The sequence below is a fragment of the Bartonella sp. AP88XZML genome, from assembly GCF_042195565.1.
Taxonomy (GTDB): domain Bacteria; phylum Pseudomonadota; class Alphaproteobacteria; order Rhizobiales; family Rhizobiaceae; genus Bartonella.
On record NZ_JBHIOQ010000062.1, the window covers coordinates 1 to 57,671 of the forward strand.

The window sequence follows — 57,671 nt, forward strand, 5'->3', positions numbered from 1 at the left end:
CAATCTTAGGTTATTCGGGACTCTCATTCAATATGAATAACGCTAGATTATCATTATAAATCAATGCCTTGTAGAGATAGAACTGGATAGTGCTGGTGTGACCTATGAAGAGCAATTATTAAAGCAGAGTGCGCTTGATTATAGTTTTTGTGCACTGCCGAACATTGTACATTATTTGACCTTAAAGCTGAAATTAACCACAAAGACAATTATTGGTATTTTGACCAAGAGTGGACGTGAGCATGAGTTTGTAAAAAATCCACAAGCTTTTTTAGAGCGCATAGAAGAAATACTCAATAAAACCCATGTTAATCTTACAATTGATGGCATTAAATATTTAAAGCTGGTCGGGCAAGAATATAGTGTGCAAGAGCTTTTTACCAGTGAAGAGCTTGTGGCAAATTTAGAGCGTACAGCTGTTGTGAGTGAGAAGAGTGTGTATGATCATGTGGTTTATGAAAGCAGTGTGGAGAAAGAGTTTGCACAAAGTCTTGAAAATGATCCTGAAGTCAGATTGTTTTTTAAACTACCAAGAAGTTTTAAAATAGCCACTCCCATTGGTTCTTATACGCCTGATTGGGCAGTTTTTTTAGAGCGAGATGGCGAACAAAAGCTTTACTTTGTGCTGGAGACAAAAGGGGCAAACAGCGAGTTTGATTTGCGACTTAAAGAAATACTGAAGATTAAATGCGGCAAAGCGCATTTTGCTGCACTGCAAACGAGCGTTGCGTTTAACGACCAGCCGGTGATAAATTGGCGTGAATATAAGCGTACTTTGCCCGAAGGGGCGCATGAGTTTCCAAGTGCTGCGGTGGTTGTTACAGAATGATTGGAGCATGAAATACTTAAGGGGGAGGGGATAAAAGCTTTTCATATCAAAATAATAAATTGATAAAAGGTATTTATAATGTACACTTCATGTTGAATTTAATTGTTTTCATTTAATACAGGAGGTAAAGTTATGAAAACTAAAGATATGTATAAACCACTGAAAAAAAATTAAACGGGTTGATGTTGCTGCGCTCAAAGCCCGAGCAAGTGAGCAGAAAATGGTTGCTTGAGGCGCTTCTATGAATTGAAGTTTTAAAATATACAAAGCTGGCGGCAAAAAAGGCTGCCAGCTTTATAGCTTTTGGATATATTAATGACGATAGATTATGAAGTTAAAAAGTTGCTCTATGGCTGTGGGGCAATGAGCGGGGTTCGGTTGATTACAGGTTCCTTCTATGCTTTTTTTCTTGTCTATGGGCTTTAGTATAGCACAGTTATCCTTATTACAAATTGTATTTAGCGCGGCTATTTGTATTTTTGAAGTGCCTTGTGGGTTTTTAGGAGATAAAATTGGCGTTAAAAAAATGTTATCTTATCATGTTTCTTTTTTTCGCTCTTCTTCTTTTTATGTATTTACGCGCCTAATCTTTCTGTCTTAATTCCGGCAGAAATTATATATGCTTTAGGCTTTGCTTTATGCTTTGGCGCTGATAGTACATGGATTAAAGGCTTAATCGACGGCGGTGGATACAAGGGTAGTTTGATCTACCACCAAGTAAACGTCTATAAGCGGGAACTGATGGCATTCATGAATATGGTTGCTGGTGCGCTAGGTGTTCTTATTGTTTTGTGTATGGATAATTATCAGTCGGCATATTATTTTTGTTCTTTCGGGTTTCTCGTGCTTGTATTCTTGTTTAGTCGGGTGACGGGGATAGGTATTGCATCCGCTTCGGATAGTCAGTCAATAGACTCGGGTTCTTTGTTGCATGCAACAGAAGCTTTTACTTATTTAGTTACCTCAAAAATCGGATTATATTATATATTGATATGTGGTTTTATTGTTGCTGCATTGCAGCCAATATTTCATTTTTGGCAACCTTTTATTTTGGGACAGACAGGAGTATTAGACAATGCGACAGGAAAGACTAAAATTCTTATTCTTGGCCTGTGCTTTGTGTCTTATACTCTCGTAAAATACTTATTTAATCGCTTTGTAATTAAATATCTTATGCAAAAATATGCTCCTATGGCGATAACTTTGTGCTCACTCGTCCTAAGTGCTGTTGTTATGCTTGCTCTGCTTCTCGTTGCAAACAGTTGGGCTCCTATTATTTTATTCACCGTATTTCACAGTTTTTTTCTGTTCCTATGACGCAGTTTGAAGCAGAATTTTTTAAACATATTCAACAAAAGAATGCAAATATGGTTTTATCCATTGTTAGTTTTCTTGCGCGTATTTTTGGTATTTTAGCGCTTGTACTGATTGGTTGGTTGGCAAATAATGTTTGTATAGAAGCAGCTTTTTGTTTTGCCTTGGTTTGTATATGTTCAATTATCCCGCTTAATTTGGCCTGGCTTTATACTGATAAAAAGTTAATAAAAAACGAAGAGGTCTGAGAGTGAAGATACAGTTGAATAGGAACTTGCCTATGACTTACATAAAGACACAGGAAAAAATAGTGTGTGGGTCATCTTATATGGATTTAGTCGAAATTAATAGCTGTTTTAATCGGTGTATAGGCACAATGGATTGTAAAAATGCTAATGCCTGTGTTTTTTGACAACTTGGTCGGCTTTGTTTTTTTACGTATGTAAGCAGCGAATAAGCAAAGGTTAGCACAGGTGTATTACTTGCAGTACCAAAAAGTTTGATTAAAAATACTAAAAATGGATATACAAGACGAACAAACGGCTCGCTGAGGATCTTTTATCAATGACTGTAGTTGCTTGGGGGCATAATATTGTACAAAAAAAACGCATGGCATAAAGTCCAAAAAACCAATAAAGGCGCATTGCGCTTCTCTTTTAAGAACTGGGCATCTCCTCTTACCGTAATGCGTTCTCATTATGCATCCTTTAGGCAAGACTTGCGATGGAAAGGCTTTACGGAAAAAATCAATGTGTTTTGTTTAAAAGATCCGATCTTAATACACCTTTCAATATGGAAGGGTATTTCACAATGTTTGTTGTGATGAAGCAATTGCTATCTCTTGGCATGCCACTGGCTATAGGGTTTATCTCTCAGATGATAATTTCCTTCACAGATGCAGCGCTTGTAGCGCATTTAGGCGTGCAAGCCTTGAGTGGTACAATGTTAGCTCTGAGTATATTTAGTTTTGTTATGTTGTTTGGGCTAGGTATTATTACCGCGGTTGCACCAAAACTTGCGGAAAGTTTTCGCAGACAAGATAGATATGCATTAAAGGCATGGTTTGATCAAGGAATATGGCTTTCCCTTGTGATTGGAATGATGAGTGCGATCATTTTACTCAACACGAGGAATATTTTGTGTTTTCTCGGCCAAGATGGGACAATTGCCAATATAGCGCAGGAATATAATAGTGGTGCTGCTATAGGAGTGGTGTTTTTTTATCTTTATGTGAATAGCCGGGGATTACTGTCAGCAATTGGTAATCCAAAGCCCTTAACCTGGGTTATGTTTGCGGCTATCCTCGTAAATTTTCTTATCTCTTGGCTGCTTATTTTTGGTATAGGTTCTGCAAGCGGATTAGGTGTCTTTGGTGCTGGAATTGCGAGCAGTTTGATCCGTATTTTAATTGTTATTGCAGCAGCAATAATATTGTCCCGCAATTCTGCTTTTCATTCTTTTCGCTTTAATTATTTGAGACCAAAGTTAGAGATTTCACGAATAATAAAATTGCTGCGAGTAGGGCTACCTATTGGTATACGTATTCTTATTGCGGAGGGCTTTCCTTCTGTCATTGCATTCATGATTACGGCTTATGGGATCGAATCTTTGGCCGCACATACGATAGGGATGCGACTCGATATGCTTATTTCTGTGGTGGCTTTGGGGATTTCCAGCGCAGCCGCGACAATAGCAGCGTGGTATAGAGCAGATAGGAATAATATGGCTCTAAAACAATTGCGTATGAGTGTCACAGTTTTTGCTGTAGCTTATGTCTTATTTTTATCAGTGGTTGTTTATCTCTCTTATGAATTTATCCTTACAACCATCTTTAATATTTCTGAAGACAGCGTTGTTGTTTTCTCTTGGGAGTTGCTTCCGTTTGTCTTATTGTCTTTTGCTTTTGGCACTTTAGGAGCTATGCTCAATGGCATACTTGTGGGGTTGCTTGATACGTTTTGGTCAACAATTGTTGTAGCAATAAGTTATTGGGGGTTAGGCCTATTTGGGGGAGCGCTAATGACGCATTTTTTTGAATATGACTTTATTGGCTATTGGCTTGGCATGATTGGTGCAAGCTTAATCGTTTCTATCTTTAATTATATGCGCGTGGGTTATTTAATAAAATGCAATCCTATGTTTGGGGCAGAGTGAGTGTTATAAAGCGCTTGTAAAGCACTAGCTGTGAAGGCTTAGCTACTCACCGTCCATAGAGGCTGTTTTACTTCTATAGAGATAACAATATAGCTTACAAAACTTGCTTAATATTGAAAAGAAGTGCCTTTGATTGTAGCCTTAATATTCTTTATTGAATTTTAAAATAATATGGATTTATTAAAATCATTCGGCTTTAATTTAAGAGTAAGCTCGGTAGATTGGAAGAGTTTAATACCTTAAAAAATGACGAGAAAAAACGTGCTTATATTCATACGCCGTTGAGGAGGCATTTAAAAAAGTTGTTGTTTTTATAAGTTATTACCATTGCGATGCTAAAGTGTATGCATTTGTTAAAACAATCGCAGCCGCGACGGTGTTATTCTTGCAAGTCCTATTTATCACGGATCTTATTCAGAGGAATTGAAGAATGCTCTTGATAATTTAGATTATGATGCTTTTTGGATAAAGCTTTTGGTCTTCTCTCTCATGACAATACAACCCAAAATGCGCACTGCCCTGTGTATATTTGGTACTAATTGTGCATACGCTTTATGGACAGGCACTGCAATATCAAGTTGCTTCAGCTAAAGATGATTTTGCGTTTGAGAATGAAAACCGTACATGGAGACTTAGCAGCGCAAATGTACGGGTTTGCTGCGCACATCTTGCTGATAAAATGTACAATAAGGGTGGAGGATATGATCAAAAATGATAAGAAATACCGTTAGTTAGTCGTTGGTGGTACAGGAATATTGGCGCCCTTTTCCGGTCATTAGGGCTGAACAACGTGATTATCGCAGCGCGTTTTCGTTCTCATCAATCCAAAATTGAGTTATTTCAGACAAGGGCTAAATGTATATTTTGGAGATTATTATAAGCCATAGGCACAATTTTTAAAAGGGATACCACTATGGACGGGCTTGAAATATTGCATATTATGGGGGGCATTCGCCTGCATATGCATTTTCGTGTAGGTTGAGATTGAGCGGTTGGTCTTCTTACCGAAGCTGCTTGCGTATTGTTCATGTTTTTGGTTCTAATGCAGAGGATAAAATAATCTCTGGATGTGCGCATCACAATAAGATTGATCCCACATCTGTAAAATTAGGTCGGAAAAGGCGATCATAGGGCCGACGGTGGTCAATGAGAAAAGTGTTTATGATCATGAGATTTGTGAGAGCCGTATTGAGAAAGAGTTTGCGCAAAATCTCGATAATGACTCTGATGTAAGATTGCTTTTTAAACTGCCAAGAAGTTTTAAAATAGCCACTCCCATTGGTTCTTATACGCCTGATTGGGTGGTTTTTTTAGAGTGAGATGGCGCGCAAAAGCTTTATTTTGTACTGGAAACAAAAGGAACGAATAGCGAGTTTGATTTGCGTCTTAAAGAAATGCTGAAGATTAAATGCGGCAAGGCGCATTTTACCGCCCTTGAGACTGGTGTGGTATTTAACGAGGTACCGGGTGATGAGTTGGCGCGATTCTAAGCGGGGGATGGTGGTAGAGAGAGTGGGGGGGCTGTGGTAGGAGTGGGCGGCACGAATGACGCTGTCTTTAGTTGCGTACCGCCAAGCTAATTTTGTGCTTTGCGAAATTAGCCAAGGCTTTTGGACGTACCGCGTTTACCGCGTAATAAAATCTTATGAATATCATGCAGAAGGCGCGCAGAAACGGGTGAGTGCGTGACTAGCTTCCCAATGCCGTAATTAAGTACAGCCACATAATGAGATAGCTCTTCAATATCATCAGTTGCACTGATACTTTTTCTTTCTTTTCAAACAATAATAGGTCAGATGGTAACGATTATGTCCTTTCTATTTGAGAAAAGAGTAGCACCGCTTGCGTATATGCACGAGTAAAAGTCAATCAACATTGGTCTGAGGTAAAAACCGCCAATTATTTCTAATACACCTAAGGATTTCATAGCTTGCTCTAACGGTTTATATAAAACCGCCCTTTTAAAAGATGGATTGGGCGGCAAATTTATTGGGATATAGGCTTTATGAATCTCTCGAACTAAGCTTTCTACTATGCAGGTCCTAAGGCGTGATTGCATATATGGTCGTATCTGTTGCTGCGTTGTGTAGGCAGAGATCCTAAACTAGGAAAGGAGGGCTGCTCTTTTAATTACAAAGGAAGAATACGGCGCGTAAGTGAAGCAAAATGTATTTTGAGGAGCAGTAAAGGGGTGAGGCATTTGATTCCAGCGGGTGACGGATTAACTGGAGTATAAGTAGGCATTGCTAGGGCGGAGTTTTTAGTTAAGAATTGCACTTCGTACGCTATAAGCTCTCTGCATCCTTCATATAGGCGTTGGATCATCGCCCAATACAACGTAAAGGGGCTGTTTTGTCTTTAGCGTTTGTTTGGCTGCTTCTATAGTGCCGCTTGGCTCTATCAGCCATTATAGTGATAATTTTCTCGTCCAAAGAACAGATCAATCGATTGCGTAATAGGGTATGTGTGCCTTTTTTGACCGTGTTTTTTTTAAAAGCAGTTGTTACCTCGTGGCAGGGTTGGGTGTGTCTATATGATCAGCCTGCCAAAGAAATGGAAGCGTTATCGCGATAGCCACCAATAGTAGTCCAGCGATAAAGGCGGCAGCAAACTGCAATGATATAAAAGAACCAAGGACGCCGACCAAAAAGCTTCCGACCGGCATTCCAGCATAGCCGATCACCCGAAAAGCAGAATTAGCTCGCCCGAGAAGTTGCTTTGGTGTGAGGCGCTGCCTGAAGGCGGTAACACCAATAAACCATAAGCTTGCTCCAACGCCAGCAATAAAGGTGATGCCCCATACGACGACAGCACTTTTTGAAAAGGCTGGAATCAGTAGCAAGACAACCGTTCCTAAACCGTCAGTGAGAACAGCTAGGCGCACCGGTGCATAGCGTATACGCGGCGCAAATAGGGATCCTGCCATTGTACCAAGCGCGTAGGCTGCAAACATCACGCCATATTGGCTGCTATGTAGGCCCAGATACCGACTGTCGGTAACGAAGAAGATGAATGAGGTTAGGAATGCTCCAAATACCACCGATAAAAAGAATGTGAGTAATGTAAGGGAGGTAAGATGCCGATTTGAAAAAATGAAATGAAAGCCGGCAATAATATAACGGAAAGTGATGTTTTCTTTATCAAGTGTTGGCGATGTAGGAACAGCACGGCGAGCGGTAAAAATCAATGTGATAAAAAGCACGATTAACAGGCCAAGAAATAGCAGTGTGCTATGCGCTAAAATGCTGCTTGTTATGACAGGGGCAAGAAAATAGGAGACCCCGAAATCTAAAAACAAGACAATTGAGTAGAAGGTCATCAATCGCTCTCCCTCCATGATAAGTGGTGGAATCGTCATTATATAAGCTTCGGCAGAAACGACGATGAATCCAGCAATGGTTGCATAGAAGAAAATTTGTTCGGCTGGAGCAATCTGTATCATGAGCAGTACGAACAGTACAATATGCAGTAGCATGAAGATGAGGAGAGCCGAGGTGGCAAGTTTTATTTTGTCGCAGCGATCAAGTAAAGCGCCTGCAAGGATGCCGAAAATTGGCCACGCTAATGAGAAGAGACCTTGCGCCCAACTTACTCCGACTACGCCATATCCAGATTGTCTTGCTAATAGCGGTATGGCAGTGCGCAAAGCACCGCTGAGTAAGGCGAGAAGACTAACGGTTAGGCAAAAATAGCGTATGTTCTTATTGGCAAAAAGAGTGAACATTCTGTTCTCCTTAAGATACCACACAGGTTTCCGCTGTTCCATCAAGTACGGCGGTTGTATTTAGCATGTTTGCGACATAGTCGTCCAAGATATTCCTGTCTTCCTGAGGTAGAAGAAAATACATAAGGTTGGAATACCATTGCCAACCACGCTGAGTCAGCTGGAGATCGTTATTACTTTCTGCGATGAGACCTGCACCTATGAGCTGTTGTAGGTTATTGTATACGAAAGAGGGAAGTGCGGTCCAGTCAATTCTTTCTTTTTTGGCATAGCCGTTATAAGGTAGCCGCATACACAAAGCCTTGGAGGCTTGTTGCTCCGCTGATACCCAATTGTAGTATACTTTGGATTTGCCTTTAAGTTGTATGTCGGTAATGTATCCGCTTCGACTGGGATTGGCTCGTGTGACGAGTGAGCCGAGAATCGACATTGCTGACGCCCCGAAGCCAACCACATAATCGTCATGATAACCATGCAAATATTTGTGATAGCGGAAATAATTAGCTGAACTCGTTTTAGCGAGCGTTAGAGGAGTGTTGTTGGCAATTTTGATATAGGAATGCCCATTACACGGCGAATAGCCGCAGCTGCGCATAACGATGTCGCTAAATAAGCGAAGCGTCTGTCGATGCTGTAGGCTGGATGGCTTTAGCCCTTTTTGTGCGTAAGACTTATGCAGTTGCGACGTGATAGCCAGATTGTTGATTGCATAGAGGTTGATGGTTTCAGGGTGAAGCTCGCTGGCTTGCTTCAAATCGTATAATAGTTCTTCGGTTTGTTGGCTGTGCATGCCATATAGTAGGTCGAAACCGACATGTCCAATGATCTCTTGTGACCAAGCCACGGTATTGTTGATTTGTTCACGTGTTGAGGTGAGGTTAAACAATGATCGGAAACGCTCAATGAAACTCTGTATACCGAAGCTGATCCGGTTAACGCCGATCTCACGGGCAGCATAAAGTTTATCACGTGTGACGCTCTTCGGTTCGCTTTCCAGTGTAAATTCGGCTAAGGAAGAGAGCTCAAATTCGGCATGCAATACTTTCCCGATGTGTCGGATATTATCTGCGGACAAAAGCGACGGTGTGCCGCCCCCTATATAGATGCTGCGGATGGGCCCTCTAAGCGAGCGAATGAAATTTCCTTTGTTTCTGATCTCTGTGGTAAGCGCTGAAATATAAGATTCGATTTGTTTAACGTGCTTGTAGGCCCCTTTCTGAAAGGGACAGAAGGAACAGATGGTTTCGCAAAAGGGAATATGCAAATAAAGAGAAATGGTACGCGCTTGTGGAATCTGCTTACTGTGCGCTAGTTTATTAAAGTCTAGGTAATCGTAAAATTCATTTGAAATAGTGCGAAATAACGGATATGTGAAGTTGTAAATCGGCTTGAGTTGATCGAACTTCACAAAAGGATGATCCACGAGTTGCATAGCTTACCTCCCCCAATTTCTTAACTCGCACTATATTATTGACGGGCGACTGGTGACCCAATCACCCGAGTGTATTACCAAAGATTTTCACGGAACATAATGAATCCTCCTTTTGTAGAAGCTATATGTATTACACATATAACTTATTATATGAACAGGCTAGCTTGTTTAAGAGGCAATGTAAAGATAAAAATATAAAAAAACTTTCTCTTGCAGCCTTATGGTCTGATATTGTAATTGGTATCCTGTTTTACGTGGTCGGGTTATGAATGCCTAGGGCGAGAAAAAGCAGGGTATTTTAATAGACGTGCGGGGCATCATTGTTATGTTGCTGGGACTTGGAATTTGCGTCTGGTTATGAAATATCATTAGCGCAAAAAGATGGTTTTAAAGGTAGATATATATTTTTTAATATCCCTGTAAAACTTCGAGAAGAGATAGAATTATCTATTAGAAAACATATAAATGTCCAGTGTGATAATATTATCGAATTACATGACATCATCGCTCTTACCCGCCATTTTGACATATTACCTAAAATCTCATTGATATTGTGCCATGTACTGGCAAACGGGGATAGATCGCGTTTTGGTATGACTGCGGCGAAGTTACGTGCCGCATTATCTTTGCTAGAATCCAATAGGATTAGGCTTAATGGGGTGCCTTTGCATATGGGCTCTAATTTGAATTCAACTGAGTTAATAGTATCCACCTTAACTAAGGCTGGAAAGGATATTTACGCATTGAAGGATCAAAAAAGTTTTATCAGTCTAGGGCGAGAGATATCTGACTTCCACAGCGTTCTGCGATGCCGTGACGGTCAATGACGAATACCCTCGTAAAATTTATGAGGCATTATCACAATTGGGTTGTGATTTACATAAGCTTACGGTAATTATTGGACCTAGGCGTATTATATCTGAAGATTATGGTTATTTATATTTCAAATATTAGCTCTATAAAAGAGCAGAATGGTACGAACTTAATTACAATCTGGGTTCTGGGAATGTGTACTCAATCTGCACAGTATCACTAGATCATAAGTCAAAGTATGTGAAAGCGACTGATACAAAAAAGATTTTACGATAGTGAAAGATCGACGATAAAGAACGTTAGTTCAAAGGAAATTGATATTATTGTGTTCTCATATCCTGATTTTTTGGCTTTTTAGATATAAATAACACACCTCCTAGTGGGCTGGAAACTATCAAATGTTGGATCACGCATGGCGCAATTAGCAAAAAATCCTATCTATTGGATTTGGTATGCTCTACTAGATTCTCAGCTCTAAATATTGTGTGCGAAGTGCAATGTCAAGCGGTGGGAATTGATATAAGTGCAGAGTCTGTACCATCCGCTCAGAACAAGGTTGATAGCTCTGTTATGCAGACGATGGTTAAGTTTCATGTCGGAAATGCTGAGCGTATGACTTATACTGAAAATACATTTACGCATATTATGGCGGGATGAGTGTTTGTAAGCACTAGCTGTAAAGGCTACTCACCATCCTAGGGTGTTTACTTCTATGTGGATAACAATAGAGTTACAAAACTTGCTTCATATTAAAAGAAAAGTTTCTTTTCTTTTAATATGAAGCATTGCTACAACCAAAAGGAAATTAAATATCTCGCCTTTATTATTCTCGTCAATGTTTGCTTATATATGATTATTTGAATCGGAATTAGGTTACGTACAATATGGTATTTCTCGCTGTTTTATATAAGGAGAAGGTTCGCACCGATGTATCGGGTGCAATATCAATTTTTTCACTATGGTGATAGGATAGCTTTTTGAGCGTAAAGTTCTTTTACCTTGATGGATCTTATAGTATTCTTCAAAAATATCAGTTGATAAATTTTTTTCGTGTCGTTTATGCATGGGCTGATACAATAAGAATAGGACTTGATTGTTTTTAAAGTTGGTATGTTATGGCTGTAAAAAATGGTAAACAAACGAAAAGTAAGAATTTTAAACCTGTCTCTCGTTTTCTCAAAAGTTTACGTGGTGTGCGCAATTGGGAACAAGTTTCACAATGGCTTGCTTTTCGTAAGGTAGAGGATATTGAATGTATTACGCCTGATCAAGCAGGGGTACCACGGGGCAAGATGATGCTTTCTAAAAAATTTACATCGGAAACATCATTGGCATTGCCTTCAGCAGTTTTTATGGCAACAATTTCAGGGGATTATCCGGAAGATGGTCATGGTTTTGAATATCCTAAAGCAGATGGTGATTTACGCCTTGAGCCTGATCTTTCTACGTTAAGCATTGTTCCATGGGAAGATGCTCCTACGGCACAGGTGATTTGTGATCTTGTGTATCAAAATGGTCAGGTTGTGGATTACACACCACGCAATGTTTTACGAACAGTGGTTCATTTTTACACAAAAATGGGTTTAAGCCCTGTTGTGGCACCAGAAATTGAGTTTTATTTGGTACAAAAAAATCCCGATCCTGATTATCCGTTAGTTCCACCGGTTGGTCGTTCTGGGCGTTCAATTGGTGGTGGACAGGGGTATTCCATTGCTGGTGTTAATGAATTCGATGATTTGATTGATGATATTTATCAATTTTCAGAGGCACAAGGATTGGAAATTGATACCCTCATTCATGAAGAAGGAGCAGGACAGTTTGAAATCAATTTACGTCATGGTGATCCTATTGAATTAGCGGATCAAGTTTTTATGTTTAAACGAACAATTCGTGAAGCAGCACTAAAACATAATATGTATGCAACTTTTATGGCAAAACCCATTCAAGGGCAGCCGGGTTCTGCTATGCATATTCACCAATCGGTTGTTGATAAGAAAACCGGTATGAATATTTTTACACAGGAAAATGGTGAAGAAAGTATCTGTTTTCGCCATTTTATTGGTGGATTGCAAAAACATATGCCAGGCGTACTTGTGATGCTTGCGCCTTATGTGAATTCTTATCGACGTCTTGTCCCTGATAATTCGGCTCCTGTTAATTTGCGGTGGGGATATGATAATCGTACTACAGCTTTTCGAGTTCCCCGTTCTGCTCCTCAAGCGCGACGTGTTGAGAATAGGCTTCCTTCATCAGATGCGAATCCTTATTTAGCCCTTGCGGCTTCTTTAGCGTGTGGTCTTATTGGTTTGCAACAAAAAATTGAGCCGGATGAGCCAGCGATAAATAATGTAAACGCTGATAATATTGAGTTACCGCGTGGGCTCATTGAGGCAGTCAATTTGTTTGAACAAGATACAGTGATACGTGCTATTTTAGGGGATGTGTTTGTCAGTACTTATGCTGCAATCAAACGACAAGAGTTTGAAACTTTTATGGAAGTAATCAGTCCGTGGGAGCGTGAATATCTCCTGCTGAATGTTTAAATTTTATGACGATGATTGATTATAATTCAATTTCTCCAGGAATTTCTTGGTATGAAGATGCTTTAAGAGAACGTCCCTCTTATCCTTCTTTTTGTGAAAACAGACAGTGTGATGTGGTCATTATTGGAGGCGGATTTACGGGTCTTTCGGCTGCTTATCATTTAGCCAAGGCTGGAGTAGATGTTGTTTTATTTGAAGCATCACGTTTTGGTGATGGTGCTTCAGGGCGCAATGGTGGACAGCTGGGAACAGGGCAACGGCAATGGGTAGAAACATTAGAAAAAAAGTATGGTTTTGAGCGAAGTAAAGCTCTATTTGATTTAGCAGAAGAAGCTAAAAGAGATATTTTAGCTTTATGCGCAATGCCTAATTGTCCTTGTGATTTGATAGGAGGACAGCTTTCTGTAACTCATAAAAGGCGTGAGCTTCTCTCTTATCAACAGCATATTGAGGCGATGCAGCGTTATGGCTATCACGCGCTTACTTTTATGGATAAGGCTGAAACATTTGAGCGACTTGGATCAACTTTTTATTGTGGTGGTATTTATGATGCGGATACCGGTCATATAAATCCCTTAAAATTGATTATTGGGTTGGCAAAAAGAGCACAAGATGCTGGTGCTAAGCTTTATGAGAAGTCACAAGTAACGACCGTAAGGCGCAAGGGAGCACATTGGAAAGTAATAACAGAAAAAGGTAGTGTAACAGCAGAGCATGTTTTACTTGCAACAAATGGGTATAAACTTGGTCTGGAGCGTTTTATTGAAAAAAATATTGTTTCTATTCGCTCTTATATTGGAGCAACGGACCCATTACCAAAGCATAGTTCAATTCTTATAGGGGGGGAATCGGTTGATGATTCCCGTTTTATGGTTCGCTATTTTCGCAAAAGCATTGATAATCGTCTCTTATTTGGTGGTGTAGAAAGTTATGATAATAAGCATCCTCTAAATTTAGATGAACGTATAAAACGGCAAATTGTTGAAATTTATCCTCAATTACATTCTATCAATTTAAGCCATCGGTGGGGAGCAACGGTTGCCATCACAGTTGAACGCATGCCCTATGTTCGCCAAATTTTTTCAAGGATGACTTATTGTGGTGGTTATTCAGGGCATGGCGTTATGCTGGCTCCTTTCGTGGGAAAATTATACGCAGAATGGTTAACTGGAAAATATGAACGTTTTTCCTATTTCCAAGACTTAAAGATTTCATCTTTTCCGGGAGGAAGAGTTTTGCGTTATCCGCTTATATTTTTAGCAATGCGTTGGTTTTCTTTATTGGATCGCCTTTAATGGAAACATTGCTTGAAATGAAGAAAATTAATGGCTTATTTAGTATCTGTCTGCTTTAATGATGAAAGCTTTTATAAGTGATATGGGATTTCATAATCGAATAGAAAAATAAACAAGTTCATGGTGCGTAAAATTATTCCAGTTTCTTCCTTTGATTGTATTGTTTTTGGTGGCAATGGTGATCTGGCGTTGCGCAAGCTTTTGCCGGCTTTGTATCATTGTCAGTGTGCTGGGCAATTCAGTGAGCCAACACGTATTATTGGGGTTTCGCGCACTTCCTTAAGTCGTGAAGAATATCAAAATTTTGTCCGCATTTCTTTAGAAAAACATATCCATCCAAAAGATCTCAATTCAACAGAACTCAATCGTTTTCTTGCACGTTTAAGCTATGTTTCTGTTGATGTTTCCTCAAATCGAGGGTGGGAGGATTTAGCCCTTCTTCTGTCACAAGATTCAGCGGATATTCGAGCTTTTTATTTGGCTGTTGGTTCGTTACTTTTTGCTGATATTGCGATGAAGTTGGAAAAAAATGATTTGGTGACAGCACAAACACGGATTATCATTGAAAAGCCAATTGGTTGTGATGTAAAAACAGCTGTTTCACTTAATGATGTATTTGCAAGCGCCTTTAATGAAGAGCAGATCTTTCGTATTGATCATTATCTTGGGAAGGAAACTGTTCAAAATTTAATGGCATTGCGGTTTGTTAATACACTTTATGAACCGCTATGGAACTCCAATTATATTGATCATGTTCAAATAACCGTTGCTGAATCTTTGGGGTTAGAGGGGCGTACAGAATATTATGAAAGCACTGGTGCTCTACGCGATATGGTTCAAAACCATATGCTACAATTACTTTGTTTGGTTGCGATGGAAATACCATTTACTAACAGTGCTAATGCTGTGCGCGATGAAAAACTTAAAGTTTTACATTCTTTAACACCGCTTGATGTCCATAATGTAGGGCAGCATACTGTACGTGGGCAGTATCTTTCTGGTCTATCAAATGGTATATCGGTAGAGTCCTATTTTGATGATCTGGGAAGAGTGAGTAAGAGTGAAACATTTGTAGCACTTAAGGTTAAGATTGATAACTGGCGTTGGGCTAATACGCCTTTTTATTTACGAACAGGTAAGCGCATGTTCACGCGAATGTCTGAAATTGTTGTGGTTTTTAAACCTATTCCTCATAATATTTTTAATGTGGATTTAGATGAAATTTTTTCTAATCGGCTTGTAATTCGTCTCCAACCTGATGAAGGTGTAAAACAATGGTTGATGATTAAGGATCCAAGTTATGGCGGTATGCGGTTTCGTCACATTCCATTAGACATGAGTTTTGCTTCCGCATTTTCTGAACGTAATCCTGATGCTTATGAACGTTTATTAATGGATGTTATTCGTGGAGATCAAACACTGTTTATGCGTCGTGATGAAGTTGAGGCTGCTTGGCGTTGGATTGATCCAATCATTGAGGGATGGGAAGCAATAAAACAGCCTGTTCACAGTTATAACGCTGGTTCGTGGGGGCCGTCTGCTTCGATGAGCCTCATGGAACGTGATGGGCGTATATGGAACAATTTAGTTTAGAGCAATAAGTATGTATAGAATGAATATTGACCGTTTAGATTTTGAAACCCCTCAGACTTTAGCCTTGGCATTAGCAGATCGAGTAGCCGCAGAGCTTAGTGTATCTGTTCTTGAGCGCAAGAGAGCAGTTTTAGCGGTGTCTGGTGGTAAAACACCAGAATTGTTTTTTCATTATTTGTCAAAAGCGGATATTGATTGGCAAAAGATCATTATCACTTTGGTCGATGAACGTTTTGTCCCTACACACGATGAACGTTCAAATGAATATATGGTACGGTGTCATTTGTTACAAAATTTTGCCGAAAAAGCACGTTTTGTAGGGCTTTATCATAAAGCAATTACTGCTGAACTTGCTGCTTTTTCAGCGGCGAGTCGTGTTAATACTTTGCCTAAACCCTTTGATGTTGTTGTTTTAGGAATGGGGGAGGATGGACATACGGCATCTTTTTTTCCTGATGCTGATCGTTTAAAGCAAGCGCTTGATTTACGAACACAAGCACTTGTTTTACCCCTTCATGCTAAGAGTGCTGTTGAGCCAAGACTCTCACTAACTTTGCCAGTTATTATGCAATCTCGTTGTATTATTCTCCATTTCGAAGGTTTTCAGAAACGCGATTGTTTTGAAGAAGCTTGTCAAGACGGGTTTGAAATAGAAATGCCTATTCGGGCAATTTTGCGTAATTCCCCTCATCTCGTTCAGGTTTATTGGTCGCCTGCAGAAAATGAAATAAGTGAATCAAAGTATGCGACACAAGGTGAATAAAACGTAATCTCTCTCAATGAATGAGGGGAAGAAACAATGAAGGGGGAGAGAAATATGGCACTTTCCAAGACAATTGCCACAGTTACACGAAGGATTTATGAACGTTCTCGATCAACACGAGAAATTTACTTAGATCGTATTGCAAAAGCACAAGTTCATCGCCCCAAACGGAGTTTTTTAGGATGTGCCAATCAGGCTCATGGCTTTGCTGCTTGTAGTGCAATAGATAAAGAGCGTTTGAAGGGAAATATCGTTGGGAATATTGGCATTATCACGGCATATAACGATATACTTTCAGCGCATCAACCTTTTGAAAAGTTTCCTCACTTAATTAAAGAGTCGGCCCGTATGGTTGGTGGTGTTGCACAGGTTGCAGGTGGTGTTCCCGCGATGTGCGATGGTGTTACACAGGGAAATGCGGGGATGGAGCTTTCCCTTTTTTCGCGTGAAGTAATTGCAATGGCGACAGCTATAAGCTTATCACACGATGTCTTTGATGCAGCATTGTATCTTGGGGTGTGTGATAAAATTGTACCAGGTTTATTGATTGGTGCACTAACATTTGGTCATTTACCAGGAATTTTTATAGCAGCTGGTCCCATGACAAGTGGTCAAGGTAATGATGAAAAAGCGAAGATACGTCAACTTTACGCGGAAAATAAAATAGATCGCCAAACACTTTTAGCATCAGAAGCACGTTCTTATCATGGGCCAGGAACATGTACATTTTATGGAACAGCTAACTCTAATCAGGTGATACTGGAGATGATGGGGCTTCATATGCCGGGAGCTTCTTTTATTAATGCGAATACACCATTGCGTGATGCTTTAACAAAAGAAGCTACGAAACGTGTACTTGAAATGACAGATCTTGGTGATCATTATAGTCCACTTGGTATGATCATTGATGAGCGTTCTTTTGTGAATGCCATTGTAGGATTAAATGCAACAGGAGGTTCTACCAATCATACGATTCATTTGATTGCTATGGCTGCTGTTTGCGGTATTAAATTGACATGGCATGATATTGCAGAAATTTCATCCGTTGTGCCTCTTTTAGCGCGCATTTATCCTAACGGTTTAGCAGATATTAATCATTTTTATGCTGCGGGGGGAATGGGATTTATTATTCGCGAGCTTATCGAGGCAGGTTTGGTACATGAAGATGTCTCTACGGTTTTTGGTAAAGATCTCAATGCTTATGCAATTGAAGCAAAGCTTTCTGCTGATGGTCATGTGGTACGTGAAGCGGCTCTTAAGGAAAGTGGTGATCATAAGGTGTTAGCGGGGTGGAGAAAGCCATTTCAGCTTGATGGTGGTCTTCGTGTTTTATCAGGAGATTTGGGAACAGCTATTATAAAAGTTTCCTCTGTTAAACCAGAGTATTGGCAGATTAAAGCACCAGTCTTTGTTTTTAATGATCAAGAGGAACTACAAAAATCTTTTAAATCTGGAGTGTTGCATAATAAAGACTTTATCGCTGTCATTCGCTATCAAGGACCAAAAGCCAATGGTATGCCAGAGCTTCATAAATTAACGACCATTTTAGGCGTTTTACAAGATCGCGGTCAAAAGGTAGCATTGATAACCGATGGGCGTATGTCAGGAGCGTCAGGAAAAATTCCTGCTGCTCTCCATGTGACACCAGAAGCAGTGGATAATGGCCCCATTGCACGTTTGCAGGATGGTGATATTGTTTTTCTTGATGCTCATGAGGGTAAATTAACTCTTTTGGAGGATTTAGCAAAATTTAACGCGCGAAAAATCATACCTCCGGATCTTTCAAAAAACGAACATGGTGTTGGACGCGAACTTTTTCATGTTTTTCGTCAATTCGTTAATCGTGCAGATCAAGGGGCATCTGTTTTTATGACATGAAAAATGCAAAAATAAATAAGCTGAACCATATACAATGAAACCATATACAAGGAATTGTTACAATTTTTAGAATTTTGGTATAGGCAGATTGTGTGATCGCGCAGCTGCTTTGAGTGTATTAACCATAAGCATGGCAATTGTCATTGGTCCAACGCCTCCTGGAACAGGGGTGATCGCAGCAGCTTTTTCTTTTACGTTTTCAAAATCGACATCACCAACAAGACGTGTTTTCCCTATACCTTTTTCTGGTGCAGCAACGCGGTTAATACCGACATCAATAACAATTGCACCATCTTTTATCCAGTCTTTTTTAATCATTTGTGGGCGGCCTACAGCTGCTACTAGAATATCAGCGCTTCGACACACATCATCAAGGTCACGGGTACGACTATGGGCAATTGTCACAGTGGCATTGGCTGCTGTTAAAAGGGCAGCCATAGGTTTTCCAACAATATTAGAGCGTCCAACAACGACAGCATCAAGTCCAGATAAATCTTGCCCACAGTGTTGTTCAATCATCATCATGGCTCCAGCTGGAGTGCAGGGAATCATCGCATCTTCAAGTGCGTTTGCTGCGAGTTTTCCTACATTAATATAATGAAAACCATCAACATCTTTTTGGAAAGCAACGGCTTGTGTTATGCGATTTGTATTCATATGAGCAGGGAGAGGCAGCTGTACCAAAATACCATGAATTTTGGGATCAGAATTTAATGTTGCAATAAGTTGAAGGAGTTCTTTTTCTTGCGTTTCTTTGGAAACGACATGTTTGATTGAAAGAAACCCACATTCTTCGGCTTTTTTATTTTTTGAGGTGACATATACTTGACTTGCAGGATCATCTCCAACGATAATAACAGCGATACTAGGTTGTATATTATAGTGATGGCGGAGCTTTGCTGTTTCGGCCTTAACTTTCACAATAATCTCTTCAGCAAGTTTTTTTCCGTCGATAATATTATTCATTCAGAGATCCTTTCGGTAAGGCTGTTTGTTTTTTTTGTAAAGCATTTTCTAATAATACGATAGAGTTTTATAGCAATATTCATATGAGAACAGTAAGAATGGTTTTATAATGTTGTGGATTTATAGTTTTGAAGACTTTTAAATAATTGCTTTATAAAGAAGCAGCAACATTGCTGTTTGAATAAATTTTGGATAAAGAACAAAAATAATGAAGATACAAAGTGGATATAGTGAATTATAGGGTTATAAAAACTTTTTATGATCATTTAAGTTTGTTTTTAATCTGTTATAGGGGGATAAGTATAGAGGGATAATGTGCGCATCAGAATAATAAAATTTTTGAGCGGAGTTTTTATTACAATTATCTTTTTATTTGGAGTGGGGATTCTCGTTTTACCTTATCTTATTTCTACAGATGCGATTCGTATTCGTTTAGCGCAGGATTTAAGTGCATGGACGGGTTACAATGTGCAATTGCGTGATCCACCGCGGTTACATCTTTTTCCTTATCCTAAAGCATTTCTTTCTGGCGTTACTTTAACATCAAAAATGGATGATGTTGCGCCATTAATGGAAGCTGAATCAATAGAAGTTGATCTTTCTGTCGTCGATCTTCTTTGGGGACATATTTCTTTTTCAGAGACGCGGATTATGCATCCTCAATTTGTTATGGAAAAGCCTGTTAAAACAATAGCAGATTTTTTTGATCGGTTTTCTCGCTCACAAGGTGCATTAGGGGTGGCAATACGTAATACGCGTGAAATATTAAAACATAATCCTGAGCATCCAGAGATAGAGCACCTTTTAAAACAACCTTTTGGACGGATTGTCATTAAAAATGGTGTTCTTGTGTATCACGATAGTTTTTCAGGAGTAGCAGAAAAAATAACAGGATTAAATGCAACTTTAGATTGGCCGGAATCAACTCAGGAAGTACGGTTACGTGCAGATGCGCGTTGGCGCGGAGAGTTTACAAAATTATCACTTGATGCTTCTCAAGCATTACTGCTTTTTGCTGGAGGCAAAAGTCATATTAGGGCAAGTCTCAATTCTGTACGTGGGGGAATAACTTTTACAGGAAAGGCTCGATTATCTGAATATTATATTTTTGACGGAAAAGTGTCAATGCGTTCTCCTGGATGGAATCAGACATTGTCTTGGGTTGGTGGAAATCAGTTTTGGGGACATAAATTAAAAATACCCATTGTATGGGAATCTCATTTTTTAGCGCAGCCAATGCATATCCAAATGAACAATGTTACATTTACGATGGGGAAAGCCAATGCGCGAGGAGCTTTAAAACTCGATTTTCAAGATTATGTACCAAATGTCATGGGCTCTTTAGCCTTTGATAATCTAGACCTTAGCCTCTTGGGTTCAATGTTTTTTTCAGGTAAAAAGAAAAATGCCTGCTTTGACATTAGAACTTTTGATTGTATTGGCGTGGATATACGACTTTCTGCGCCACAAGCTAAAATAGGAAATATTTCACTCACAAATTTAGCTGCTGCAATACAAATAAGAGATGGTCATGGTATTTTTGATCTTGGACATGCGAATATTTTTGGTGGATCTGTGCAAAGTAATATTGAAGTTACCTCAGCTGGACAGAAAGTGCGTATTGGAGGAAATATTTCAGGTGCTTCTATTGATATGCAGGAGACTTTAGAAATCTTGGGATTTATTCCATTTATACAAAGCAAAACGAATTTTACTGCAACGGTACGAACACTTGCTGATTCTTGGCCAGAAATTTTTACGAAAATGCAGGGTGAGTTAACACTGAAGATGTCTTCTGGTCGGCTATTAGGGTATGATCTGAATGAATTACAAACAAGACTTTCAAATAAACAACAATTTCTTTTAATGAATAATGATACTTTTTCAACAACATTTGATCACTGGGATATTCAGACAAGCTTTTCAGAAGGTATGATGAAGGTAACAGAGTCATTAATGCGTACAGCAGACTTGAGCTTATCCATTCAAGGAATCATTGCAACTGCTATTGCGCAAGGGAAGGAAAATGAACTGATATTACAGGCACAACTACGCAAAAACTATAGATCAGAAACTTTATGTAAAGATGTCCAATGTCTTGCTAATAGCCTTGCATGGCCTTTTACATTTTCTCTAAGCTCTAAAGGACAAAATCATGGTGATTTTTGGGTTACAAAAGATATTAACGCAGATTGAGTATCGTTTTTCATCTGTATAATATTCTATCCTATAATGGTAATTCGTCTTTTTACAACTTAAAATTGTCTTTTAAATTTAAATCAGAGCTCCCATTATCGGAAGATTCTCTCATTTTAAATCCGTTCGTCGTGAAGCAGTAAAAACCATCCTCACCGTCATAATAAGTGAGGTTGGTATAGATAAATGACTGAAGAGAGGAATAAAAAACCTTCTTATGGAATCTTTCAAATACAAGAGATTCATAATATCGGTGCTAATCTTATAAAAATTGCTAAAAAACATTAAAATTTTAAGGAGGATGTTGGCCAGTGCTTATTGAATCGCAGAAGAAATACCATAGCCATCTTTGGTAATTGTATGCTTCCCGTCGGCTCCAACAGAACCAATTCCCACTGTAATCAAAATAAAGGCTAAGAGGGTTGTAATCGTAATAATTGTAGCTTTTTTAGCAGACATATTTTTCCTCCACGGATGCATCAATGACTGAATGCAAAGATGAATGGTGCATTATTTAAACTTTTATGAAAGCAGAATCACTTAAGGATCTATAAGTTCCTATTATTATCTCATAAAGCTAAAAAAACTCTATAATTCTTTAATATATTATAGTTCTATAGATATAATTTTTTCTTTTTGCTATATATTTTTCTTCATTTTCTCGATGACGATAGTGAGCATTGGCAAAATTTTTATGCGCATAAATTATAAACTTAAAAGATTATTTATCCGACAGACATTGGCTTTGAATGAAGAAATAAAGATAGAGGGGGCACAAGCTTCTTATCTTATGCATGTTTTGCGTATGAAAGAAGGAGCAGAAATTTTACTTTTTAATGGACAGGATGGTGAGTGGCTTGCTAAACTTATCACTGTTAAGAAAAAATTTGTTGTGGTTCAGCTTATCCATCAAGAAAGATTACAAACGACGCATTCCAATCTTATTTATTGCTTTGCTCCACTCAAAAATGCGCGGTTGGATTATATGGTGCAGAAAGCTGTTGAAATGGGGGTATCGATTTTGCAGCCTGTTATAACGCATCATACGCAGGTTACGCGTATCAATATGGCGCGTATGGAAGCCAATGTTATTGAAGCTTCTGAACAGTGTGGAATTTTATCTCTTCCTAAATGCGTATCGGCTCTATCATTAGCAGAACTTTTAGCACAGTGGGATGAGACACAGCCTTTATTCTTTTGTGATGAAGAGCATAAATTGCATAATCCATTACCTTCTTTTAAAAAGCGTGACGTTACAACACCTGGTATTCTTATTGGACCGGAAGGTGGCTTTAGTGAAGAAGAGCGGAGCTTTTTAAAAAAACATCCTTTTGTGTTTCCAATATCACTAGGTCCGCGTATTTTACGCGCTGATACTGCCGCTGTTGCTGCTTTGGCTCTTCTTAATGCTACCGTGGGGGATTGGGCAATGGATTGAGAAATCTGTAAAATCATTCTAAACAATTTATTTAAGATGATGATACCAATTATAGGATACGGTAAGTTATGGCGCTTGATATAACTGATGAAAGTGAAATTTATAACTTAGATTCTTTGGTTAGCTATTTCCAAGGGGGGTATAAAGCAGAAGATGATTGGCGCATTGGTACAGAACATGAAAAATTTCCGTTTTATAGAGATGGTTTTCACCCTGTTCCTTATGAAGGAGAGAGGGGAATCCGAGCGCTTTTAGAGAGGATGCAAAGCGCCTTAGGATGGAAACCTATTTTAGATGAAGAGAATATTATTGGGCTCGTAGGATCAGTTGATCAGGGAGCCATTTCTTTGGAACCTGGGGGACAATTTGAATTATCTGGTGCACCATTAAAATCAGTAAGCCATACATATTACGAGTTGATGGAGCATTTAACTCTTCTCAAAAAAATTGCAGAACCATTAGGTATAGGTTTTTTAGGTCTTGGAGCTAGTCCAAAGTGGACTTTAGCTGAAACGCCGCGAATGCCTAAATCACGTTATCAGATTATGACTGATTATATGCCTAAAGTGGGGTATAATGGTCTTAATATGATGTATCGCACATCAACAGTTCAGGTTAATCTTGATTTTTCATCTGAAAGTGATATGCGGCGAAAAATGCAAGTATCCATGAAGTTACAGTCCATTGCAACGGCATTATTTGCAAGTTCGCCCTTTACAGAAGGGCGCCCAAATGGCTTTTTATCGTGGCGTTCTGAAATTTGGCGTAATACGGATAATCAGAGGACAGGCGTTCTGCCCTTTGTATTTTCTGAGCGTTTTGGTTTTGCTGATTATGTTGAATGGGCCCTTGATGTTCCAATGTATTTTGTTGTGCGTGATGGTCGTTATTATGATTGTACACACATAACGTTTCGTCAGTTTATGAATGGAGCATTAAAAGGACAAGTTGCAAATTCAATTCCAAACATGGGAGATTGGATTAATCACTTATCAACGTTATTTCCTGAAGTCCGCTTAAAAAGATTTTTAGAAATGAGGGGAGCTGATTGTGGTTCTTGGAAGCGCATTTGTGCGTTGTCGGCTTTTTGGGTTGGGCTTCTTTATGATAGGGAAGCACTTAATGAGGCAGAGGCTTTGACAAAAGATTGGTGTTTTGAAGAAGTTTTAGAGTTGCGCCAACGCGTTCCTAAAGAAGGGCTAAGAACTCCTTTTCGTCAAACTATTCTTTTAGAGTTAGCACGTCAAGCTCTCGCTATTGCTCGCAAAGGCTTAAAAAATCGCAAACAGTATGATACGAATGGTTTTGATGAAACAAATTTTCTTAATCCTCTAGAAGAGGTTGTTGCAATGGGACAAACAGATGCTGAAAAATTTTTGTCCCATTACTATTCTATTTGGAATGAGTCGGTAGAACCTTTATTTTTAGAATGTGCCTATTAAATTTGAAGCAAAGATACTTCCTACTTTTTTAAAAATGCATATCACCGTGGTGGTTCATTCACTCATTTGCTCTAGAGAGCATATCCTACCTTGCTTTTAACATTTCTCATAACGGAAAGGATACAATACAAAAATCTCTTGGGCAGTGTGATTTTTATACCCAATAATATCACGATATTTCCGTAATCGTAATGTTGTCCCTTTGTACAAAAGATAGTTCATAAGAGATAAAGCTTATTATCAAACATTTTTTATTCACTTGGCTCATCTACTTATGAATAGGTCTGAAAATAATATTTTTCACTTTTAAAAGGGATAAAAAAATATAATTTGCGGTTAATAGTCAATTATTATAATTCAATATACAATGCTTATATGAAAGAGTATTTTATTATACAAAAATTACGATATCAATCTTTCAGTGCGCTAAAAAGACAGTAGAAAAAATACCGATAGATCTATGTATGTATAACTCAATTTTATTTTTATAAAAAAAAGAAATATATTATGTAAATAGATAGAAATAAAGATTATTATATATAATGAATGTGTTAATTACATCATTAAATATTGATAAATAAAAAATATTATCTTCATAGAGTTATATGAAATTATAAGCTATTCATAGATAAGAAATAACTATTTGTATGCAAAGGGGTATTATATTAAAATACTATTATTCTTGATAAAGAGGCACGAGATAAAGAGATTGAGCTTGTAACGAATGAGTGTTTGAATACGCACAAAAATTCAAAAAAGCACAACATTTCTATAGCAGAATAATCTTTATCAGTATGAGCGCAACTTATTATAGGCAATTAATTATCCCCATACATTGTAAATCTACTGTAAGACTGCTTTTAATGCTTTAAACTGTACTATTCATAAAATTTATAATATTTGTAGGCTTAAAGCCTCTCATTGTAATCATATATCCTCAGTCTTTTCCATTGTTTTCATTATCTAGAAATTTGTAATCGTCTTTGTTATGCTCCACTAGGATAAGCAGCTTTAAAATGTGCTCGTCCTTCATCCGTAATGGCATCACGCCTCTGTAAACCAGATGTTTTTCTTTCCTTTATTGAATTTGCAAATAAATGGGATTGTTTTTCATCATGAACAGTTACAGAGATTCAACGTTTTTATAAAGATACAGTGGAAAGCATTGACCTGTATCTATTGCATCTAGATTAGGCAAATTCTTAGCTATCAATACAGAAAAAACGCTTCGTGCTCCTATGCCTGTAATTTGTATCATCCTATTTTCAACTTTTTGTCCTATCAGGACTATACGAGGCATTTGGTAAATTCCATCGTTGAGATTCCGATTATAATAAAACCACTGTTGCGTAAAAGGATGATATGAACTCTGAGTGAGGCATGCCTCTTCAAATTCAAAACCTTTCTTCTTATTAGTTCTTGCGTAACATTATAACTCCAACTTATCTTTTTTATATCTAAAGTGACAAAATTATCTACAGCACGTGCACGTGTTGTTCGATCAGCATATGAATAGGTATCGTTAAAACGTTTTACTGCGCTATTATAAAAAGCAATCATATTATTTATATTTGCTGCTCAAGCTCCGCTCTCCAATGTTGCGACAGCTCTTGCACTAAGATGTTTCATCAGAGGTATTTCTACTCCTTTCTTATACATTTTTACCCATACGGCCAGCCCTGCTTATGACGTGCAAGCAAATGATTTTGATTGATTCAAGATAAACAGGTTTGAAATGAGAGAATCTTACGTTATTCGGGATTCTCATTTAATATGCAAAACAGTAAATTATCATTATAAATCAACATCTTGTCTTTCAAAGCCTTTTTATGACTATAAAAAGAGTTTTGAAAAATAAAAAAGCTTTCATTGAGAGCAAAGAAAGAATGTATAAAAAGTATTTTCAATAAAATAATTATATTTGAAGTGCTGATCAAAGCTATTGAGAGTGCAGTCCATAAAATGAGCAGAAGTAGCTTGTTGGTGTATTTTCTAGAAAAATCATGAATGTTCGATTGTTAATTCATCCTTGCTTGGAAAGCTCGCTTCAGTTCAAATAGAAAAAGAGAGAGGTAAAGAGATTTATAGGATAAGATATGCTGGAATTATTCAGTATTAAGATGCAATGAATGTTGCTTATATTTTTCTTTTTTAACTATTTTATGAGAGTGAAAATTTAAATAATAAGAAAATAATTTTATTTATTTTCTTTAAACATTTATTAGTAGATAAAAAATTCTCTTTTAATCTATAAATTAAAAAAATAATGATTTTGTAAAAGCCTTGTAAGCTTTATAGGTTAATTTTAAATATCATGCATTGATTTTGAATTATGCAGATTATTTATGTCAACCATAATAATAGTGAGCATAGACAATGACATTTAATTTTTTCGTCAATTTATTTCTATTTGTTATTTTTTTATTGTTGGTTTCTCAAAGTAAGAAAATGCAATGGAGTCTTTCACTACGTGTTATGCTATGGCTTATCCTTGGCTTGATTTTTGGAAGTGTTTTGCAGTTTATTTATGGAGAGGGTGAAAGCACTTTATTGAAATCCGTTGAATGGTTTAACATTGTCGGTGAGGGCTATATTTTATTGTTGCAAATGATTGTTATGCCACTGGTTTTTATCTCTATCGTTTCAGCAGTTGCTCATTTACATTCTGTTTATGCTGTTGGAAAGATGAGTATAATAACAATTTCAATATTGCTTTTTACAACGGCTCTTTCAGCATTGGTTGGTGTGCTTGTGGTTAATTTTTTTGGATTAACAACCGATGGTTTGGTGCATGAAGGGCAAAATGTTTCTGCTCTTCTTGAAGGTCATATTTCTAAACTTGGAGATATGAATATACCAAAGATGATTTTGTCTATGATTCCTAAAAATCCATTTGCTGAGTTGAGTGGAGCTAAACGTACGTCAATTATTAGTGTTGTGATTTTTGCGTCATTTTTAGGTGCATCGGTTCTTCTTTTAAAGAAAGATGAGCCAGAAAAAGGAGAAAAAGCGCTTTTATTTATTCAAGTGGCACAAGCTTGGATTATGCGGTTAGTCCGTATTGTGATTGCTTTGACGCCTTATGGTATTTTTGCACTTATGACGAAAGTAGGAGCAATATCGCGTATTACAGATATTTTAAATTTACTGGTTTTTATCATTGCCTCTTATGTCGGTATTATTTTAATTTTTGGAATTCATGGTGTATTGCTTGGTATTTCTGGGATTAATCCCTTTCGTTTTTTCAAAAAGGTTTTACCGGTTTTAACATTTGCTTTTAGCAGTCGTTCAAGTGCTGCAAGTATTCCTTTGAATATTGAAGCGCAAACACAGTGGATAGGTGTACCACAATCCATTGCGAGTTTTGCAGCTTCTTTTGGGGCAACAATTGGACAAAATGGTTGTGCTGGTCTTTATCCAGCGATGCTTGCGACCATGATTGCACCCTCTATGGGGATTAATCCTCTTGATCCTACTTGGATTGCTACGCTTATTGGTGTTGTAACGTTGAGTTCTATTGGTGTTGCTGGTGTGGGGGGAGGTGCTATTTTCGCTGCATTGATTGTGTTACCAATTATGGGGCTTCCTGTTACTTTGGTTGCTGTACTTATCTCTATTGAACCGCTAATTGATATGGGACGTACTGCTCTAAACGTGAGCGATTCAATGATAGCTGGAACGGTCACCAGTCAAATATTACGGACAACAGATAAAAGTATTTTTAAAAAATAATTTTAGATTATATTTTTTGGGGCTGTAAAACATCTGTAAGAGATATTTGCGCTGAACCAGGCTGGAGCGGTTTTTGTTGATTGGGATGAGGAGCCCAACCAGAGAGCCAGATGAAAGAAAAATGTGCACGAATACGTCCATCAGGATCACTAAATCGTTGTGCATAGATTTCAGCTGCGCGGAGAAAAAAACGTTTGGATACAGGGCGTCGTGAACGATTTATGAGTGCATTTTGCATTCCCATAGCTTTAAGATCGTGCATAAGGTCGAACATTGTATTATAACGTATTGTGATATCTTCAACGTCTGCTACAGGAAGGGCAAAGCCAATACGCTGTAAAAGAGCGCCTGCATCACGAATGTCGGCAAAAGGGTAGACCCTAGGGCTTGCTCCATCATAAATTTCACTTTCAGCTTGCAGCAGGCTTTCGCGCAATTCTCTTAATGTGCCAGCTCCTGCCATAACAGCAAGAAATAAGCCATCTGGTTTAAGGGTATTTTTTATCTGGCTTAGAACACCAGGGGTATCATTGGTCAATTGTAATGAAAGAAGTGAAACAATAAGGTCACAGTAACTTTGAGGTAAATCAAGAAATTCTCGATGACGTAAATGAAATTTTTTATCATGGCTTTGATAAAGCGGATCGGTCTCAATGCGTTCTATAGAACAAACTTTTCCAGATTTCATTAAAGCTTGCGCAGAAAGGTCTGTATGGCTGTGTAAATCGAGAGCTAATGTAAAGAGGCGATCAACAGTGCTAAGGCGTTTATAGAGATCTTCTGCCATGTGAGAGAGTAAAAAGTCACATCCTTTTTTTGCTTTTTGAAAGGCTCGTTTTCGGAATTGTTCAATGCGGTTATGATCAAAAATTAAAGGATGCGACATATTGTAGAACACTTTCGATCTATGAAAGAATATATTTTGAAAAGGTTCATTATTTGTGCAAGCTCTGTCAAGTTTATAATATGAAAGAAATAAATTTATAGAAGGTAAGAGTTTTTAAAGGAATTAAAATTATAAATTGAGGAAATACAAAGGAACTTTTGTTCTAAGGGAAACTTGTAAAAGCCTAAATTTATAATGTTGTATTTTCGAGAAGCGGCGTTAAATAGCGGAGATATACTAAGTAAGTTCGTTGAACGCTTGAAAACGATGCTTTATCCACCAATTTGTCCTGGATGTAAGCAAAATGTTTCTACTTATGGTACGATTTGCTCCGAATGTTGGAAAGAACTTCAATTTATCACGAAACCTTATTGTCCTGTTATGGGGACTCCTTTTGTTTGTGATATGGGGGAAGGTTTTCTTAGTGGTGAAGCACTCCGTAATACTCATCCTTTTTCACGTGTTCGCTCAGTCATTGTTCATAAAGGGCTTGCACGAACTTTAGTAACGCGCTTAAAATATGGTGATCATATAGAATTGGCATCATTTATGGCCAATTGGATGATGTTTGCTGGACGCGAGGTTATTGATGATTGTGATGTTATTATTCCCATTCCATTGCATTTTCGTCGTTTTTGGGAGAGGCGTTATAATCAATCTGCTGAGCTTGCACGTTATATTGCAGCATCACAAAAAAAGCTTTTAAAACCGAGTTGGCTTGTTCGTTGTCGGCATACCCGTCCGCAGGTTAGTCTTTCTTCGAGAGAGAGAAAACTTAACGTAAAAAACGCTTTTAAGGTTTCGCATAAAGTTAAAAAATATCTCAAAGGATGTTCTGTTTTGCTGATTGATGATGTATTTACAACGGGTGCAACAGTTACAGCAGCAGCTGCTGCATTAAAAGATGCAGGTGCACGACAGGTTGATGTGCTAACATTTTCGCGTGTTCTCAAAGAAGATTCTATTTTTCCCTCTTCTTAAGAGGAATTTAAAATGAATATTATTAAAAAATATTGGAGGATAATACTATGAAAGAGATAATAATTTATACACGTCCTGGTTGTCCTTATTGTACAAAAGCACGTGATTTGCTTAATAAAAAAGGCGTAAAGTATACAGATATTGATGCTTCCACATCCCTTCGCCAAGAAATGGTACAGCGTGCAAATGGACGTAATACATTTCCACAAATTTTCATAGGTGATTATCACGTTGGCGGTTGTGATGATCTTTATGCTTTAGAGGCTGAGGGAAAGCTGAATTCTCTATTACAAGGCATATAATATTTGTAAATTACATATTCTTAAGACCGTTTTGCAAGAAGGAGATAGTTAACGCCCATGTCTTTTGAGCGATTCCAGCTGTCGTTTAATGGGTTATAAGTAATACCTATCTCATCAATGACAGTCAGAGCGTTTTTTGATAAGAAATTTTTAAGTTCTAGAGGTTTTAGGAATTTTTTATAATCATGGGTTCCTTTAGGAAGCCAACGTAGAATATATTCAGCGCCTACAATAGCAAGCCCCCATGCTTTCCATGTGCGGTTGAGTGTTGAGACAAACATCAACCCTTGTGGTTTCAACATTTTTGCTGTAGCTGCTATGAAGAGATTAACGTCAGCGACATGTTCAACAACTTCCATATTAAGGATGATATCAAATTTTTCTCCTTCATTGGCAAGTACTTCTGCTGTCGTCGTGCGGTAATCAATGGAAAGGTCATTTTGAGCTGCATGGGTTTTTGCGACTTCAATATTTGTTTGTGCAGCATCAACGCCTACAACCATAGCACCAAGACGTGCCATTGGTTCACATAACAAGCCTCCTCCACAGCCAATATCAAGAATTTTCAAATTGTCAAAGGGCGTAAGTGAAGAAGGGTCACGATTAAACTCTAAACAGATTTTTTCTCTGATGTAAGCAAGGCGTGTTGGGTTAAATTGGTGAAGAGGTCGAAATTTTCCTTGTGGATTCCACCATTCTGTAGCAATACGTGAAAAATGATCAATTTCACTTTGATCAATAGTTGTTTGTGTTTCATCGATCATGTTGCCTTCCTTTTATTTTTAATGATCAGGTCAAGTAGATTTTATACAAAGTCAAGAGAAATTAATATAATCATAATGAAACTTGCACAAATGATAGATATTCGCTATGTCGAGAAAATGGTTAATTGATACAGCATCTAATTCTCATTACTGTTTGAGATAAGAGATGTAAAGGTAAGAGTGTTATTAATGGCGCGCATTGTCATGAAATTTGGTGGAACATCTGTAGCAAACATTGAATGTATTCATAATGTTGCACGGCATGTCAAAAGAGAGGTTGATGCAGGCAATGAGGTAGCCGTTGTCGTATCTGCGATGGCTGGTAAAACAAATGAACTTGTTCAGTGGACAAGTGATGCTTCCTCTATGCATAGAGATGCTCGTGAATATGATGTTGTGGTTGCTTCTGGTGAACAGGTTACTTCAGGTTTGTTGGCTTTGACACTTCAAGAAATGGGGGTGAATGCACGTTCATGGCTTGGTTGGCAAATTCCTATTCATACAGACAATGCGCATGGCCGTGCACGTATTACTAATATTGATGGATCTTTTTTAATCGAGTGTTTTCAGGAAGGTCAGGTTGCCGTTATTGCTGGTTTTCAGGGGTTATCTCCGGATAACCGGATTTCTACCTTAGGGCGTGGGGGATCAGATACAAGTGCTGTTGCTATAGCCGCTGCTGTACAAGCTGATCGCTGTGATATTTATACAGATGTGGATGGTGTGTATACAACGGATCCACGTATAGAGCCGAAAGCGCGTCGTTTACCAAAAGTAGCTTTTGAAGAAATGCTAGAAATGGCTTCTCTTGGTGCAAAGGTTTTACAGGTTCGTTCTGTTGAATTGGCAATGGTTCATAAGGTTCGTACCTTTGTGCGTTCAAGTTTTGAGGATCCTGATGCGTTAGGCATGGAGGATCCAATGAGTTCTTCTGGAACACTTATTTGCGATGAGGATGAAATTGTGGAACAACAAAATGTTACTGGTATTGCTTTTGCTAAGGATGAAGCACAAATTTCCCTTCGGCGGCTTGCTGATCGTCCAGGGATCTCGGCAGCAATTTTTGGTCCCTTGGCTGAAGAACGCATTAATGTTGATATGATTGTGCAAAATATTTCTGAAGATGGCTCAAAAACTGATATGACTTTTACGGTACCATCATCAGATGTAGAAAAAGCCGTTACACTTCTTGAGAAGAATCGCAAAGAAATTGGATTTGATGTTCTCCAATTTGAAAGCGATCTCGCCAAGGTATCTGTGATTGGTATTGGAATGCGTAGTCATGCAGGTGTTGCCGCTACAGCATTTAAGGCTTTGGCTGAAAAGGGTATTAATATTCAAGCAATTACGACCTCAGAAATTAAAATTTCTATTTTGATTGATAGTGCTTACACTGAACTTGCGGTTAGAACATTACATGCTGTTTATGCACTTGATAAGGGATAAGTATTTTTTAGTTTCAACAGAGTTTCAATAACGTAAAGCTTTAATATATAATTAATAATTTTTGTTAAGGATAATTTATATTTTAAACTTAAATGGAATATTTAATACAGCAGAACTCTCTTATTTTAAACTTGTTCATGATGAATTTAAAATGGTCACTTATATATTACAAGAGAAAGATGTTTAGGTAAAAAACTCTGTTTAAGAAGGGATATAAAATATGCCGTCTATAAACGTTTTAGAACCTATAGAGTGGGATGGAGAAGACTTATACGATAAGCCTTAATAGAACTAAGGAACAATGCACTGCGTTTATTCAAAGAATGCATGTTACATGAGGGACAGCCTCGTGAATACAGATTTAATATTATAAATCTTAGAGAAATGGGCGCTCATTGGATTAGTGACGGAATTACCAAAAATAGAATTGATGATGTATTTTCTAGAGATGTTTAGTTTGTCATCAAATGATTGTTTATGACTTTATGTATATCTTGAAAATTTAATTTTTTCCATATTATGAGGCAATAAAAAAATATATCTTTATAGACAATATTTATGTTGCACTATAAGTTATAAAATTACCATATCTTATGCGTTTATAGCTTATTCAGAAGTACTTTTCATAAAATCATGTAAATATAGATCAAAATTAATGATAATGTTACAGTGTGTTGCTTTTATGATTTTATTAATTAAATTTTTTTTCATGTCTATTTCTCTTTTTTGAATTATGATTAAGATTTTCAAAGTTTTGATACCTCCATATGTTCTTTAGGTTAACTTTCTTCCCTTAACTACTCTATTATAAGTATTTTCTGTGTCATACTGCCAATCACACATGAAATACATTCTTTCGTTTTTGCAGTATATTGTGCTAGTTTCTTATCATATTTACATATTTTGCAAATGGTGGTCTTTGTAAGCAAAACTCTTCTTGTATTTTATGTGGCGTTGTATAATTTGAAAGTCTCGAAAATATTGCTTTTTAAATTATCTATGAAGAGTATTTTATGGTATCAAGAAATATAGAGCGAGCTCTTTAAACAAAAAGAAAATAAATATCAAATAAGAGCGGAAAAAGGGGAGAACAACGATATATATGCTCTATTTTTCCACCAATCATATGTTTTAGAATAGTCTAAATGACTAGGATTTTCTTTTTTCCCGCGAGTTAATTACGTAAACTAGAGTGCTCCCTATGGAAGCATGCTTCAAGTTTAATTCTTTCATGGAGTGAGACAAGCGATGTGTCGATGATAAAAAACGGGAATATTTTTCCACTCCATTGTCAATCTAGTAGTAATGTTATGACGTTGTTATTCCAAAAAAATCTTTTGTTTTTTGTTACCTGTATCAATATCTAATATCAGCGTAGATGCATGTTTGACGATATATATTGAGACGGGTAAGGGGACTACGAGCAACTCCTGTTTTTGTATGCCAGATAGGAACAAGGATGTTGCGTATACCTGTTGGGGTAATTTCTGAAATGGAGATAAAACCTAATTGGGGGAGAATATGAAGCCATAAAAGTGAAAACCAACTTCCATTTTACAACTTCCTTTTAATTCTGCTTTACAACTTTCAAAGGGGTTGACAGCAATATCTTTTAAATAATGGATATTACACATTGGTTCACGTTTTTGTTTATTGCGTTATTAAATCATATATGCCTTTCACGTAAAAAAAACGCTATTATAGTGCCAATTTACGCGCTTGTTTTAAAGAAATATTTCTCCCCAAGCCCATTACGGCGTTTGTGGATGGTGTAACGTAAAATTTATTGGGGCCCCATCTCCTTCTTAGATCAAAGGTGTCAGTTGGTCGTCATCATTTAATTTTTAGTTTTCGTGTTGAACAGCTCTTGTATGGATATGATGAAGCATTCTTATTTCTTTCCTCAATAATCCATATTTCTCTTCGGCTTGTGACGTGTAAGCGAATAGTCTTGATTGATTCATCATGTACAGATTTGAAATGAAAAAATCATACGATATTTGAATTTCATTCAAGATTTATAATGATAAATTAAATATTTTTACCCAAAAATAATGTGCTTTTTAAGAAGATAAAATTAAAGTTGTTTAGAATACCGGCAATAAAATCAGTAACGAGGAGGGTGGTTTATTGGAAAAAAATAAACCATGGAATTACTTAACTGATTATTGAACTTTGCTTATTCTTATCTGTTTCGTATAATTAAACATAAGATATTGATTCATAATAATTAATTTTTTCTTTATAGTGAATAATAGTCTCGACGAAAGGCAGCTTTTATGAAACCACGAAGCCTTTTATATTGAAACAATTAAAATTATTTCTGTGCACAACATGAGTGGAGCTGGTGCATGAGTAAAAGAATATTGAAGAAAGGAATAAAATATCTCTTATAAGACTTCTTAAGAGTCAAAGGTGTTTCAACATTAGAAGCTCGTAAATAGTATGATGATGTTAGTTTTCTCCTTTATAAGTGTAAAGATGAGGCGAGACAACAGCTTTTACATTAAATATCGTCCGAACCCAACAAATGAGCGAAATCGCTTTTTAAAAGTTCTGCATAAAAATGTATTTTCAGTTAGTTTGTTAGGAACTATGAGAAATTCCTTTATTGCGCTTAATATAAATAAATCCATATCCCAGACCAATAAGAGCAGATAAACCAGAGCCACAGAGGACCCCAATTTTTGCCGCATCAAGCAGAATAATATCTTTAAAAGCGAGCATTGAAACAAAAATAGACATTGTAAAGCCAATTCCTGCTAAAAAACCAATGAGTAAAACGCCTGTCCAGGTCATATGAGGGGGGAGGCGGCATATCCCTGATTTTACAGCTATATAACTGGCAGTGATAATACCAAGAGGCTTACCGATGAAAAGACCAATGACAACACCCAGAACAATCAAGAATGATTTGTCAGAAGAAAGATCAAAGTTTGCAAAACTTACTCCTGCATTTGCGAAGGCAAAAACTGGCATGATACCGTATGCAACCCATGGATGCAATGCTTTTTGAACACGTGTTACTGGGGCGATCATGGCCCGTTGTCCTTTGCGCATCTTTTTCAATGCTGTTGAAATATGATGCAGATCTGTTTTTGTATTTTTTTCTTGAAGAATTTGCATAGCGTTACTGAGCATGGTGAGTGGCGCTACAAGAGTACGGGTAGGAAGAACGGGAGTCATCATCCCTAAGATTACGCCAGCAAGCGATGGGTGAACGCCTGTTACCATTAAACCCCACCAAATGATTGCACCAGGTAAAATGTAAAGCCATGCTGATGCAAGCCCGATCCACTGAAAAAATAGTACCAAAGCAATACCCGCTCCTGCAATCATTAAACCACTAGGATCAATGTTTGTTGAGTAGAAAAAAGCAATAATAAGAACAGCGATAATATCGTCAATAATTGCTAATGATAGAAGAATAATATGAAGATTAGAAGGAATTTTTTTTCCTAGAAGAGCAAGAATACCTAGAGCAAAGGCAATATCTGTTGCTGTTGGCACAGCCCAACCGCGGATATGTCCTTCGTTAAAATTGAAGATAAAGTAAATAATTGCAGGAACACAAACGCCCCCTATTGCAGCAACAATTGGTAAGATTGCTTGTTTAAAATCGGCAAGAGCACCTTCATGAATTTCGCGTCGAATTTCCATTCCAGCGACGAGAAAGAAAATAGTCATAAGGGCATCATTAACCCAGAAATGTAAATCCCATGAAAGAGTGAAATGACCCAAATTAAAGCCAAGAGGTGTATGCCAAAAAGATTCATAGAAAGCAGCATATTTAGAATTGGCAAAAATAAGTGCAGCAGCAGCAGCTAATAAAAGAACAACACCACTAAGAGCTTCAATATGGAGAAAACGCTCGATAGCAGAAAGCGCTTGATTAGTGACACGAGAAACGCGATTAGGCAGGCGATTTGAAGATAAATCAGACATGAACAACTCCAAGCATCGTCAATTTTAGATTCTATACTCTCTGTATAAATGACTTTGTATGATACCTTCTGTATCATACAAAAGAAAAAAGAGGAATAAAGTTCTTAATTTATAGACAAGATCATCATGTTTAAAGCACAAAATGTTTAACGCGACGCTTCATTTTTAATAGTGAGATGTACTTTGCTTAAAGCCTTAGATAGATCATTTTGTAGAGCAGATTCGAGATCAACTATTGCGAGACCTTTATTATCGTTTGCTTTAATTTTAACGATCAATGTTTGTGGATTTTTAGCAAATTCTCCTAAGGATTTTGAAATTTTTTCTGCTTCGTCATGATTTTTTAGCAGAATTTTTGGGGTCTGCGTCATCATTAGATAGAAATCGTCATAAAGTTCCTTTTTTAGATCATGTTGGCTGTCATTAAGATTTTGCGCAAGATAAGAAAAAAGCTTATCAATGAAACCTGCATCCGTATATTGTATATCAATTTCATTGATGCCAAGGTCTTGAGACGCAGCAATCATTATATTTTTCTGACCAGAAAAAAGCTTTTCATCAACATCAATAACCTTAGCCGATATGTTCCCAGATCCAACGTTTTTCATATTGAAAGACATTGTATCAAGAAAGAGTATACGTTTTTTTTCATCGTAAGAAATATCAATTTTTCCTGAAACATTAAAGCGCTCAAAGTTCAGATTTTTGAAGAAATCTAAGTCTTTTTCATTCATTTTTTTAGGTAAAACGGAAAGGTTATTGAGAGAAAGAAAAAGCTTTTTAGGGATAGGTTGTTTCCACAAACTTGGTTTGAATTGGAATGATTCGAGCGTTGCTTTCAACTGCGGTATATCAACGGTGATATTATCAACTTTGGCATCCGCTGAGGTAATGGCGAGCAGTATGTTTAGAAGAAGACCATTTTGTGCTACTTTTTCGGCGATTTTATTATTCTCTTTTCTTGCATTAAGATAAGCTTTGATTAATTTTTCAGGAGGTTGCTCAAGCGGTTTCATCTTTAAACCAGATGTTTTAAACTGCCCAAGGAAGAAAGAGCTGTTTTTTTCTGCTTCTTCAAAAATATCGACACTTATATTATTCAAAGAAATGGGGCCAGTAACGGTTTTACCTTGATTGAGAGCATTGTTTTTTCCAAAAATGATAGAGTAGGCATAGTTGATGTCGATATCATGGGCTTTTATTGTATCACTTTTAGCCATAAGTTGCATCTGTTTGGCACCATTTGCTACGACCGTTTTAAGATCCATATTTTTGATACTAACTGAATGGATATGGTTATTTCTAAAATCAGAAAGCTGGAAATTCTTGACTTCAACCGTTTCTATTCGGTTATTTTTATTTTCTATAGAAAGTTGTATATTGGGAGCAATAATTGAGGAAAGCTCAATACGCATCATTGATTGTAAAAGCCGTGATGTTATCGTTCTATCTTTTTCTTTTAAGGATACACTCCGAAGAGAAATTTGGGGAATTTGCACATGAATATTATTATGCTTTAAATCAACATTATAAAATGTAAAAGTTCCGGGAATAAAGGAAAGGGGAGGACGGGCAGAAATGGCACCAATTCTAAGTGATGTACCAGCTGGAACAGGTAATGTCACATTCTTCAAATTGATTTTACCTAGAATGCTTACTTCAGATGTTCGGGCTTTTATACCACGACGGGCTATTTCTTGTTTTACAAAACTGTCAAGATAGGGTTTTGCGATATAAAATCCACCAACAATTATAATTGCCAAGATAGCAACAAATCCAATAATACAAGTGAGCCAATATCTGAGGTTACTTTGATACCCACTATTAAGATTGACCATTCTTTCTTCTTTCATTTTTATCACTCTTTGAATTGAGAGTGAAGATAAATTCTTTTAAGCAACGACAAAGGTTTAAATATAGCGTGTACCAGTTTCAACAATTATCTACTCTCTATATTAGAGTTATTCTCATCTTTTTTGCAATATAGCTTTATCAACTTTTATCAATTTTCTTTGAGTTTAGCTCTTTATAGAAAAGAACGCATAATAAGGAGAGGTAAGTTTATGCGCATCATAATTTTTTATCACTTTAAAATTATCCTAAAATATTCCGATGTCTGCTTTTATCTTGCTGCTGTTTATAGGAATATTTAAAACATAAAAAATATGTTCTTGTTCATTATAATTTAATGGGGAGAGGTAAGTGTTATGACAGAAAATCAAATAATGGCTTTTTCGATCATTGGTCTCATGATGGTTGTTTTTATTTGGGATCGATTTCGTTATGATCTTGTTGCTATTTGTACATTATTAATAGCTTGTGCCCTTGGTCTTGTCAGTCCGAAGGAAGCTTTTAGCGGTTTTAGTAATGATATCGTTATTATCGTGGGGAGTGTGTTTGTTGTCAGTACGGCTGTATCGCGCTCTGGTATAATGGAGTTTATTATTCAACGGATATGGCCAGACGTGAAATCTGTGCGTCTTCAATTAGCCTTTTTAGTTCTTTCTGTTGTCGTATTATCAATGTTTGTTAAAAATATTGGTGCTTTGGCTATTATGCTTCCGATAGCTTTTCAGTTTGCACGTCGTTCTCAGGTTTCTCCTTCTGTCTTTTTGATGCCCATGGCCTTTGGTTCTTTGTTGGGGGGGCTTATGACACAGATAGGAACATCTCCCAATGTTGTTATTTCAGCGATGCAAGAACGTTTAGCCGGAACACCTTTTACTATGTTTGATTTTACACCAGTTGGTGCGGTTATTGCGACGGCTGGTGTTTTATATTTGGTTCTTTTTTATTGGCTTTTGCCTGTGCGTGTACGTTCAGGTGTATCGTTTGATGATGCCATTGATATTCGTAATTATGTTGCAGAAGTGCATATTCCAATAAATTCACCGATTGTGGGAAAAAATATTGTTGATTTGGTTAAGCCATCAAGTGGTGATGTTATGGTGATTCAAATCATCAGAAACAAAGTATCTATTTCACCGTTACCAGATTTTGTTTTGTCTGAAAATGATATTATTTTGCTGGAAGGGTCGCATACAGGGTTAGATAGCGTGATGAACTCTGCTCGTTTAGAGTTTTCTAAGGGGCGAACTATTGCTGCAGGTGATAAGGACAGTGACATCGATATTATTGAAGCAGTCATCACCCATAATTCACCCCTTATTGGTATTAGTGCGAAAGAGTTTTCCCTATTTGATCACTATAATGTAAATCTGCTTGCGTTAAGTCGTCAACATGAAAGGGTGCGGGGAAGACTTGATGATATTATTTTCCATCTTGGCGATGTGATTGTTTTGCAAGGACAGGATGCAGTTATTCCAAATTTGTTAAGAGAATTGAAATGCCTGCCCCTAGCAAAACGAAATATTGTGTTTGGAAATTTACGACATGGTTTCATCTCTTTAGCTGTTTTATTTATAGCAATTATTTTTACAGCTTTTCATATTGTTCCCGTTGCGTTTTCTTTTTTTTCTGCTGCTGCTGCAATGGTTATCTTTCGCGTTTTGCCCGCGCGTGATCTGTATCAGGCATTAGATGGCCAAATATTAGTACTATTAGCGGCTCTTATTCCAGTGAGTGAAGCGTTAGAGAAAACAGGATGTACGGATCTCATTGGTCAATGGCTGAGCCAATTGGCAATATTTTTCCCACCATCTGGTGCCTTAGCACTTATGTTGGTGACAGCTATGTTGGTCACGCCATTTTTGAATAATGCAGCAACAGTGATGATGGTAGCACCAATTGCGTCAAGTTTTGCTCATTCCCTTCATTATAAGCCTGAAGCTTTTTTGATGGCTGTTGCAATTGGTGCGGGTTGTGAGTTTCTTACACCTATTGGACATCAAAGTAATATGCTCGTGATGGCGCCAGGAGGATATCGTTTTAGTGATTATCCACGTTTGGGTGCTCCATTGGCGGTGTTGATCGTTATTATTGCTGTTCCAATGCTTATGTGGGTTTGGCCCTTACAATAGGATATTTTAAAAAACTTTAAGGATCAATTATAAAAAGTTGTTAATCGCATGAAGATAAGCTGAAGGGATACACTTTGTATATAGAACTTTAACTGAAGATTTGGAATTATACCACACTTTAATCATGGCGCTTCGGTATTTTTGATACAGATAAGATTTATCTATTTGGTTTTAGTAGGTATTCGTGGAAATTTACTGTTTATTCAAGTTTTTTCAAGAATTGGTTTTTCTATTATAATTGTATAATCCAATACAACCAACGATTGCGGTTGAAGACTTCAAAAGATTATCCTTCTATATAATGGGGAGAAAGTTCGCTTGAGATGATAGGCAATCATGATAAATATTAAGGCAGTGAATTTTTCATAAGACTCAATATATGTAAAAGCTGTAATGTGAACAAACAGGGTGCTTACATCATTTTCGATTAAGACTGTTGCAAAAATCTGATTGAATTGGCTACATGTTGATTTAAAATAAATAAACGAGCAATTTAAAGATTTTTAGTTAATTAGGGCTACCATCTTTATCCATTTATGCGTAAAAGCATAGGTGAAGTAACTTTTTTCAAGGTATGATATATGTCGTATGATAGTTTTATTGCTGAAGTGAATGCAGAATTTCGTCAGGAAAAGGCGCTTGCTTTTTGGAGACGGTATGGTTTTTCAATTATTGGAGCAGCTATTCTTTTTATATTCATGATAGTTGCTTATCAAGTTTATCATCATACACAAATAAAGAAAGCTGGTTATATTGGTGATGCATTTGTAAAGAGTCTTGATCTTGCGGATACACGTGATTTTGATAAAGCGATAAAGCAATTAGAAACTGTTAAAACCTCTCATTTTGGGGGGTATCCTTTTCTTGCTCGTTTACGTGAGGCTTCTTTACTCATGGAGAAAGGTGATATTATTAAGTCAGTGGAGATCTTTGATTCTGTTGCAGCGGATGAGAAAGCACCGCAGATTTTGCAGAAAGTTGCAAAAATTCGGGCGGCTTATATTCTGGTTGATACAGGGACATTAACTGATGTTGAAAAGCGCATCAAAGATATGGCAAGTGATACCGATCCTATGCGTATGTCTGCAAGAGAAGCTTTAGGCTTAGCTGCTTATAAGGCGGATAAAATGGATGAGGCGGTTTATTATTTTAAGAAAATTTCTGAAGAAGGTTCTTTGGGTTTAAAAATAACAGATCGGGCTCGAATGATGCTTGAGCTTATACAAGCAGAGGGCAAGGCAAATAAGGAATAAATCGATGAGCCTTACCATTGCTATCGTTGGTCGTCCCAATGTTGGGAAGTCAACACTATTTAATCGTTTGGTTGGGCAAAAATTGGCTTTGGTTGATGATAAGCCTGGTGTAACACGTGATCGGCGTATTCATGCGGCAAAACTTCAAGATCTATGTTTTGATGTGATTGATACCGCTGGGCTGGAAGAAGCAGGTGATCATACACTTGAGGGGCGTATGCGTTCTCATACAAAAGTTGCAATTGATGAAGCGGATCTTATTTTATTTGTATTTGATGCAAAGAGCGGAATAACACCAAGTGATTTAAATTTTTCTTCATTGGTTCGCAAATCAGGAAAGCCAATTGTGCTTGTTGCCAATAAGTCTGAGTCAAGAGCGGCAACAGGAGGAGAGTATGAGGCGTGGTCATTAGGTTTGGGGGAGCCGTGCCCAATATCGGCTGAACATGGTTTGGGACTTAGTGATCTGCGTGATGCAATTATAGATGCTGTTGGGTCAGAGCATGCTTTTGGCAACAACAAAGAAGAAGATAGAATGATACAACCTGCATCTGTTGGTGATGATGTAAAGGATTTGGAAGAAGAGGAGCTTATTTACGATGAAAGTAAGCCCATTAGGATTGCAATTGCGGGGCGTCCCAATACAGGAAAATCCACTCTTATCAATAGTATGTTGAAACAAGAGCGATTGTTAACAGGACCAGAAGCAGGACTCACGCGTGATTCTATTTCTGTAGATTGGGAATGGCGTGGTCGTCATATTAAACTTTTTGATACTGCAGGTTTACGTCGAAAATCGAGAATTCAAGAAAAATTAGAAAAACTATCTGTTGCAGATACTTTACGTGCTATTCGTTTTGCAGAAGTGGTGGTCATTGTTTTTGATGCAACGATACCTTTTGAAAAGCAGGATTTACAAATTGCTGATCTTGTGATTCGTGAAGGGCGTGTTCCAGTTATTGCTTTCAATAAGTGGGACCTTATTGAAAACAGTCAGACCACATTGATTGATTTGCATGAAAAAGGTGCGCGATTTCTTCCTCAAGTTCGTGGTTTGAGAGCTGTTCCTTTATCAGGACAATATGGTCAAGGGATTGATAAACTGATGGAAAATGTCATGATGATGCACCGTGTATGGAATCGTCGCATTTCGACGGCTAAATTGAACCAATGGCTTGGAACTGTTGTGGCACATCATCCACCTCCTGCGGTTTCTGGACGTCGACTTAAGGTTAAATACATCACACAGGTTAAGACACGTCCTCCTGGATTTATGATTTCCTGCTCGCGCCCCAAAAGTATGCCCAAGTCGTATTTGCGTTATCTTGTCAATGGGTTACGTGAAACATTTGATATGTCTGGTATACCCGTTCGCATATCATTACGAGCTTCTGATAATCCTTTTGCGACACGTTCCAAGAAGAAATGATAACTCTTTAATTTTTTAAGTGAATGAAATCTATACTTAAGAATCTTAAAAATAAGTTTTTTAATGATCTTTCTTTTCATAAAAGAAAAAGTTTTATTTGCTAAAGTTTTAATTTTATTGATAATCATTTATCATGAGCGCTATTGAATAGAGCTCTCTCATCTTGATAAAGATCATTTATTTGCATGTCATGAGAAGAGTTTAATAGGGAGTATTTAAGAAAGAGTACATAATCCTCTTAATGGGTTATTTAAGTGCAAGAATAGATGCAATATGAGGGTAGGGGAATATAATTATGATGCTTGTTTGAAAAGCAGCATTAGATTATCGTTTCATAAAAATAAAGCTTATGAATAAGCGCTTTTGCTTGTTTGTCTGAATAAAAAGCAAAAATATTTGCTGAATCCACAGATATTCAATTGTAAGGAGCGAAGTTTATAAAAGTAGATTAAAATTGTATAAAGTGGTATGGTAATCATATTTAAATTTTATTGTGTTCTATTGGCTTAATCTATTTGAAATTTTTGATTTATTAATATCTTGTATTTAAAGGAGCTTCTCTTAATACCCTCAAGCTCATTTCGTGATGAGGCTTGTAATGGTGTATATAAAATACTTTGCGAATAGGATCATACAGAAACCATTGATTATTATCATTTTCATAAAATGAAAAGTGCAAGTTTATTCGAATAAAAGGAGAAAACCAACGTTCTCATACTGTTTTTAGTTTTCTATGTTCTCTTTCAAAACTAGGACTGATATAACATTGGGAGCCGGAAAATAAGATGGTATTAGTTTACACCTTTCGTTAAGCGTAAAATGGTTGTTCTATAAGTTTTATATTATTCACGGGAACTTTTCATTATACATTCACGGGTGCTGTCGTGAAATCGGTTTAGGTGCTTAGAATATCTTTTTAAGAAAGCATGTAAATTGAAAAATACGTTATTTCTGCAATGAAATTTATACGATAACTTGTGATAGATTTCTTTTAGTATCTTGACGAATAAATTCGGGAACAATATGATACACACGGTTTTATGAAATGTATTCTTACGTTGCTTTTTAATTAAGGAGCCAATGATGGCGATGGGCGAGAAACCCGTTATGAGCCGTAAGGAGGCTGAAGAGAAAAAGCAAGGAGAGTGTCTTCATTCAGAGGATTTGGAATGTCGTAGTAGGAACTTAAGCGTAGCTTTAGTGCGCAAGCAAGCATTAAAGAAGTGGGAGTATAAGAGTAAGCGGGAAAAATCACAAGGAAGGATGGCAGGTGCAATTAAGCTTTCCAATGAGTTTCTGGCAAGTATTATAGTTGGTATTGTTTTGGGGTTGGGGTTTGATAAGTTAGCAAGTTCATGGCCTTGGGGATTGGTATTTTTTCTCTTCTTTGGATTTGCTGCGGGTGTATTGAGTATTCTTCGGTCTGTGGGGTATGTTTCCTCCAGTCAATTAGGAAAAAAAGGCGTATTGCGCCAAGATAAACAAGATAAAGGGGCCAATGAGAGGTCCGATAAATGAGGTTGAAGTGACAGCACACGCTCCAGATCCTATTCATCAGTTTGAGGTTTCAAGGCTGATTAAGATTTCCATAGGAAATATGGATTTATCGTTTACAAATGTATCATTGTTTACAGTCCTCACGGTTGTTGTAACTTCTATTTTTCTCTTTATTTCATCATCGAGTCGTGGATTGGTTCCAACGCGGATGCAGTCTCTTTCGGAAATGGCATATGAATTTGTAGCATCGACTCTGCGGGAATCATCTGGTGTGCAGGGAATGCAGTTTTTCCCTTTAGTTTTTTCTCTGTTTACTTTTATTTTGGTTGCTAACTTTATTGGTCTCTTTCCTTATTTTTATACGGTTACGTCTCAAATCATGATCACGTTTTCGTTAGCAATGGTGGTAATCTTGACGGTGATTGGTTATGGCTTTTATAAGCATGGGGTCAGTTTTTTGAAACTGTTCGTTCCCAGTGGAGTTCCTGTTGTGGTTTTACCTCTGGTGACAATGATTGAGGTTATTTCTTTTCTCTCCCGTCCAATTAGTCTTTCTCTTCGTCTTTTTGCGAATATGCTTGCTGGTCATATTACGCTTAAAGTGTTTTCTGGGTTTGTTGTTTCAATGATTGGGGTAGGACTCGTAGGTGTGGGTGGTTCGATTTTACCGCTTATTATGACTGTAGCAATTACTGCTCTTGAGTTTTTGGTCGCATTTCTTCAGGCTTACGTCTTTACGGTTTTAACTTGTATGTATCTTAATGATGCAATTCATCCAGGACATTAATAGAACTGGCGGTTTTCCGTCGAATAATGCAATTTCGCTTTAAAGGAGAATAACATGGAAATGGTGCTTGCAGCAAAATATATTGGTGCTGGTCTTGCTTGCTTTGGTATGGCTGGAACAGCTTTAGGACTTGGTAATATTTTTGGCAGCTATCTTTCTGGTGCATTACGAAATCCATCAGCAGCAGATAGTCAGTTTGGACGTCTCGTCTTTGGTTTTGCTGTAACAGAAGCTTTGGGAATTTTTTCATTGCTCATTGCTTTATTACTTCTTTTTGGGGTTTAATCATCATCAAAAGGGTATATCTGTTCTTGCATGAGGAAAGATTTACCCTTTTAGGCTCTTAACCAGAGAGATGTTAGTCAGTTATCATCGGTTATAGAGGGCTTTAATAAGCTATTTAAGGGATGAAAGAAGATGTTTGTTTCAAGCGCTTATGCACAGAACACTGAAACGTCGATAGAACATATTAAAAAAGTGGCAGAGCATGCAAATCGTGTGTTTCCGCCTTTTGATTTTGTGCATTTTGGTTCGCATTTTTTCTGGTTGGCAATTTCTTTCGTACTTTTTTATCTTTTTATCTCCCGTGTAATTGTACCACGTATTGGCGGTGTTATTGAAACACGGCGAGATCGAATAGCATCTGATTTAGATCAGGCAATGCGCATGAAGCAAGAAGCAGACATTGTTGTTGAAACTTATGAGCGGAAATTAGCGGAAGCGCGTTTGAACGCGCAGGCTATAGCGCAGGTAGCTAGTGAAGAATTAAAAGAAAAGGCAGAGCTTGAACGGAAAGAAATTGAAGAGAGTCTAGAGAAAAAACTCGCAGATGCTGAAAAACAGATAACAAAAATTCGGGATAAAGCGATGCAAAATGTTGGTTCTATCGCTGAAGAAGTAGCTCTTGAAATTGTGAAAAAATTGATTGACGTTGATATCAGCAAAGAGGCTGTTCGTTCAGTTGTTAAAACTGCGGATTATGGAGGAAGACAAAGATGACTGATACTTTTTGGGCATTTGTTGGGTTAGTTCTTTTTTTGGCTCTTTTAGTCTATTTCCAAATTCCACAGAGGGTTATACACCATCTTGATGCACGCGCGAAACGTATCAAAGATGAACTGGATGAGGCGCTGCGTCTTCGTGAAGAGGCACAGGAAATATTGGCTGAATATCAACGCAAACATGCAGAAGCAGAAAAAGATGCGCAAGAAATTATTGCAGCAGCAAAGCATGAAGTTGAATCTGTTATTGCTGAGGCCCGTGCAAAAGCAGAAGAATATGTAAAAAACCGCAATAAATTGGCAGAACAAAAAATTGCCCAAGCAGAAGCCGATGCAATACGCATGGTTTCTTCATCGGCGATTGATTTGGCAATTTCTACAGCACGTACCCTTATTGCAAGGGAAATAGATTCTAACAAGGCTGATGAACTTATCAAAGAGTCTCTTGAGAAAGAATCATTTATCAAAATGAAAACATATCTTAATTAATGATATTTGAGAGATAAAGAACACTCTCTTTGGTTGCATAATTTTCTCAATATTAATTAATAAAAGTCATAAAAAAGAAAAAATTATCTTCATTGTTTTTATCAGTTAATAGGGTATTTTGATTTTAAATGACAAGTTTTGAGAAGTCTGCAACCGATTGTGTCACAATGTAAGTGCGTTTGAGAAGAGCAAGACGGTTAGCACGAATATCAGGTTTTTTATCATTCACCAATACTTTTTCAAAAAATATATCAATCAATTTTCCAAGTGGCGCTAGCACACTGAGGGCAAATGATAAATTTGTTGCATTGATGGGGGCAAGAACCTTTCTTTCTACTTCACAGATTGCATGATAGAGCTGCTTTTCTTCTTTCTCGACAAAGAGCTCAGGATTAATTTCATTCGCTATTGTTGTGCTTTTTTGAAATTCATTTTCAAGAATATTGGCAGTACGTTTTACAGAGGCTACAAAGTTCATTCCATCATAGGTATTGATAAAAGCGATAAGCGATTCGACACGACGTGCAACCAATAAAAAATCATCAGAATCTTTATTTAAAACGGCTTCAAGGGCATCGTAACGAGCACCTTCCTCTTTTAGATAGATTTTCAAACGGTCATGAAAAAAGAATAACAGGTCTGATAAAATATATTCATTTTTTTCTGGAAGCAGATTCATCAATTGTGAATTTTCTCTTTGAGAGATTTCATATTTATTTTTTTGTTGTAAGAAAAGATTCATTGCTAACTGAAACAGTGGCATAAGATTGATTTTCCAATCTCGCGAAAGTACAAGCCTAATAATTCCCAATGCTGCTCGTCTTAACGCATAGGGATCTTTTGAGCCCGTTGGTTTTTCATTAATGAGCCAAAAGCCAACGAGCATGTCAATTTTGTCGGAGAGCATAACGGTTATAGCAAGTGGTTCTTGTGGAAGACGATCTGTTGGTCCTTGAGGTTTATAATGGTCTTCGATTGCTACAGCTATGCGAGGATCTTCCCCTTGAAGAAGGGCGTATTTTTTCCCCATAACACCTTGTAGTTCAGGAAATTCTCCGACAATTTCTGTTTGCAAATCAGCTTTTGCAAGGATGGCTGCACGTTTTGCTAAAAGAGGATCTGTTTGTATCAAAGGGGCAATTTCTTGTGCGAGTGTAGCAATGCGTTCTACCCTTGCTCCTTGTGTACCTAATTTAGCATGAAAAGTTACATTCAAATGATCAAGTCGTGCCATTCTTTGATCGAGAGGCTTTTTTATATCAAGTTGAAATTTTTTTATAGAAGATTCCAATTGTTGAAGATCAGGCAAATCACGCTGATCGGTTTGCCAAAAATGAAGTGCATCAGAAAGACGGGCACGGACAACCTTACTATTTCCTTTCGAAATTTCTTTGCCTTCATCATTTGCAAGAATATTAGAAACGAGAATAAAATGATGAGAAAGTTTTACTTTTTCTCCTTGTTTGCGGGTGACAAAACATTTTTGATTGGCTCGAATGGTCAAGCGAATAATTTCTGGAGGAATATCAAGGAATGATTGGTCAAAATCACCCATCAAGATAACAGGCCATTCAACAAGACCAGCAACTTCTTCTAGGAGGGGATTGTCTTGAACCAGTTCTAAACCGTTTGCAAAGCAGAGATTTTGGGCATCAGCTAAAATAATATTCTTTCGTCTTTCGGCATCCAGAATGACTTTATGGGTTTCAAGTTGAGTAACATAGTCATCAAAGCGGCGCACTTGAAATGGCTTTCCATCACTTAAGAAACGATGACCATAAGTTAAATTATTGCTTTTAAGAGAACCAATTGTAAACGGAATAACATGTGTTTCACCAATTTCTGGTCCGAAGATGCAAAGAATGTTTTGTAAAGGTCTAATCCACTTCAGAGTACCACTTTGTGCTGAATCTTTTCCCCAACGCATAGATTTCGGCCACGGAAAGTTGCGGATAATATCCGGTAAAATATCGGCAATAATTTCTTCTGCAGCTCGACCTTTTTTAACAATTTTAGCAATATAAAAATGACCTTTTTTATCATCATGTCCAATATGCGCTTCAGAAATATCGTTTAATCCTGTTGCACGTAGAAAACCATCAATTACATGCTGTGGTGATTTTATACTGGGACCTTTGCGTTCTTCATGGATATCTTTGGAGCGTATGGAAAGTCCGCGTATGTCCAATGTGAGCCGACAAGGTGTCCAATATTCACGAGCAGCTTCATAGATCAATCCAGCATTCACAAGTTGATCTGTAACAGATTTTTTAAGATCAGCAGCAGCTTTTCGTTGCATACGTGCAGGGATTTCTTCACTGAAAAGTTCAAGAAGAAGATCAGACATTAGGCTTCTCCAGTATATATTTGTCCAGCTTCTGTGAGTAAGAAGGCTTCCCCACAACGGCGGGCGAGATTACGAACGCGAAGAATGTAATTTTGTCGTTCGGTTACAGAAATAACGCCACGTGCTTGCAAAAGATTAAAGATATGGCTTGCTTTAATACATTGATCATAGGCAGGAAAAACACAGCGATGGAATACATTTTCTTTATTTGGTTTTCCAGCATCAAGAAGTGCGCTGCATTCGCGTTCTGCATCGATAAAGTGCTGATGGAGCAGTTTTGTATCAGCAAATTCGAAGTTATAATATGAGTATTCCTGTTCTGCCTGTAAAAAAATATCTCTATAACTTATTTTGTTTTCTCCCTCCAAACCATTAAAGTTAAGGTCATAGACGTTATCAACCCCTTGGATATACATCGCTAGACGCTCAAGACCGTATGTGAGTTCCCCTGAAACAGGAGCGCATTCAATGCCGCACACTTGTTGAAAATAAGTAAATTGAGAGACTTCCATTCCATCGCACCAACATTCCCATCCAAGCCCCCAAGCACCAAGAGTGGGACTTTCCCAATCATCTTCAACAAAGCGAATATCATGCAGTTTTGTATCAAGCCCGATAGCTTGTAGCGACTTTATATAAAGTTCTTGTAGATTGAGCGGAGAGGGTTTGAGAAGCACTTGGAATTGATAATAGTGTTGTAAACGATTTGGATTCTTACCATATCGGCCATCTGTTGGACGTCGAGAGGGTTGGACATAAGCAACTTTCCAAGGGCGTGGTCCTAGAGAGCGTAATGTTGTTGCTGGATGAAAAGTCCCAGCTCCGACTTCCATATCGTAAGGTTGCAAAATTGCACATCCATAGTGTGCCCAATAATTTTGCAAAGTTAAGATTAGTCCCTGAAAAGAACGTTTGGGGTTAAGATGTTCAGGTAGTTTCACGCTTTATACTCTTTATATTGGACTAAACAAAAAACCAAAGTAATTTTAGTTTCTCTATTTATTATTCATGTGGTTTATGGTTAAGCATCGTTTATTGCAAACCAAATTTCAACTTTTCTTGAATTTGTTCAGAATTTTCTGGTTTTCCGTCAATTGCATGGTTCCATTGAAAGATTGCTTCACGTTTACGCCCAACTTTCCAATAGGCATCCCCTAAATGATCATTCAGTGTTGGGTCCTCAGGTTGTAATCTGACAGCATTTTCTAATATTTGCACTGCTTTATTATATTCTTTTAGTTTATAATAAGCCCACCCTAAAGAATCGAGAATATGGCTGTTGTGAGCTTGTAAAGCAGAGGCTTTTTGTAGCATACGGAGCGATTCTTCAAGCTTCTCACCACGTTCCACAAGGGAATAGGCTAAATAATTAAGAACCTGCGGTTGATTTGGGAAAAATTCAAGTGATTTTCGCAAGTCAAGTTCTGCTTTTGACCATTGCTTTAAACGTTCAAAAGCAATACCACGCTGATAAAAGAGTTTCCAATCGTCCTGCTGAAAGTTTTTTATCTTTGTAATAGCGTAGTCTAGAGTTTTAATGGCCTCAAGAAATTTATTGTCCTGCATATAAAAAGCAACGAGCGTTATCAAAATATTACGATCATTGGGAAATTTTTTATTTAACAATGTGAGTAATTTTATTGCTTCTTTGTAATTGTTGTTATTGGCAAGAAGGAATGCAAGATGAAGTTGTCCATCTTTATAATAAGGAGATTTAGGGGATAAAGCGCGATAAAGTTTAATTGCTTGATGTGGATCGTTCAATTTAGCAGAAATGTGTGCGAGCTGAAACAGTGTTGCGTCATTTTGAGGGTATAAGGCGAAAGATAATTGCTTAAAAATACGTGCAATTCGCCCTGAGTTTTTGTAGTTGAGGGCTGTTCCAAAATTATATAATACCTCGGCTGCTCCTTGTTGAGGTGTTTTAATAACTCTCTCTAAGAAAGAATTTTTTTCAATTTTTTCTCGAAAGTTTTTAAGGACTTCTCGATCTGACAACATTTGTTCGCCATGCTGGATTGTTTGAAGAGCTTGGTTGCGCATATTATGGCGCAATTGGAATGAGGCATAGGCTATGATAATACGCTCATAAGTATTAGGAGCGATAAGAGTTCCCTGTTTGTTATTCAGTGCTTTAATGAAATATTTTTTTGCATCCTTTGGCTGTTCTGCAAGGTCGCTCATAAGTGCTAGATGATAAGATATAAAAAGGTCATACCAGACAGGACCTTTGAGTTTCTTAAGATCAGTGATTGCTTGAGATTTTTGTCCAGATCCAAATTTAATCCAAGCACCGATGAGTTCAGGTATTGGATTATTGGATTTCGGAGGTTCTTTTGATTGTAGAAGAAAATTGGCATTCTTATAGTCTTTTTTGATGAGACTTTCTACTGACAAAGTTAAGGAAACAAAGGGAGTTATAACATCTTGCTCTTTGAGTTTTTGGGCTTGTTGGACAGCTTCTTTAAAGTTTCCGACCGAGAGCATAGCTTCAAGGAGCTCTTTTTGTGTTTCAATGTTATCAGGTTGATAAATGAGTGCTTGTTTAAAGTAATTGATAGCAAGTTCTGTTTTATTTTCATGATTTGCAACCCTTCCAGCTAAATAAGCACCTGTAAATGAGCTTGTATGAATTGCGGTGCTTATTTTACTGTAGGTGGGGAATGGCATCAGCATGATACCCACGATAAAGAGGGTAAAAATTCGGGATACCGTTGCAGAGCACATGGAGCTAATCCTTTTCAAGATAATCAATCGATGGTGTTGTTTATAGATCATATCTCATTACTTTATTGAGAAATACTGCGATTCTTGCAAAGAATTCAGTTTACGCGCGCAATACAAAATTCAACAGTCTCAACGAGAGCATTGTAAGCAAGATTTTCGTTCATGGGAACAAGAGCATCAATTGCATGTTTTCCGTAGATGCGTGCTTGTTCTATTGTATCTGTGATACTATCATACTTTTCTATTAAGTGTTGCGCGTATGCGAAGGCTTCATTATTGTTATTGCCATCTTCAAGTGCTTGTTTCCAGAAATTTTTTTCTACTATATTTCCACGTTCATATGCGATAATAACAGGCATTGTTATTTTTCCTTCTCTAAAATCATCCCCTATATTTTTTCCTAAGCTTTGAGCACTACCGCTATAGTCAAGTGCATCATCAATCAATTGGAAAGCTAAACCTAAAGATGTTCCATATTCACGTAATGAAGAACGCTCTTTATGTCCATAGCCAGCAACAATCGGTCCTACTTCAGCGGCTGCTGAAAAAAGTGCGGCTGTTTTGGCATTGATGATTTTGAGATAGTCTGAAGGGCTGGTTTTGATATTTTTTGCAGCAGAAAGTTGCATGACTTCTCCTTCAGCAATAATTGCAGCAGCGTTCGCTAGGACAGAGAGCGCTTCTATGGAACCGACATCGACCATCATTTTAAAAGCCTGACCCAACAGGAAATCACCAACAAGTACGCTTGCTTGATTCCCCCAAATCATCCGTGCCGTGGATTTTCCACGTCGCAAATTACTTTCATCAATCACATCATCGTGTAGTAATGTTGCTGTATGCATAAATTCAACAGCTGTTGCGAGTTTTATATGTCCGTCACTTTGATAACCGAACATATGAGCAGAAGCGAGCGTAATCATTGGGCGTAATCGCTTTCCACCTGATGAAATAAGATGGTTAGAAATTTCAGGGATCATCTCAACCTCTGATTTTGCCATAGAGAGAATAAATTGATTTACACGCTCCATATCTTTTTGAGTAAGATTGACAAGAGATTGAAGAGAAATTTGATTATTTCTTATTTGTTCTGGTTTGATAGCTGCGCTCAATGTGTTTACTCCTAGAGTATTGCAATGGACATATATAAAATTTACTTTATTTACTAGCATAAAGGGGGTTTGGTTTTGACTCAAGCTTTTGATGGCGCTTTGAAGTGTAAGCTTGGAATGTTATTGGCAAGAAATGTTCTTTAGCGAGTGTAATCTTGTTGTTATGAAATAATAAAAAAATTTAAAATAGCAGCTGAATGGCAAAAATGCAGTTTATAAAGGTGAACATTAGGCTTTTAAATGGATAAAACAACGAATCAGAGTGGTGAAACAATTGACAGTTTTCACCGCGGAAAATTTTATTTGGTTCAACCCCATAAATATGGTCATCGTTCTGGAATGGATGCGATGTTATTGGCTAGTTTGGTTCCAAGTAATTTAAAGGGCAAGGTTGTTGATTTAGGCGCAGGTGCTGGAGCTGCAGGGTTGGCTGTTGCTTCGCGTTGTCTGAAAGTTCATGTTACCTTAGTTGAACGTTCAGCTTTTATGGTATCTTACGCTCAAAAAACGCTTATGCTAAAACAAAATAAACAATTTGCTAGCCGAATTTGTTTGCTAGAAGCAGATGTTACCTTCAAAGGGAATGCCCGTATAAAAGCAGGTTTGATAGATAATAGCTTTGATTTTGCGATTATGAATCCACCTTTTAATAATCCCACCGATCGTAAGACACCTGATAAACAAAAATCTGAAGCACATGTTATGTCTGAAGCAATGTTTGATAACTGGTTGCGGAGTGCAGCAGCTATTGTTAAGCCAGGTGGATACTTAGGGCTCATTGCACGTCCACAATCGCTGACAGATATCTTGCGTGCTTTAGAAGGGCGTTTTGGTGGTATTTGTATAATTCCTGTGCATGCCCGTGCGAAAACAGCAGCAATTCGTCTTTTATTTTACGCAAAACGAGGAAGCAGAGCAGCTTTATCTATTTTACCGGCATTGGTTATACATGAAGGTAATGACCATACTTTTTCACCTCGAGTTGATGCAATTAATAATGGATATATAAGCTTGTGGGAACTTTTCTAATAGTATCTTGTGTTTTTTAGTTTATTATTTAAAGTCTACACTTTGTCATTAGGGAGGTTTAGCTTTTGGGTGAAGTTATATTTCTGGTTGTAATGTGGGGATTGATTGGCGCTTTTGGATATTATAGCGTTGTTCCTTTTTGTTGTCCTTGCCTATTTAATTGTTCTTAATTTATAAGGAGATTTTGTTTTGATGGATTTTATTAAAAGTTTTATTCCACGCCGTTTTTCTTCCGATAAACTTGAAATTCCTGTGGTGCGCCTTCAAGGAGCAATTATGGATTCATCAGCATCTATATCTCGTACCCTTTCCCTCAGTAGGTGTGCAAATCTTTTAGAGAAGGCTTTCGCACACAAAAAGTCACCGGCTGTTGCACTTATTATTAATTCTCCTGGTGGTTCACCTGTACAATCGCGTTTTATCTTCAAGCGCATTCGTGACTTGGCAGAAGAAAAAAATAAAAAGGTACTTGTGTTTATTGAAGATATTGCAGCATCTGGTGGTTATATGATTGCTTGTGCAGGGGATGAAATTTTTGCAGATCCTTCTTCAATTGTTGGTTCCATTGGAGTGGTTTCAGCTTCCTTTGGTTTTCCGGAACTTTTGAAGAAAATTGGTATCGAACGGCGTGTATACACAGCAGGAAAGAACAAAGTTACATTAGATCCATTTCAGCCAGAAAAAAAGGCGGATATTGAGCATTTGAAATCTCTCCAACTTGAAGTGCATCAAACTTTTATCGATTTGGTTAAAGAACGGCGTGCTGAAAAATTATCAGATGATTCGAATCTCTTTACAGGAATGTTTTGGAGTGGAAAACAAAGCGTTGAGCTTGGTCTGGTTGATGGATTGAATGATGTACGTTCTGTTATTAAGGAGCGCTTTGGTAATGATGCAAAACTTCGACTTATTATGCCTCCAAAAAGTTTTTTAGGACCTAAAACGCCTTCAGGAGTGACGGCACATACGGTTTATACAGTCGTTGATAGTGCATTGATGGCAGCAGAAGAGCGAGCGCTTTGGCAGCGTTATGGTTTGTGATGGAAAGGATCATTCAAGCCAGAGAGATTTTTATCTAAAAACAGATGCTAGAAGAAAAAAGGCTTGAAATGATATGAATGAGAACATGTCGTTTATTTTGTATGAGAACTCTTTATATTTATTGTTTTTTTAGAAAACGATTAAGAATATTCCAAGCTGTTTATAGGGCTCGTGCTAAAAGTATGGGTAAAAGGGGGGAATTTTTAAAAGAACCCTATGTAAGTGAATATTACGTCATATGATATCAAATGTACAAACTTCGTTCCAAAGACATTCCTATTTATTTACACCTATTAAATTGAATTTAGCTCTACATGTTGTGGGGCAACGTGCTGATGGGTATCATTTAATAGAAAGTTTGGTTTATTTTAGTCTTAGCGGTGATTGTCTACACTATGCACCTTGTGAAAATAATCAGTTTGTTTTGACGGGGCCGTTTGCAAAAGGGCTTGTTTCTCATTTAGACAATTTGGTTATTCGCGCACGGGACTTTATGCATAAGACTTTTCCGGAATGTGCTCAACCTGCTTTTTTTCGGCTTGTAAAAACATTACCTGTTGCTTCAGGCATTGGTGGTGGCTCAGGTGATGCAGCTGGGGTTATCAGCATGTTGCGTCGGCAGTGGAATCTTGATTGCTCTTACGAAGAATTAGCAAAAATGAGCTTAGTTCTTGGTGCTGATGTTCCCATGTGCCTTTGTGCATTAAAGTATCAGCAGCCGCTTTTGGTTAAAGGGATTGGTCAAGAGATGATACGACTAAAAGAAGCTTGTTCATTAGCAATGGTATTGGTTAATCATGGACAAGAGATTTCAACACAAGCTGTTTTTAAAGCGTTAGAGAAGCGTCATAATCCTTCTTTAAAAATTAATACAGACGCTTTAAAGAGTGTTGATTCATTAGTTGAAGTTTTACAAGAAACGCGTAATGATCTTTTTTCTCCTGCATTAAAAATAGCACCTCAGTTAGCTGAAGTGTTATCTATATTAGATGAATGTGGGGCTCTTTTTTCCCGTATGTCTGGAACGGGAGCAACTTGCTTTGGCATTTTTAAAAATAAACAAACGGCGCAACAAGCAGCTCTTTTTATCAAATCAATGCACCCAAATTGGTTTATAAAACCTATCATGACTTTAGGAACTATTTGATAAATAAATATAAAAGCTTTTATTTCATCATGATTTTATTATACATAATAAAAGAGGGTAACCAAAGAAATGTGTTTTTTTATTTTTTGTGCAAGAATTCGCGGAATGTTTGAAGAGCCATTTAAAACTGTAATGCTTGCAAAAAATGATCAGTCTACAGAAATAGATGTATGTTTGTTGTATTTGTGATTTATCAAAGATGTTTAATTTTCCGCTACAACCAAATTTTTCGTGCGAATTGTATTTGCAAAAACAGGGTTTTTTTCATATAGCAGGTGTTGATGAAGTAGGACGGGGGCCTCTCGCTGGACCTGTGGTAACAGCAGCAGTTATCTTGGATAAAGATCGTATTCCTAATGGGTTAAATGATTCAAAAAAACTTTCTTTTCTCCAACGAAATAGACTTTATCATGAAATTTTGCAAAGTGCATTAGCGGTTTCAGTTGCCAGTCTTTGTGCTCGTACAATTGATCAATCCAATATTAGAAAAGCAACTTTAGAAGCAATGCGTCGCTGTATTATAGGATTAGCCATTCCAGTCCACTATGTCCTTGTTGATGGGCGTGATATTCCTTCTGAGTTGTCCTGTCCTGCAATGGCGTTGATTAAGGGTGATCAGCGTTCGGTTTCCATTGCAGCCGCATCTATTATTGCAAAAGTAACGCGTGACCGGATGATGGAATGTGCAGGACAAGTTTATAAAGGGTATGGTTTAGAGAAGCATGTAGGTTATGCAACGCTAGCGCATCGTACAGCTCTTGATAAATATGGACCAGTTATAGGATTACATCGTTATAGTTTTGCACCACTAAAAGAGTGTAAAAAAGGCAATTAAAATCAATAATTTATTACAAGAGTAAGGGATTTTATAATCATTGATTCTGTTATGTTTTTTTGGGTGTCTATCCCTAACCTTTTTGAAGCTTTTTTATCACTTATTCCCATCCATTTTTTCCAGATATATAATCAGATATTTCTAACATGGGCTTGACTCTTATTGTTATTAACCGTATAGCAATGATATACGACAAGGGGCAGTATATGGCAATTGTGAGTTTTAAACATAAGGGCTTAAAATTATTTTATACAACAGGTTCCACAAAAGCTATTTGACCAGATCACGTAAAAAATTACGCGTTATCTTAACGGCTTTAACAAGTGCTACTACGCCTGAAATGTTGAGAGCGCCTGCCTTTAAAATACACCCTCTTAAAGGTGAACTTACAGGGTACTATTCTATATGGATGAATGGAAATTGGCGTGTTACTTTTCGCTTTATAGGAACAGATGTGGAGCTTGTTGATTATCAAGATTACCATTGATGAGAGGAATGAAAGAAAATGATGCATAACCCCGCACATCCGGGTGAAGTTCTGAAAGTAGCTTTCTTAGAAGA

The 57,671-nt window shown here is 37.4% G+C and carries 46 protein-coding genes and 3 pseudogenes (1 of these 49 running past the window's edge); 36 read left to right on the top strand and 13 right to left on the bottom strand.

The features are described from left to right. Positions 1 to 97 precede the first annotated feature (97 nt). The 8 genes and pseudogenes from ACFIK2_RS07375 (at position 98) to ACFIK2_RS07410 (ending at position 5,986) form a co-directional block, all read left to right on the top strand. Positions 98 to 829 (top strand): hypothetical protein, encoded by a 732-nt coding sequence (locus ACFIK2_RS07375; protein WP_375677095.1) that lies wholly within the window; start codon positions 98 to 100, stop codon positions 827 to 829. Between the two features lie 741 nt (positions 830 to 1,570). Beyond that, positions 1,571 to 2,146, top strand: a complete 576-nt coding sequence (locus tag ACFIK2_RS07380) for a hypothetical protein (protein WP_375677096.1) — start codon at positions 1,571 to 1,573, stop codon at positions 2,144 to 2,146. Continuing rightward, positions 2,143 to 2,391 (top strand): hypothetical protein, encoded by a 249-nt coding sequence (locus ACFIK2_RS07385; RefSeq protein ID WP_375677097.1) that lies wholly within the window; start codon positions 2,143 to 2,145, stop codon positions 2,389 to 2,391. Before ACFIK2_RS07380 ends, ACFIK2_RS07385 begins: the two co-directional genes overlap by 4 nt. 562 nt (positions 2,392 to 2,953) lie before the next feature. After that, the gene (locus ACFIK2_RS07390; RefSeq protein WP_375677098.1) at positions 2,954 to 4,297 is read left to right on the top strand and encodes an MATE family efflux transporter; all 1,344 of its coding nucleotides are present in this window, start codon (positions 2,954 to 2,956) and stop codon (positions 4,295 to 4,297) included. A gap of 396 nt (positions 4,298 to 4,693) precedes the next feature. Then, complete coding sequence (locus tag ACFIK2_RS07395) at positions 4,694 to 4,888, top strand: hypothetical protein (RefSeq protein WP_375677106.1); 195 nt, start codon at positions 4,694 to 4,696, stop codon at positions 4,886 to 4,888. Continuing rightward, positions 4,839 to 5,012: a hypothetical protein gene (locus tag ACFIK2_RS07400; RefSeq protein ID WP_375677099.1), complete on the top strand. Its 174-nt coding sequence runs from the start codon at positions 4,839 to 4,841 to the stop codon at positions 5,010 to 5,012. The genes ACFIK2_RS07395 and ACFIK2_RS07400 overlap by 50 nt, the downstream gene beginning before the upstream one ends. A gap of 424 nt (positions 5,013 to 5,436) precedes the next feature. Next, positions 5,437 to 5,787 (top strand): annotated as a pseudogene (locus tag ACFIK2_RS07405) (hypothetical protein). A 55-nt stretch (positions 5,788 to 5,842) separates the two neighbouring features. Continuing rightward, complete coding sequence (locus tag ACFIK2_RS07410) at positions 5,843 to 5,986, top strand: hypothetical protein (protein ID WP_375677100.1); 144 nt, start codon at positions 5,843 to 5,845, stop codon at positions 5,984 to 5,986. 814 nt (positions 5,987 to 6,800) lie between these two features. Here ACFIK2_RS07410 and ACFIK2_RS07415 read toward each other — a convergent pair. Beyond that, positions 6,801 to 8,021, bottom strand: a complete 1,221-nt coding sequence (locus tag ACFIK2_RS07415) for an MFS transporter (RefSeq protein WP_375677101.1) — start codon at positions 8,019 to 8,021, stop codon at positions 6,801 to 6,803. Positions 8,022 to 8,031: 10 nt separating this feature from the next. After that, a complete protein-coding gene (locus ACFIK2_RS07420; protein WP_375677102.1) occupies positions 8,032 to 9,453 on the bottom strand; it encodes a coproporphyrinogen-III oxidase family protein in 1,422 nt (473 codons plus the stop codon). Positions 9,454 to 9,791: 338 nt separating this feature from the next. Between ACFIK2_RS07420 and ACFIK2_RS07425 the strand changes: the two genes are divergently transcribed. The 7 genes from ACFIK2_RS07425 to edd all read left to right on the top strand — a co-directional run bounded on the left by ACFIK2_RS07425 (position 9,792) and on the right by edd (position 18,338). Then, a complete protein-coding gene (locus ACFIK2_RS07425; RefSeq protein WP_375677103.1) occupies positions 9,792 to 10,280 on the top strand; it encodes a hypothetical protein in 489 nt (162 codons plus the stop codon). Between the two features lie 433 nt (positions 10,281 to 10,713). Beyond that, complete coding sequence (locus ACFIK2_RS07430; protein WP_375677104.1) at positions 10,714 to 10,923, top strand: class I SAM-dependent methyltransferase; 210 nt, start codon at positions 10,714 to 10,716, stop codon at positions 10,921 to 10,923. A gap of 458 nt (positions 10,924 to 11,381) precedes the next feature. Further along, the gene (locus ACFIK2_RS07435) at positions 11,382 to 12,809 is read left to right on the top strand and encodes a glutamine synthetase family protein (RefSeq protein ID WP_375618430.1); all 1,428 of its coding nucleotides are present in this window, start codon (positions 11,382 to 11,384) and stop codon (positions 12,807 to 12,809) included. An 11-nt stretch (positions 12,810 to 12,820) separates the two neighbouring features. Continuing rightward, entirely contained in the window at positions 12,821 to 14,104 is a 1,284-nt protein-coding gene (locus tag ACFIK2_RS07440) for an NAD(P)/FAD-dependent oxidoreductase (protein WP_375629621.1), read from the top strand. 120 nt (positions 14,105 to 14,224) lie between these two features. Next, positions 14,225 to 15,697, top strand: a complete 1,473-nt coding sequence (gene zwf / locus ACFIK2_RS07445; protein ID WP_375633535.1) for a glucose-6-phosphate dehydrogenase — start codon at positions 14,225 to 14,227, stop codon at positions 15,695 to 15,697. Positions 15,698 to 15,707: 10 nt separating this feature from the next. Next, the gene (gene pgl, locus ACFIK2_RS07450) at positions 15,708 to 16,460 is read left to right on the top strand and encodes a 6-phosphogluconolactonase (protein WP_375618432.1); all 753 of its coding nucleotides are present in this window, start codon (positions 15,708 to 15,710) and stop codon (positions 16,458 to 16,460) included. A 54-nt stretch (positions 16,461 to 16,514) separates the two neighbouring features. Then, positions 16,515 to 18,338 (top strand): phosphogluconate dehydratase, encoded by a 1,824-nt coding sequence (gene edd / locus ACFIK2_RS07455; RefSeq protein ID WP_375634707.1) that lies wholly within the window; start codon positions 16,515 to 16,517, stop codon positions 18,336 to 18,338. 66 nt (positions 18,339 to 18,404) lie between these two features. Here edd and folD read toward each other — a convergent pair whose 3' ends face one another. Further along, positions 18,405 to 19,304, bottom strand: coding sequence for a bifunctional methylenetetrahydrofolate dehydrogenase/methenyltetrahydrofolate cyclohydrolase FolD (gene folD, locus ACFIK2_RS07460; protein WP_375618434.1), 900 nt, complete (start codon positions 19,302 to 19,304; stop codon positions 18,405 to 18,407). 315 nt (positions 19,305 to 19,619) lie between these two features. Between folD and ACFIK2_RS07465 the strand changes: the two genes are divergently transcribed. Beyond that, complete coding sequence (locus tag ACFIK2_RS07465; RefSeq protein WP_375642958.1) at positions 19,620 to 21,500, top strand: AsmA family protein; 1,881 nt, start codon at positions 19,620 to 19,622, stop codon at positions 21,498 to 21,500. Positions 21,501 to 21,815: 315 nt separating this feature from the next. Here ACFIK2_RS07465 and ACFIK2_RS07470 read toward each other — a convergent pair whose 3' ends face one another. Beyond that, positions 21,816 to 21,959: a hypothetical protein gene (locus ACFIK2_RS07470; protein WP_273790383.1), complete on the bottom strand. Its 144-nt coding sequence runs from the start codon at positions 21,957 to 21,959 to the stop codon at positions 21,816 to 21,818. Between the two features lie 235 nt (positions 21,960 to 22,194). Between ACFIK2_RS07470 and ACFIK2_RS07475 the strand changes: the two genes are divergently transcribed. Together ACFIK2_RS07475 and ACFIK2_RS07480 are read left to right on the top strand one after the other, a co-directional pair. Further along, complete coding sequence (locus ACFIK2_RS07475; protein ID WP_375634705.1) at positions 22,195 to 22,938, top strand: 16S rRNA (uracil(1498)-N(3))-methyltransferase; 744 nt, start codon at positions 22,195 to 22,197, stop codon at positions 22,936 to 22,938. 68 nt (positions 22,939 to 23,006) lie between these two features. Further along, positions 23,007 to 24,380, top strand: coding sequence for a glutamate--cysteine ligase (locus ACFIK2_RS07480; RefSeq protein WP_375612076.1), 1,374 nt, complete (start codon positions 23,007 to 23,009; stop codon positions 24,378 to 24,380). A gap of 1,123 nt (positions 24,381 to 25,503) precedes the next feature. On the opposite strand, the pseudogene ACFIK2_RS07485 reads toward ACFIK2_RS07480, so the two are convergent. Then, positions 25,504 to 25,734: pseudogene (locus ACFIK2_RS07485) on the bottom strand (type ISP restriction/modification enzyme); the annotation flags it as partial. Positions 25,735 to 26,756: 1,022 nt separating this feature from the next. Between ACFIK2_RS07485 and ACFIK2_RS07490 the strand changes: the two are divergent. Further along, positions 26,757 to 28,112 (top strand): L-cystine transporter, encoded by a 1,356-nt coding sequence (locus tag ACFIK2_RS07490; protein ID WP_375612078.1) that lies wholly within the window; start codon positions 26,757 to 26,759, stop codon positions 28,110 to 28,112. Between the two features lie 7 nt (positions 28,113 to 28,119). Here the strand turns inward: ACFIK2_RS07490 and ACFIK2_RS07495 are convergent, their stop codons facing one another. Then, positions 28,120 to 28,998: a methyltransferase gene (locus tag ACFIK2_RS07495; protein WP_375634704.1), complete on the bottom strand. Its 879-nt coding sequence runs from the start codon at positions 28,996 to 28,998 to the stop codon at positions 28,120 to 28,122. A 195-nt stretch (positions 28,999 to 29,193) separates the two neighbouring features. Here ACFIK2_RS07495 and ACFIK2_RS07500 point away from each other — a divergent pair, with 195 nt between their 5' ends. Both ACFIK2_RS07500 and grxC read left to right on the top strand, forming a co-directional pair. After that, positions 29,194 to 29,979, top strand: coding sequence for a ComF family protein (locus ACFIK2_RS07500; protein ID WP_375634703.1), 786 nt, complete (start codon positions 29,194 to 29,196; stop codon positions 29,977 to 29,979). A 47-nt stretch (positions 29,980 to 30,026) separates the two neighbouring features. Beyond that, a complete protein-coding gene (gene grxC / locus ACFIK2_RS07505) occupies positions 30,027 to 30,281 on the top strand; it encodes a glutaredoxin 3 (RefSeq protein WP_375618441.1) in 255 nt (84 codons plus the stop codon). Between the two features lie 20 nt (positions 30,282 to 30,301). On the opposite strand, the gene ubiG is transcribed toward grxC, so the two are convergent. Further along, positions 30,302 to 31,045, bottom strand: coding sequence for a bifunctional 2-polyprenyl-6-hydroxyphenol methylase/3-demethylubiquinol 3-O-methyltransferase UbiG (gene ubiG / locus ACFIK2_RS07510; protein ID WP_375633543.1), 744 nt, complete (start codon positions 31,043 to 31,045; stop codon positions 30,302 to 30,304). A 189-nt stretch (positions 31,046 to 31,234) separates the two neighbouring features. Here ubiG and ACFIK2_RS07515 point away from each other — a divergent pair, with 189 nt between their 5' ends. Next, complete coding sequence (locus ACFIK2_RS07515) at positions 31,235 to 32,491, top strand: aspartate kinase (RefSeq protein WP_375633544.1); 1,257 nt, start codon at positions 31,235 to 31,237, stop codon at positions 32,489 to 32,491. Positions 32,492 to 35,077: 2,586 nt separating this feature from the next. Here ACFIK2_RS07515 and nhaA read toward each other — a convergent pair. Beyond that, positions 35,078 to 36,436: a Na+/H+ antiporter NhaA gene (gene nhaA, locus ACFIK2_RS07520; protein ID WP_375636598.1), complete on the bottom strand. Its 1,359-nt coding sequence runs from the start codon at positions 36,434 to 36,436 to the stop codon at positions 35,078 to 35,080. A gap of 146 nt (positions 36,437 to 36,582) precedes the next feature. After that, positions 36,583 to 38,289: a hypothetical protein gene (locus ACFIK2_RS07525; protein WP_375634701.1), complete on the bottom strand. Its 1,707-nt coding sequence runs from the start codon at positions 38,287 to 38,289 to the stop codon at positions 36,583 to 36,585. 354 nt (positions 38,290 to 38,643) lie between these two features. Between ACFIK2_RS07525 and ACFIK2_RS07530 the strand changes: the two genes are divergently transcribed. The 8 genes from ACFIK2_RS07530 (at position 38,644) to ACFIK2_RS07565 (ending at position 46,872) form a co-directional block, all read left to right on the top strand. After that, a complete protein-coding gene (locus ACFIK2_RS07530) occupies positions 38,644 to 40,416 on the top strand; it encodes an SLC13 family permease (protein ID WP_375634700.1) in 1,773 nt (590 codons plus the stop codon). Between the two features lie 581 nt (positions 40,417 to 40,997). Continuing rightward, positions 40,998 to 41,669 (top strand): tetratricopeptide repeat protein, encoded by a 672-nt coding sequence (locus tag ACFIK2_RS07535; RefSeq protein WP_375618447.1) that lies wholly within the window; start codon positions 40,998 to 41,000, stop codon positions 41,667 to 41,669. 4 nt (positions 41,670 to 41,673) lie between these two features. After that, the gene (der, locus tag ACFIK2_RS07540) at positions 41,674 to 43,098 is read left to right on the top strand and encodes a ribosome biogenesis GTPase Der (protein ID WP_375634699.1); all 1,425 of its coding nucleotides are present in this window, start codon (positions 41,674 to 41,676) and stop codon (positions 43,096 to 43,098) included. Between the two features lie 1,083 nt (positions 43,099 to 44,181). Next, the gene (locus ACFIK2_RS07545; RefSeq protein ID WP_375633550.1) at positions 44,182 to 44,616 is read left to right on the top strand and encodes an AtpZ/AtpI family protein; all 435 of its coding nucleotides are present in this window, start codon (positions 44,182 to 44,184) and stop codon (positions 44,614 to 44,616) included. Positions 44,617 to 44,623: 7 nt separating this feature from the next. Further along, on the top strand, positions 44,624 to 45,382 hold the full coding sequence (locus ACFIK2_RS07550; protein WP_375623586.1) for a F0F1 ATP synthase subunit A: 759 nt from the start codon (positions 44,624 to 44,626) through the stop codon (positions 45,380 to 45,382). 54 nt (positions 45,383 to 45,436) lie between these two features. After that, positions 45,437 to 45,667, top strand: coding sequence for a F0F1 ATP synthase subunit C (locus ACFIK2_RS07555; protein ID WP_005773968.1), 231 nt, complete (start codon positions 45,437 to 45,439; stop codon positions 45,665 to 45,667). A gap of 132 nt (positions 45,668 to 45,799) precedes the next feature. Further along, positions 45,800 to 46,381: a F0F1 ATP synthase subunit B gene (locus ACFIK2_RS07560; protein WP_375633551.1), complete on the top strand. Its 582-nt coding sequence runs from the start codon at positions 45,800 to 45,802 to the stop codon at positions 46,379 to 46,381. Then, complete coding sequence (locus ACFIK2_RS07565) at positions 46,378 to 46,872, top strand: F0F1 ATP synthase subunit B (RefSeq protein WP_375612090.1); 495 nt, start codon at positions 46,378 to 46,380, stop codon at positions 46,870 to 46,872. The genes ACFIK2_RS07560 and ACFIK2_RS07565 overlap by 4 nt, the downstream gene beginning before the upstream one ends. Before the next feature lie 124 nt (positions 46,873 to 46,996). Here the strand turns inward: ACFIK2_RS07565 and glyS are convergent, their stop codons facing one another. From glyS to ACFIK2_RS07585, 4 genes are all read right to left on the bottom strand, one after another. Next, a complete protein-coding gene (glyS, locus tag ACFIK2_RS07570) occupies positions 46,997 to 49,219 on the bottom strand; it encodes a glycine--tRNA ligase subunit beta (protein WP_375634698.1) in 2,223 nt (740 codons plus the stop codon). Then, positions 49,219 to 50,160, bottom strand: coding sequence for a glycine--tRNA ligase subunit alpha (locus ACFIK2_RS07575; protein WP_375606430.1), 942 nt, complete (start codon positions 50,158 to 50,160; stop codon positions 49,219 to 49,221). Before ACFIK2_RS07575 ends, glyS begins: the two co-directional genes overlap by 1 nt. A 91-nt stretch (positions 50,161 to 50,251) precedes the next feature. Next, entirely contained in the window at positions 50,252 to 51,946 is a 1,695-nt protein-coding gene (locus tag ACFIK2_RS07580; RefSeq protein ID WP_375634697.1) for a tetratricopeptide repeat protein, read from the bottom strand. A gap of 95 nt (positions 51,947 to 52,041) precedes the next feature. Further along, the gene (locus ACFIK2_RS07585; RefSeq protein ID WP_273787893.1) at positions 52,042 to 53,118 is read right to left on the bottom strand and encodes a polyprenyl synthetase family protein; all 1,077 of its coding nucleotides are present in this window, start codon (positions 53,116 to 53,118) and stop codon (positions 52,042 to 52,044) included. Between the two features lie 180 nt (positions 53,119 to 53,298). On the opposite strand from ACFIK2_RS07585, the gene ACFIK2_RS07590 reads away from it, so the two are divergent. The 6 genes and pseudogenes from ACFIK2_RS07590 to ACFIK2_RS07615 form a co-directional block, all read left to right on the top strand. Next, positions 53,299 to 54,087, top strand: coding sequence for a tRNA1(Val) (adenine(37)-N6)-methyltransferase (locus ACFIK2_RS07590; protein ID WP_375633556.1), 789 nt, complete (start codon positions 53,299 to 53,301; stop codon positions 54,085 to 54,087). 192 nt (positions 54,088 to 54,279) lie between these two features. Further along, a complete protein-coding gene (locus ACFIK2_RS07595; RefSeq protein ID WP_012754808.1) occupies positions 54,280 to 55,128 on the top strand; it encodes a S49 family peptidase in 849 nt (282 codons plus the stop codon). Positions 55,129 to 55,366: 238 nt separating this feature from the next. Next, positions 55,367 to 56,275 (top strand): 4-(cytidine 5'-diphospho)-2-C-methyl-D-erythritol kinase, encoded by a 909-nt coding sequence (locus ACFIK2_RS07600; RefSeq protein WP_375634696.1) that lies wholly within the window; start codon positions 55,367 to 55,369, stop codon positions 56,273 to 56,275. Between the two features lie 166 nt (positions 56,276 to 56,441). Continuing rightward, the gene (locus tag ACFIK2_RS07605; protein ID WP_375633558.1) at positions 56,442 to 57,110 is read left to right on the top strand and encodes a ribonuclease HII; all 669 of its coding nucleotides are present in this window, start codon (positions 56,442 to 56,444) and stop codon (positions 57,108 to 57,110) included. A 206-nt stretch (positions 57,111 to 57,316) separates the two neighbouring features. Further along, positions 57,317 to 57,597 (top strand): annotated as a pseudogene (locus tag ACFIK2_RS07610) (type II toxin-antitoxin system RelE/ParE family toxin). An 18-nt stretch (positions 57,598 to 57,615) separates the two neighbouring features. Next, positions 57,616 to 57,671, top strand: partial view of a HigA family addiction module antitoxin gene (locus ACFIK2_RS07615; protein ID WP_375618459.1) — the 5' end (the start) only. Its footprint extends 244 nt past the window's final position; the window shows 56 of its 300 coding nt (coding positions 1–56); it begins with the start codon at positions 57,616 to 57,618; the stop codon falls past the right edge of the window.

Excerpts from the sequence above, each read along its gene's own strand:
- ACFIK2_RS07380 (WP_375677096.1), top strand. The coding sequence starts at position 1,571 with ATGGCATTCATGAATATGGTTGCTGGTGCGCTAGGTGTTCTTATTGTT.
- ACFIK2_RS07385 (WP_375677097.1), top strand. The coding sequence starts at position 2,143 with ATGACGCAGTTTGAAGCAGAATTTTTTAAACATATTCAACAAAAGAAT.
- ACFIK2_RS07390 (WP_375677098.1), top strand. The coding sequence starts at position 2,954 with ATGTTTGTTGTGATGAAGCAATTGCTATCTCTTGGCATGCCACTGGCT.
- ACFIK2_RS07410 (WP_375677100.1), top strand. The coding sequence starts at position 5,843 with ATGACGCTGTCTTTAGTTGCGTACCGCCAAGCTAATTTTGTGCTTTGC.
- ACFIK2_RS07415 (WP_375677101.1), bottom strand. The coding sequence starts at position 8,021 with ATGTTCACTCTTTTTGCCAATAAGAACATACGCTATTTTTGCCTAACC.
- ACFIK2_RS07420 (WP_375677102.1), bottom strand. The coding sequence starts at position 9,453 with ATGCAACTCGTGGATCATCCTTTTGTGAAGTTCGATCAACTCAAGCCG.
- ACFIK2_RS07435 (WP_375618430.1), top strand. The coding sequence starts at position 11,382 with ATGGCTGTAAAAAATGGTAAACAAACGAAAAGTAAGAATTTTAAACCT.
- ACFIK2_RS07440 (WP_375629621.1), top strand. The coding sequence starts at position 12,821 with ATGATTGATTATAATTCAATTTCTCCAGGAATTTCTTGGTATGAAGAT.
- zwf (WP_375633535.1), top strand. The coding sequence starts at position 14,225 with ATGGTGCGTAAAATTATTCCAGTTTCTTCCTTTGATTGTATTGTTTTT.
- pgl (WP_375618432.1), top strand. The coding sequence starts at position 15,708 with ATGTATAGAATGAATATTGACCGTTTAGATTTTGAAACCCCTCAGACT.
- edd (WP_375634707.1), top strand. The coding sequence starts at position 16,515 with ATGGCACTTTCCAAGACAATTGCCACAGTTACACGAAGGATTTATGAA.
- folD (WP_375618434.1), bottom strand. The coding sequence starts at position 19,304 with ATGAATAATATTATCGACGGAAAAAAACTTGCTGAAGAGATTATTGTG.
- ACFIK2_RS07470 (WP_273790383.1), bottom strand. The coding sequence starts at position 21,959 with ATGTCTGCTAAAAAAGCTACAATTATTACGATTACAACCCTCTTAGCC.
- ACFIK2_RS07475 (WP_375634705.1), top strand. The coding sequence starts at position 22,195 with ATGCGCATAAATTATAAACTTAAAAGATTATTTATCCGACAGACATTG.
- ACFIK2_RS07480 (WP_375612076.1), top strand. The coding sequence starts at position 23,007 with ATGGCGCTTGATATAACTGATGAAAGTGAAATTTATAACTTAGATTCT.
- ACFIK2_RS07490 (WP_375612078.1), top strand. The coding sequence starts at position 26,757 with ATGACATTTAATTTTTTCGTCAATTTATTTCTATTTGTTATTTTTTTA.
- ACFIK2_RS07495 (WP_375634704.1), bottom strand. The coding sequence starts at position 28,998 with ATGTCGCATCCTTTAATTTTTGATCATAACCGCATTGAACAATTCCGA.
- ACFIK2_RS07500 (WP_375634703.1), top strand. The coding sequence starts at position 29,194 with ATGTTGTATTTTCGAGAAGCGGCGTTAAATAGCGGAGATATACTAAGT.
- grxC (WP_375618441.1), top strand. The coding sequence starts at position 30,027 with ATGAAAGAGATAATAATTTATACACGTCCTGGTTGTCCTTATTGTACA.
- ubiG (WP_375633543.1), bottom strand. The coding sequence starts at position 31,045 with ATGATCGATGAAACACAAACAACTATTGATCAAAGTGAAATTGATCAT.
- ACFIK2_RS07515 (WP_375633544.1), top strand. The coding sequence starts at position 31,235 with ATGGCGCGCATTGTCATGAAATTTGGTGGAACATCTGTAGCAAACATT.
- nhaA (WP_375636598.1), bottom strand. The coding sequence starts at position 36,436 with ATGTCTGATTTATCTTCAAATCGCCTGCCTAATCGCGTTTCTCGTGTC.
- ACFIK2_RS07525 (WP_375634701.1), bottom strand. The coding sequence starts at position 38,289 with ATGAAAGAAGAAAGAATGGTCAATCTTAATAGTGGGTATCAAAGTAAC.
- ACFIK2_RS07530 (WP_375634700.1), top strand. The coding sequence starts at position 38,644 with ATGACAGAAAATCAAATAATGGCTTTTTCGATCATTGGTCTCATGATG.
- ACFIK2_RS07535 (WP_375618447.1), top strand. The coding sequence starts at position 40,998 with ATGTCGTATGATAGTTTTATTGCTGAAGTGAATGCAGAATTTCGTCAG.
- der (WP_375634699.1), top strand. The coding sequence starts at position 41,674 with ATGAGCCTTACCATTGCTATCGTTGGTCGTCCCAATGTTGGGAAGTCA.
- ACFIK2_RS07545 (WP_375633550.1), top strand. The coding sequence starts at position 44,182 with ATGGCGATGGGCGAGAAACCCGTTATGAGCCGTAAGGAGGCTGAAGAG.
- ACFIK2_RS07555 (WP_005773968.1), top strand. The coding sequence starts at position 45,437 with ATGGAAATGGTGCTTGCAGCAAAATATATTGGTGCTGGTCTTGCTTGC.
- ACFIK2_RS07560 (WP_375633551.1), top strand. The coding sequence starts at position 45,800 with ATGTTTGTTTCAAGCGCTTATGCACAGAACACTGAAACGTCGATAGAA.
- ACFIK2_RS07565 (WP_375612090.1), top strand. The coding sequence starts at position 46,378 with ATGACTGATACTTTTTGGGCATTTGTTGGGTTAGTTCTTTTTTTGGCT.
- glyS (WP_375634698.1), bottom strand. The coding sequence starts at position 49,219 with ATGTCTGATCTTCTTCTTGAACTTTTCAGTGAAGAAATCCCTGCACGT.
- ACFIK2_RS07580 (WP_375634697.1), bottom strand. The coding sequence starts at position 51,946 with ATGTGCTCTGCAACGGTATCCCGAATTTTTACCCTCTTTATCGTGGGT.
- ACFIK2_RS07585 (WP_273787893.1), bottom strand. The coding sequence starts at position 53,118 with ATGCTAGTAAATAAAGTAAATTTTATATATGTCCATTGCAATACTCTA.
- ACFIK2_RS07590 (WP_375633556.1), top strand. The coding sequence starts at position 53,299 with ATGGATAAAACAACGAATCAGAGTGGTGAAACAATTGACAGTTTTCAC.
- ACFIK2_RS07595 (WP_012754808.1), top strand. The coding sequence starts at position 54,280 with ATGGATTTTATTAAAAGTTTTATTCCACGCCGTTTTTCTTCCGATAAA.
- ACFIK2_RS07600 (WP_375634696.1), top strand. The coding sequence starts at position 55,367 with ATGATATCAAATGTACAAACTTCGTTCCAAAGACATTCCTATTTATTT.
- ACFIK2_RS07605 (WP_375633558.1), top strand. The coding sequence starts at position 56,442 with ATGTATGTTTGTTGTATTTGTGATTTATCAAAGATGTTTAATTTTCCG.